The 57149-nt window shown below is 46.9% G+C and carries 59 protein-coding genes, 1 tRNA gene and 1 riboswitch (1 of these 61 running past the window's edge); of the genes, 40 read left to right on the forward strand and 20 right to left on the reverse strand.

Going from position 1 to position 57149, the window contains the following annotated elements; genetic code table 11:
- The coding region (locus H141_RS20180) for a transposase (protein WP_019676377.1) at nt 1-222 on the forward strand (222 nt) is incomplete at its 5' end.
- 259 nt (nt 223-481) lie between these two features.
- Here the strand turns inward: H141_RS20180 and H141_RS0111295 are convergent.
- Both H141_RS0111295 and H141_RS0111300 read right to left on the reverse strand, forming a co-directional pair.
- On the reverse strand, nt 482-1222 hold the full coding sequence (locus tag H141_RS0111295; RefSeq protein ID WP_157610871.1) for a hypothetical protein: 741 nt from the start codon (nt 1220-1222) through the stop codon (nt 482-484).
- A gap of 512 nt (nt 1223-1734) precedes the next feature.
- Complete coding sequence (locus H141_RS0111300; RefSeq protein WP_033425500.1) at nt 1735-2493, reverse strand: metallophosphoesterase; 759 nt, start codon at nt 2491-2493, stop codon at nt 1735-1737.
- Nucleotides 2494-2626: 133 nt separating this feature from the next.
- Between H141_RS0111300 and H141_RS0111305 the strand changes: the two genes are divergently transcribed.
- Nucleotides 2627-2893 carry a helix-turn-helix domain-containing protein gene (locus H141_RS0111305; protein WP_019676380.1) on the forward strand — a complete coding sequence of 89 codons (267 nt, stop codon included), beginning with the start codon at nt 2627-2629 and terminating at the stop codon, nt 2891-2893.
- 25 nt (nt 2894-2918) lie between these two features.
- Here H141_RS0111305 and H141_RS0111310 read toward each other — a convergent pair whose 3' ends face one another.
- A complete protein-coding gene (locus H141_RS0111310; protein ID WP_019676381.1) occupies nt 2919-3488 on the reverse strand; it encodes a 3'-5' exonuclease in 570 nt (189 codons plus the stop codon).
- 68 nt (nt 3489-3556) lie between these two features.
- Nucleotides 3557-3643, forward strand: a riboswitch (cyclic di-GMP riboswitch).
- A 58-nt stretch (nt 3644-3701) separates the two neighbouring features.
- On the opposite strand from H141_RS0111310, the gene H141_RS0111315 reads away from it, so the two are divergent.
- Together H141_RS0111315 and H141_RS20940 are read left to right on the forward strand one after the other, a co-directional pair.
- Complete coding sequence (locus H141_RS0111315) at nt 3702-5579, forward strand: Calx-beta domain-containing protein (RefSeq protein WP_169337173.1); 1878 nt, start codon at nt 3702-3704, stop codon at nt 5577-5579.
- A gap of 3 nt (nt 5580-5582) precedes the next feature.
- The gene (locus tag H141_RS20940; protein WP_019676383.1) at nt 5583-6263 is read left to right on the forward strand and encodes a hypothetical protein; all 681 of its coding nucleotides are present in this window, start codon (nt 5583-5585) and stop codon (nt 6261-6263) included.
- Between the two features lie 51 nt (nt 6264-6314).
- Here the strand turns inward: H141_RS20940 and H141_RS22100 are convergent, their stop codons facing one another.
- Together H141_RS22100 and H141_RS0111330 are read right to left on the reverse strand one after the other, a co-directional pair.
- On the reverse strand, nt 6315-6500 hold the full coding sequence (locus tag H141_RS22100; RefSeq protein WP_019676384.1) for a helix-turn-helix transcriptional regulator: 186 nt from the start codon (nt 6498-6500) through the stop codon (nt 6315-6317).
- A gap of 206 nt (nt 6501-6706) precedes the next feature.
- The gene (locus tag H141_RS0111330) at nt 6707-7948 is read right to left on the reverse strand and encodes a tyrosine-type recombinase/integrase (RefSeq protein ID WP_026349404.1); all 1242 of its coding nucleotides are present in this window, start codon (nt 7946-7948) and stop codon (nt 6707-6709) included.
- 362 nt (nt 7949-8310) lie between these two features.
- Here H141_RS0111330 and H141_RS0111335 point away from each other — a divergent pair, with 362 nt between their 5' ends.
- Nucleotides 8311-8691, forward strand: a complete 381-nt coding sequence (locus H141_RS0111335; protein WP_019676386.1) for a hypothetical protein — start codon at nt 8311-8313, stop codon at nt 8689-8691.
- Here the strand turns inward: H141_RS0111335 and H141_RS0111340 are convergent.
- From H141_RS0111340 to H141_RS0111350, 3 genes are all read right to left on the reverse strand, one after another.
- Nucleotides 8688-9929, reverse strand: coding sequence for an integrase domain-containing protein (locus H141_RS0111340; RefSeq protein WP_026349405.1), 1242 nt, complete (start codon nt 9927-9929; stop codon nt 8688-8690). The two genes, H141_RS0111335 and H141_RS0111340, sit on opposite strands and share 4 nt — an antisense overlap.
- A gap of 194 nt (nt 9930-10123) precedes the next feature.
- Nucleotides 10124-10198 (reverse strand) — tRNA-Arg (locus H141_RS0111345).
- A 99-nt stretch (nt 10199-10297) separates the two neighbouring features.
- Nucleotides 10298-11431 (reverse strand): flagellar assembly protein T N-terminal domain-containing protein, encoded by a 1134-nt coding sequence (locus tag H141_RS0111350; protein WP_026349406.1) that lies wholly within the window; start codon nt 11429-11431, stop codon nt 10298-10300.
- 206 nt (nt 11432-11637) lie between these two features.
- Between H141_RS0111350 and H141_RS0111355 the strand changes: the two genes are divergently transcribed.
- Nucleotides 11638-12093 carry an LPP20 family lipoprotein gene (locus H141_RS0111355; protein WP_019676389.1) on the forward strand — a complete coding sequence of 152 codons (456 nt, stop codon included), beginning with the start codon at nt 11638-11640 and terminating at the stop codon, nt 12091-12093.
- Nucleotides 12094-12124: 31 nt separating this feature from the next.
- Here H141_RS0111355 and flgN read toward each other — a convergent pair whose 3' ends face one another.
- The 3 genes from flgN to flgA all read right to left on the reverse strand — a co-directional run bounded on the left by flgN (nt 12125) and on the right by flgA (nt 13679).
- Nucleotides 12125-12559, reverse strand: coding sequence for a flagellar export chaperone FlgN (gene flgN, locus H141_RS0111360; RefSeq protein WP_019676390.1), 435 nt, complete (start codon nt 12557-12559; stop codon nt 12125-12127).
- Nucleotides 12559-12891, reverse strand: coding sequence for a flagellar biosynthesis anti-sigma factor FlgM (gene flgM, locus H141_RS0111365; RefSeq protein ID WP_019676391.1), 333 nt, complete (start codon nt 12889-12891; stop codon nt 12559-12561). The genes flgN and flgM overlap by 1 nt, the downstream gene beginning before the upstream one ends.
- Nucleotides 12892-12968: 77 nt before the next feature.
- The gene (flgA, locus tag H141_RS0111370) at nt 12969-13679 is read right to left on the reverse strand and encodes a flagellar basal body P-ring formation chaperone FlgA (protein ID WP_019676392.1); all 711 of its coding nucleotides are present in this window, start codon (nt 13677-13679) and stop codon (nt 12969-12971) included.
- A gap of 192 nt (nt 13680-13871) precedes the next feature.
- Here flgA and H141_RS0111375 point away from each other — a divergent pair, with 192 nt between their 5' ends.
- The 23 genes from H141_RS0111375 (at nt 13872) to hisH (ending at nt 36691) form a co-directional block, all read left to right on the forward strand.
- Nucleotides 13872-14801, forward strand: coding sequence for a chemotaxis protein CheV (locus H141_RS0111375; RefSeq protein WP_019676393.1), 930 nt, complete (start codon nt 13872-13874; stop codon nt 14799-14801).
- 16 nt (nt 14802-14817) lie between these two features.
- The gene (locus H141_RS0111380) at nt 14818-15651 is read left to right on the forward strand and encodes a CheR family methyltransferase (RefSeq protein ID WP_019676394.1); all 834 of its coding nucleotides are present in this window, start codon (nt 14818-14820) and stop codon (nt 15649-15651) included.
- 71 nt (nt 15652-15722) lie between these two features.
- On the forward strand, nt 15723-16124 hold the full coding sequence (gene flgB, locus H141_RS0111385) for a flagellar basal body rod protein FlgB (protein ID WP_019676395.1): 402 nt from the start codon (nt 15723-15725) through the stop codon (nt 16122-16124).
- A gap of 2 nt (nt 16125-16126) precedes the next feature.
- Complete coding sequence (gene flgC / locus H141_RS0111390) at nt 16127-16546, forward strand: flagellar basal body rod protein FlgC (RefSeq protein WP_019676396.1); 420 nt, start codon at nt 16127-16129, stop codon at nt 16544-16546.
- Between the two features lie 13 nt (nt 16547-16559).
- Nucleotides 16560-17243 carry a flagellar hook assembly protein FlgD gene (locus H141_RS0111395; RefSeq protein WP_019676397.1) on the forward strand — a complete coding sequence of 228 codons (684 nt, stop codon included), beginning with the start codon at nt 16560-16562 and terminating at the stop codon, nt 17241-17243.
- 25 nt (nt 17244-17268) lie between these two features.
- A complete protein-coding gene (gene flgE, locus H141_RS0111400) occupies nt 17269-18624 on the forward strand; it encodes a flagellar hook protein FlgE (protein WP_019676398.1) in 1356 nt (451 codons plus the stop codon).
- Nucleotides 18625-18750: 126 nt separating this feature from the next.
- Nucleotides 18751-19497 (forward strand): flagellar basal-body rod protein FlgF, encoded by a 747-nt coding sequence (gene flgF, locus H141_RS0111405; protein ID WP_019676399.1) that lies wholly within the window; start codon nt 18751-18753, stop codon nt 19495-19497.
- Between the two features lie 38 nt (nt 19498-19535).
- Complete coding sequence (gene flgG / locus H141_RS0111410; RefSeq protein ID WP_019676400.1) at nt 19536-20324, forward strand: flagellar basal-body rod protein FlgG; 789 nt, start codon at nt 19536-19538, stop codon at nt 20322-20324.
- 11 nt (nt 20325-20335) lie between these two features.
- On the forward strand, nt 20336-21022 hold the full coding sequence (gene flgH, locus H141_RS0111415) for a flagellar basal body L-ring protein FlgH (RefSeq protein ID WP_019676401.1): 687 nt from the start codon (nt 20336-20338) through the stop codon (nt 21020-21022).
- A 95-nt stretch (nt 21023-21117) separates the two neighbouring features.
- The gene (locus tag H141_RS0111420; RefSeq protein ID WP_019676402.1) at nt 21118-22224 is read left to right on the forward strand and encodes a flagellar basal body P-ring protein FlgI; all 1107 of its coding nucleotides are present in this window, start codon (nt 21118-21120) and stop codon (nt 22222-22224) included.
- A 1-nt stretch (nt 22225) separates the two neighbouring features.
- Nucleotides 22226-23287, forward strand: coding sequence for a flagellar assembly peptidoglycan hydrolase FlgJ (flgJ, locus tag H141_RS0111425; protein ID WP_019676403.1), 1062 nt, complete (start codon nt 22226-22228; stop codon nt 23285-23287).
- A gap of 35 nt (nt 23288-23322) precedes the next feature.
- Complete coding sequence (gene flgK / locus H141_RS0111430; RefSeq protein WP_019676404.1) at nt 23323-25350, forward strand: flagellar hook-associated protein FlgK; 2028 nt, start codon at nt 23323-23325, stop codon at nt 25348-25350.
- A gap of 2 nt (nt 25351-25352) precedes the next feature.
- Complete coding sequence (flgL, locus tag H141_RS0111435) at nt 25353-26585, forward strand: flagellar hook-associated protein FlgL (protein WP_019676405.1); 1233 nt, start codon at nt 25353-25355, stop codon at nt 26583-26585.
- 214 nt (nt 26586-26799) lie between these two features.
- A complete protein-coding gene (locus tag H141_RS0111440) occupies nt 26800-27798 on the forward strand; it encodes a flagellin N-terminal helical domain-containing protein (protein ID WP_019676406.1) in 999 nt (332 codons plus the stop codon).
- 363 nt (nt 27799-28161) lie between these two features.
- Nucleotides 28162-29157: a flagellin N-terminal helical domain-containing protein gene (locus H141_RS0111450; RefSeq protein ID WP_019676408.1), complete on the forward strand. Its 996-nt coding sequence runs from the start codon at nt 28162-28164 to the stop codon at nt 29155-29157.
- A 56-nt stretch (nt 29158-29213) separates the two neighbouring features.
- A complete protein-coding gene (locus H141_RS20945; protein WP_157610877.1) occupies nt 29214-29648 on the forward strand; it encodes a flagellar protein FlaG in 435 nt (144 codons plus the stop codon).
- 24 nt (nt 29649-29672) lie between these two features.
- Nucleotides 29673-31076 (forward strand): flagellar filament capping protein FliD, encoded by a 1404-nt coding sequence (gene fliD, locus H141_RS0111460; protein ID WP_019676410.1) that lies wholly within the window; start codon nt 29673-29675, stop codon nt 31074-31076.
- 18 nt (nt 31077-31094) lie between these two features.
- On the forward strand, nt 31095-31529 hold the full coding sequence (gene fliS, locus H141_RS0111465; protein WP_019676411.1) for a flagellar export chaperone FliS: 435 nt from the start codon (nt 31095-31097) through the stop codon (nt 31527-31529).
- Nucleotides 31519-31821, forward strand: a complete 303-nt coding sequence (locus H141_RS0111470; protein WP_019676412.1) for a hypothetical protein — start codon at nt 31519-31521, stop codon at nt 31819-31821. The genes fliS and H141_RS0111470 overlap by 11 nt, the downstream gene beginning before the upstream one ends.
- Nucleotides 31822-31824: 3 nt before the next feature.
- Nucleotides 31825-33900 carry a motility associated factor glycosyltransferase family protein gene (locus tag H141_RS0111475; RefSeq protein WP_019676413.1) on the forward strand — a complete coding sequence of 692 codons (2076 nt, stop codon included), beginning with the start codon at nt 31825-31827 and terminating at the stop codon, nt 33898-33900.
- A 63-nt stretch (nt 33901-33963) separates the two neighbouring features.
- On the forward strand, nt 33964-35283 hold the full coding sequence (locus H141_RS0111480) for an N-acetyl sugar amidotransferase (RefSeq protein ID WP_019676414.1): 1320 nt from the start codon (nt 33964-33966) through the stop codon (nt 35281-35283).
- A complete protein-coding gene (gene hisF, locus H141_RS0111485) occupies nt 35280-36041 on the forward strand; it encodes an imidazole glycerol phosphate synthase subunit HisF (protein WP_019676415.1) in 762 nt (253 codons plus the stop codon). The genes H141_RS0111480 and hisF overlap by 4 nt, the downstream gene beginning before the upstream one ends.
- 2 nt (nt 36042-36043) lie before the next feature.
- Nucleotides 36044-36691, forward strand: a complete 648-nt coding sequence (gene hisH, locus H141_RS0111490; protein ID WP_019676416.1) for an imidazole glycerol phosphate synthase subunit HisH — start codon at nt 36044-36046, stop codon at nt 36689-36691.
- Here the strand turns inward: hisH and H141_RS0111495 are convergent.
- Genes H141_RS0111495 through H141_RS0111535 form a run of 9 tightly spaced genes read right to left on the reverse strand, consistent with a single transcriptional unit; the run spans nt 36675 to nt 45359 of the window.
- The gene (locus tag H141_RS0111495; RefSeq protein WP_205620382.1) at nt 36675-37442 is read right to left on the reverse strand and encodes an oxidoreductase; all 768 of its coding nucleotides are present in this window, start codon (nt 37440-37442) and stop codon (nt 36675-36677) included. The two genes, hisH and H141_RS0111495, sit on opposite strands and share 17 nt — an antisense overlap.
- On the reverse strand, nt 37429-38127 hold the full coding sequence (locus tag H141_RS0111500; RefSeq protein WP_019676418.1) for an acylneuraminate cytidylyltransferase family protein: 699 nt from the start codon (nt 38125-38127) through the stop codon (nt 37429-37431). Before H141_RS0111500 ends, H141_RS0111495 begins: the two co-directional genes overlap by 14 nt.
- Nucleotides 38124-39098 carry a Gfo/Idh/MocA family protein gene (locus tag H141_RS0111505; RefSeq protein ID WP_019676419.1) on the reverse strand — a complete coding sequence of 325 codons (975 nt, stop codon included), beginning with the start codon at nt 39096-39098 and terminating at the stop codon, nt 38124-38126. Before H141_RS0111505 ends, H141_RS0111500 begins: the two co-directional genes overlap by 4 nt.
- Nucleotides 39098-40153 (reverse strand): nucleotidyltransferase family protein, encoded by a 1056-nt coding sequence (locus H141_RS0111510; RefSeq protein ID WP_019676420.1) that lies wholly within the window; start codon nt 40151-40153, stop codon nt 39098-39100. The genes H141_RS0111505 and H141_RS0111510 overlap by 1 nt, the downstream gene beginning before the upstream one ends.
- Nucleotides 40154-40165: 12 nt before the next feature.
- Entirely contained in the window at nt 40166-40801 is a 636-nt protein-coding gene (locus H141_RS0111515; RefSeq protein ID WP_019676421.1) for an acetyltransferase, read from the reverse strand.
- A complete protein-coding gene (gene neuB, locus H141_RS0111520) occupies nt 40791-41864 on the reverse strand; it encodes an N-acetylneuraminate synthase (RefSeq protein WP_019676422.1) in 1074 nt (357 codons plus the stop codon). The genes H141_RS0111515 and neuB overlap by 11 nt, the downstream gene beginning before the upstream one ends.
- Complete coding sequence (neuC, locus tag H141_RS0111525; protein ID WP_019676423.1) at nt 41861-43015, reverse strand: UDP-N-acetylglucosamine 2-epimerase; 1155 nt, start codon at nt 43013-43015, stop codon at nt 41861-41863. Before neuC ends, neuB begins: the two co-directional genes overlap by 4 nt.
- The gene (locus H141_RS0111530; RefSeq protein WP_019676424.1) at nt 43015-44160 is read right to left on the reverse strand and encodes a LegC family aminotransferase; all 1146 of its coding nucleotides are present in this window, start codon (nt 44158-44160) and stop codon (nt 43015-43017) included. Before H141_RS0111530 ends, neuC begins: the two co-directional genes overlap by 1 nt.
- Before the next feature lie 8 nt (nt 44161-44168).
- A complete protein-coding gene (locus H141_RS0111535; RefSeq protein WP_019676425.1) occupies nt 44169-45359 on the reverse strand; it encodes a UDP-N-acetylglucosamine 4,6-dehydratase in 1191 nt (396 codons plus the stop codon).
- 211 nt (nt 45360-45570) lie between these two features.
- Here H141_RS0111535 and H141_RS0111540 point away from each other — a divergent pair, with 211 nt between their 5' ends.
- From H141_RS0111540 to H141_RS0111595, 11 genes are all read left to right on the forward strand, one after another.
- On the forward strand, nt 45571-46365 hold the full coding sequence (locus H141_RS0111540; RefSeq protein WP_019676426.1) for a flagellin: 795 nt from the start codon (nt 45571-45573) through the stop codon (nt 46363-46365).
- A 129-nt stretch (nt 46366-46494) separates the two neighbouring features.
- Nucleotides 46495-48006: a sigma-54 dependent transcriptional regulator gene (locus H141_RS0111545; RefSeq protein ID WP_019676427.1), complete on the forward strand. Its 1512-nt coding sequence runs from the start codon at nt 46495-46497 to the stop codon at nt 48004-48006.
- Between the two features lie 118 nt (nt 48007-48124).
- The gene (locus tag H141_RS0111550; protein ID WP_019676428.1) at nt 48125-49282 is read left to right on the forward strand and encodes a sensor histidine kinase; all 1158 of its coding nucleotides are present in this window, start codon (nt 48125-48127) and stop codon (nt 49280-49282) included.
- On the forward strand, nt 49279-50694 hold the full coding sequence (locus tag H141_RS0111555; RefSeq protein WP_019676429.1) for a sigma-54-dependent transcriptional regulator: 1416 nt from the start codon (nt 49279-49281) through the stop codon (nt 50692-50694). The genes H141_RS0111550 and H141_RS0111555 overlap by 4 nt, the downstream gene beginning before the upstream one ends.
- A gap of 192 nt (nt 50695-50886) precedes the next feature.
- Nucleotides 50887-51225, forward strand: a complete 339-nt coding sequence (gene fliE, locus H141_RS0111565) for a flagellar hook-basal body complex protein FliE (RefSeq protein ID WP_019676431.1) — start codon at nt 50887-50889, stop codon at nt 51223-51225.
- Nucleotides 51226-51235: 10 nt separating this feature from the next.
- The gene (gene fliF, locus H141_RS0111570; RefSeq protein ID WP_019676432.1) at nt 51236-52948 is read left to right on the forward strand and encodes a flagellar basal-body MS-ring/collar protein FliF; all 1713 of its coding nucleotides are present in this window, start codon (nt 51236-51238) and stop codon (nt 52946-52948) included.
- Nucleotides 52941-53972: a flagellar motor switch protein FliG gene (fliG, locus tag H141_RS0111575; RefSeq protein ID WP_019676433.1), complete on the forward strand. Its 1032-nt coding sequence runs from the start codon at nt 52941-52943 to the stop codon at nt 53970-53972. Before fliF ends, fliG begins: the two co-directional genes overlap by 8 nt.
- A 63-nt stretch (nt 53973-54035) precedes the next feature.
- Complete coding sequence (gene fliH, locus H141_RS0111580) at nt 54036-54992, forward strand: flagellar assembly protein FliH (protein WP_019676434.1); 957 nt, start codon at nt 54036-54038, stop codon at nt 54990-54992.
- On the forward strand, nt 54985-56328 hold the full coding sequence (gene fliI / locus H141_RS0111585) for a flagellar protein export ATPase FliI (RefSeq protein WP_019676435.1): 1344 nt from the start codon (nt 54985-54987) through the stop codon (nt 56326-56328). The genes fliH and fliI overlap by 8 nt, the downstream gene beginning before the upstream one ends.
- Nucleotides 56328-56780, forward strand: a complete 453-nt coding sequence (fliJ, locus tag H141_RS0111590) for a flagellar export protein FliJ (RefSeq protein WP_019676436.1) — start codon at nt 56328-56330, stop codon at nt 56778-56780. The genes fliI and fliJ overlap by 1 nt, the downstream gene beginning before the upstream one ends.
- 105 nt (nt 56781-56885) lie before the next feature.
- Nucleotides 56886-57149: the start of a flagellar hook-length control protein FliK gene (locus H141_RS0111595; protein ID WP_019676437.1), read on the forward strand. Its footprint extends 1725 nt past the window's final position; the window shows 264 of its 1989 coding nt (coding positions 1-264); it begins with the start codon at nt 56886-56888; its stop codon lies off the right edge, out of view.

Here is a 57149-nt window from a genome sequence, read left to right on the forward strand (position 1 = left end):
ATACGCAAGGTCATTTATACCACCAACGCCATCGAATCTCTCAATGCCAGCCTGCGTCAGGTCACCAAGACCAGAAGGTCATTCCCGAATGATGATGCAGTGCTGAAGTTGTTGTATCTGGCTTTACACCAGATTGCTAAAAAGTGGACAATGCCACTGCGAGATTGGAAGCCTGCCATGACGCAGTTTATGATCATGTACGGTGACCGAGTATCGTTATGATAAACAGCCACTTACACAGAAGATTTTATAGTCTCGAATATGCCCAGAATTAATCTGTAAACATTTTGCTGAGTATCCAAAGTACGAGGTCGCAGTAGAAGATCGATTTCAAAAGTTCTGTGAAAAAGAACAGAACAGTAAATAGTGAAGTGTATACTGTGAGATGACTTTTAGTTAGCTCCAGCTATTTTTCGTTTATAACCGCCGTTCAAGCATTTTCGTAGGGCGGTTATGTCTCTATAGCTGTCCTTTGCTCAGTTCAGCTGAATTGGCCTATTAAGCAATTTTCATCATTCATTATTTCTTCAATAAAATCAGAAATTGTAAAACCAAATCTAGCAAAATACTCCTCACCATCAATACCTGCGAAATCACAAACGGCGGCGTATAACTGCGGCAAAGTTCTACAGTCTAGTAGCGCTTTTCTGCCTTCATGATCATTGTTGTTACTCCAGTAGTCGTACGGATGACTTCTCTGTACATGATCGTAAGTTGATATGCAGTCTGAAAGGCACAACTCTTCGACGGAAGCATGTTCTATCCGGTCATTAAGTTCTTCGATTAATTTCTCACTGTCGCTTTTAGAGATACAGACTTTTCCAAGCCTAAAGTACCTCTCATTGGGACTCCATAATCCTCTGCCATCATCCTCATATATTGTAGATGAAAAGTAGTCAGTGTCGTCCCAGTAATTAACACACAAATAACTGTCATATTGAGATGGCACATACCAAGCTGCTGACTGAAGCATCAACTTACGAAGTTTAGGGTCCGCCTCACTATCTATGACTTTTAAAACTTGATCGATATTGAGCAGTACAGATTCTCGTTTCGACATTTCAATAAATGACTTAAAACCAATAGCTTGTGCGAATATATTTCGCCATTCATTGAGTTTGTATTTGGTCTTGTCACGCAAGGGACTGATGAATTTAGCGTCGATATCTTTTGGAGCTAAAATTAACATTTTGGGATATACAAGCATAAAAATTAATTCCATGTTTAAGTCAGTCTTTTGGGCGCTGATAGCATAATGTCTGACACTAAGAATCAATTATGGCTGTATGTTGAGAGATTGGTATGTGGGTTTACCGCGCCCGCGATAGGCCACCGCCTTATTCGTATAGTAATTATTATGGTAGTAAAGTCAAGCCATATCCCATAAAGACAATTGATGATGCTTAAGGCCATGTTAGTGGTGACTGTTTTATCTGAGAAAACGGTATCTACGAGATTGATGAAGTAGGCATTTTGACTTGTTTTAATCTTGGTGTGCGATCAATGCTGGAAATCCGGATTTGTATTAATGATCCCCTACTCGAACAATGGACTGCCACAATTATCGTCAATTTGAGCAATATCCTCTGAGATTACCCCATCATCTTTATAAACTTGCAGGATTCAGTTATGACTAACCTGGATTCATCGCTTGTGGTGCCTAAGGGTTCAAGTTTCTTACCTTGCTAACAAATTAAGTGGTCCAGAGAGAATAAGTTTTTCTAACTCTGCAATTTAACTATTTGCGACCATCACTACCGCGCCGGCATTAAAATCGGGGTTAATGGCATGGCCGGCGTATCCTCGCGGATTGCACACAACCCGACAACCATGAACATAATAATCTGCATTGGAATGAATATGTCCGTGCACCCAAAGTGCAATATTATGGCGCCGCATAGTGGCTTCGAGGTCTGAAACGTAGGCGCCAATAATCGGATTAGATTGCTCACCATCAGGTACAGATTTTATGGAGGGAGCATGGTGACTTACCACAACGTTGGTAGCGACCGTTGACTGCGCCAAAGAGTTTTCAAGCCAATTCAGTGACTGTTTATGAATTGCCGCTATGTCTTGCGGACGAATTTTAGAATAATTGGGCGCGCGTTTAATTTTCTTGAAATCGTTCATCCGTTGCTGGCATTCAAAGCCTGTTAGCCGGGCGTCTCCAAAAATCTCAAAGTCGGTCCATAACGTCGCGCCATGGAATCGCACACCATCAATGTCTACGAACTGGTTTTCTAAAAAGTATACTGACGAGCCGGCTAATACCTCACGTATTTTCCCCTGTAAAACAGGGTAGGTCTGTTTGTAATATTCATGATTACCCAATACGTAAATTACGGGAATATCGAAATTTTGCGCGAGCAGCCATTCAGCGCCTTTGGTACCGGTGTGCAGATCACCGGCAACAACCAGCACATCTGCATCTATCCTAGGCACCTCAAAATCACCGAACTCAAGATGGATATCACTCAAAAACTGCAGCTTCATTTTGCTCACTATATAAAGTTGGCGTAACCGTTTCATACTACCGGTATTTACCCAGTGAATCTAAGGATTACTTAATAAAGCGTGGCGCGCTTTCTAAGAGAATCTTAGGCACCGATTTAGCTTTGGTGCCAACATGTCTGACAAATCCGTTCTGCCGTTACCTAAACGCCTGAAAGCTGCAAGATTGGCTGCAAAGCTTACGCAGGAAAGTTTAGGCATCGCTGCTGGCCTGGATGAGCATGTAGCCAGTGCCCGAATGAGTCAGTATGAAAATGGGGTTCATACACCGGACTACAATTTTGTGCACAAACTGGCAAAAATATTAAAGATACCCACAGCGTATTTCTACTGCGAAGAGGATGATCTGGCCGAGATTATTGCAGCACACGGCAGCAACTAAACTAATTAACTAGCGGCGGATAACATCAACTCATTCGATTATTTAGTGTGTAATTGAAAAGCCGTGCCAAATTTGCTGCGTCCGATACGGCAGAATGTTGCCGGCCTTCCAAGGTAATACCACAAATTTGCAATGCTGTTTTCAGACCAACCCGTTTAATTTTTCGTTGTTTGCAAAACTCCTTTTTGAAGTTCTGATACTCAAAGCCACTAAGAGGATACGCGATGTCAGCCGCTGTGCACTCTGTTGCCAGAATATCCCTGTCACCTTGGCCCCAGGAAATAATCAGCTCAGGTTTACTATCACTAATAAATTGCCCAAAGGTTGCGGCAACATGCTGGATGGTCGGTGCGTCAGCCAGCTGCTTCTTCGTGATGCCCGTTAGCTCACTGCAAAATTGAGTCAGTTCATAGTCTGACATAGGCTGCACATAGCTTTGAAATTCGTCGATGATTTTTCCCCCACCACAAAGAACGGCGCCAACTTCAATGATTTGATGTGGGTATTCCGGCACGTCGCGCTCGCAGGTTAACTCCAGGTCAAAGGCTATAAATCTCAAATGCGTTTCCAATAATAGAGGAACGTTAATCATCATGAGCCATCATTAAGAATTAGCTCTTTTTCGGGAAATTTTACTTGCTTATATTCTAAGTATTCCTTAGATTTGTGCAATGGCAAGTCGGTTGAAAAACTGTACACGCAAAGCTATGGGCCTAACGGTAGTAAACCTATGGTTGCCAGGCTGCACCCCGCAAGTAATTCGTGCATCCGCTTTGCTTCATTTTTTAAATTTAGCGGAATGTTGAATATGCACAATTTTAAATTAACTGCCTTAGCAGCGGCTACTCTGGCGATAACCTCAGCCACTGTTTTTGCACAAACCCATCAACATTCGGCCAGTTGCGGACACGATGAACTTAACAGTCCTGTGCTCCAGCAAATCGGCCAAAGTCGGTTTAATGGTGCATTTGCAAAAAAAGCGGCGCCTTTTGCTGATGGCGCTGTGCGAACCATGAACTTTTCGGCTTCATCAGATAGCTTTATTGATGTGATTGTTTACGTACATCCGTCATACATTGATGATTTATCAACGCCAATTCGATTTGATGAAAATAATAAGCCTATCGAAAACGGTGCGCAGTTTATGCACGACCGCGTACAAGATCAGTTCGATAAACTGAATGCTGCTATGGAAATAAACAATGTAAATGCTCGCTATCGCGTTGCATACGTGCATATTTTAGACGTTCAGCTTCCCGAGCTTGGCAATACTGATGCCCTTTATGATGAATTCGGTGAAATTGCACAATGCACTACCGGTGACTGGTTAGATTTTGCGCCAGAGTTCTGTAATACGCCGGTCTATCAAGCTGCTTTTGATTTGTATAGCCGAAGTGGTGTTGATACGTTTCACTATTTACGCTCTGCGCGTGCTAATGGATCGGGCATCGTAGGTTTGAGTGGTTTCTTCTCTGGTTCAGCTACCTACGACGATTACGCTGCAAATGTCTCTGGCATGGTTGCAAATGGTGATGGTCAAGAGATCATTGAGAAGTATTTGAAGCAGTACGGTAGCGTTACAATTCACGAAGTTGGTCATGTTTTAGGTGCAAACCACCCTGATGAAGATTTTGATGGAAAAGGTCATCAGGCGCATTTTTGTGGTGAGCTATCGCCGGGTTCAAGTTTAAAGAAACGGACTGTGATGGCATCTGGTGAAACGCACTTATTCTTCTCTGATCCAGAAGTTGTAGTTCAAGGTGACGCTTGCGGCATTGCTGGTGTAGCTGATAACTCAGATGCCGTTCGTAGCAACGCACCACTTTTGGCCGCAGTTGCTGATAAGCCTGTGGTAAGCACTAACTTTGAATTCACTCAGAGCAGCATGGTAGTTGATTCAGGCTCAGGCAAGCATACTTTCCAGTTGCAACGGCTTGGTGATTTGTCTCAGCCGGTATCAGTCAATTTAATGGCTGTTGACAATACAGCTTGGGAACTACGTGATTTCCACTTTGGCTGGCAGGAAGTTTTGTTCGCCGCTGATCAGGCTTATGCTGATGTTGAGTTTACAGCGCTTGAACGTGAGGGTAAGCACCCTAATACCCAGTTTGCTGTAAAAATGATGTATGCCACTGCTGGAAACCTTTCAACTGAACAGATACAGGTCAACATTCAATCTACTAATCCGCCCATGATTGGTAGTGTCTCACTCGCGCAAAGCACTAACTCTGTGATGGAAAATGCCGGCACAGTGACTTTAACCATTAATCGCACTAACGGTGTTGATGGTGAAGCTGTGGTATCCGTTAAAACCCGCAACCAAACGGCGATTGCCGGTACTGACTACACCGCTGTGGATACCCAGTTGACTCTTGCCGATGGTCAGGAGTCAGCCACGGTAATGGTTAATATTATCAATAACAGCACCTATCAGGGCTCACGGACCTTTGCATTAGATATTGTCCCCACAACCGAGGGGTTAACCGCTGGTACTACAACGGCCACTATTACCATTACTGACGATGAAGTGCCACCAAGCACGGGAGGCGGTTCTGGTGGTGCAGGCGGTGGTTCAGATACTGGTGAAAGCAGTGGTGGTTCATTCAGCTTTATTACCGCTCTGTTTGGCGTAATGCTGCTAATGCGGCGCAAGTTTACTAATCAATTCCACAACGAAAGGAAGTAAAAAATGGAAGGTACCGTTCTTCACTATGATGACACAACAAAAACAGGCATTATCAAAAATGATAGTGGCGACAGATATGATTTCGGCAGTGCTGACTGGAAATCGGGTGGTAATCCCCGTATTGGCGATAAGGTAGATTTTGTAGCAAGCGATAAAGTTGCTTCTGACATATTTATCATAAAAAGTACTGTTCAACTTAACATGGGGAACGTGACCGACAAACTTGCCGGTTTTCAAAGCTCAGATGTCGGGCAGAAAATTAGCGCGCTGTTTACTCATGGCGTGCACAATAAACTCGGCTTTTTCGCATCACTGGCAGTTTTAATATCACTGTTTTTTTCTGTGGTTGAGGTTCCTCTTTACGGCTCAGTCAGCCTTATTGCTGGTGCAACTGGCAAATTGACGTTCCTTCTGCTTATCGTATTGGCAATCCTCTTTTATGGTGGAGCAACAAAGCTCTACACCCGTGTTTTAGCCGGCGTTGCCCTTACACTGCTATTTTTACAGTACTACAATATGGTTTCTGATCTTATGGAGCTATTTCGCTATGGCCGGGTCGGTAGAAATACCCCGAATATATTTGCGCTATTTCAGTTTGGTGCACTGATTAACATCATCGCCAGTGTGGTTCTGTTTGTAGCCGCATTTTTCAGACCATACCGTAATAACGAGCACTCACTCTGATTTAGAGGCTGCTATCTATTAATGACGGTGTCATTGAGGTTTTGGCAGAATTTATTTCTGCCAATCTTTACCTGCTTGCAGCTGAACCCATTGCTCAATATCGCGTAGATACCACCTAACGGTTTTCGGCCCCAATCTAATTGGTTTCGGAGCATCGGGCTGCTCTTGGATTTTATACCAATGTGATTTGCTAACCAGCAATATTTTCAACACGTCGACTAATTTTAATAACTGCATTTTGATACCCCCATATTATGTTGAAATCATTTTCGGTGATGGTGAATTCAGTCGCAATGATGAAATTAGCCAATTCAATTTGTTGGTATTTTGGTAAAATCTTCTAATACAGAAAACCCTTTAAAAACAATTATTTAATTTTAGTATTCCTTTCGGCTTAAGAGGTTGGCCGGCGGCAGAGTCATTAAATTTGCGGTTAATACTTGTCAGTTAGCCCGGCTCAGTAACGCAGAGGCATGGACAGTGCTTAGATTGCCATTGGCAGCGGTTTCAATATGATCGCTCCACCAATCCATCATGGTTCTACGATGGGCCAGATATTCTGCGTTGTTATAAATACGCCGGATATAATCGTCATCGCCATGGGCGAGTGACGTTTCAATCCAATCCCGATTAAATGAATTTTCGTTGAGCACCGTACTGGCAAGCGCACGCAATCCATGTGCTACGAGTTTGTTTTTATAGCCAATTTTTCGTAATGCATTATTAACTGTCTGTCGGTTCAGGTGTAGGTTTTTCCGATAAAACGATGGGAAAATATAATCACCGCTGCTAAATTCTCGCATTACACTGAGTATGGCTAAGCACTGTTTAGATAGCGGTACCTGATGTGGCCGGTCCATTTTCATTAATTCGGCCGGAATATTCCAAATTGAATTGGCAAAATCGATGTCCTGCCAACGTGCCGTAACTGCTTCGCCAGGGCGTACCATAGTATGTAATTGAAATTCAAATACGCAGCGGGTTGCCAGCGCAAGATCGCTCGAATAAAGCCGTTGCATTAGTAACGGCAACTCTTGTGGTTTGATCGTTTTCATCCTCGTGCTGGTAGGGCTGATAAAAGCCTCTTTTATGCCACCTAACCGATTGTGTTCCAGTTGACCTGTATTCTGAGTCCACACCATCAGCTCATTAATACGCTGACAAAGCCTGGAAAGGGTCTCCAGTTTACCTGCTTTCTCCAACGGTCTTAACACCTCTATGATTTGCATTGGTGTGATTTCCGTAATAGGCAGATGGCCTATGGTAGGCAGCAAATGATTTTCGAAGGACCGGCGAAAGTTGGACGCATATTTCTGACTGAGTTTGCTAGATTTTACCTGGAACCACTGTTCAAACATTGAATTAAGGGTGCTGTTAGCAGCTTTTACTGCGCTGAACTTCAGTTGTTCTAGCCAGCGCTGTGGGTCCGTGCCTGCTGCCAGCAACTGCCGGTATTGTTGCCGGCGCTCCCGGGCCTCAGCCAATCCCATCGATGGATAACTACCCAATTTGATATTATTGTGAGTCTTCAGATAGGGCCTCATATAGCGAAAGATCCAGTTCTTGCTGCCACTGGGAAGAACTCGTAGTTGCAGACCACTACCATCATATAGAGTGATGTCTTTCAAAGCAGGTTTGCAAGCCCGTATGGTTAAGTCGCTTAAAGGAGGGATTTTTTTCGGCACTACATTTCACCAATTTTTTGCAAAAATTAAATTCAATTGAAAGTTATTTTGCGGTGAGTGAAGTGACACCTGCAACTGTGAAATCAATTGAATTTATAAGCCGGCGGCAAGGGCTGACGAGAATAGTAGGCAAAAGAATGGTGGCTATTTTTTCGTGTTAAAAATCATTGCTATTTTTCGCGGCCGCCTTTGTGGCGCTGCGCACCCCAAAGGCGGCAGAGCCGGAACGCGAGGCATTCCGGCAAAAGCAATAACGATGCAAAAAATGAAGTGTATATTAAGTTTGCATAACCGCTAGATTTTCATTTTCGACGAAAATAGTGCTATTATCGTGATATATGGGTGCAATGTGGTGAATTTTAATGGGTGATTCGAATTTCGAGCTAAACCATAATTCCATAATGGTTACTCCGGATAGTTGGCAAGTTGTATTAATTACCCCGCCTGCTGAGCTTGGTGCTCCAGTGTATAAAATATTCTCAGGTTGGGATTTACCTGAGGAATGGCGCCTGTCATCAGGTACCCATGATTTGGATAATTTAAAGAGCTTTAGCAGCTACTTTTTATGGCGACAATCATCAGGTACGGTTTACCAGCTAAGCAAAAATAAACAGCCTGAATTTACTGAATATGTTCAATCAGTTTTTAACGCAAAGGTTCTGGCACCGGCCAAAGAGTTTGAATTCGATATCCAGTGCCTATCAGCTGCAGATTTAGACAACGCCTTAACCAAAGCCTGCTAAGCAGCAGGCTTGTATAGCGGGATGTTGGCCAGGCTGACATTGCCCTGAGCTGCTGACTGAATATGGTCGCTCCACCATTGCATCATATCTCTGCGGCCTTTTAAGTAACTGGCTTTGTTGTATGCCCGTCTAACCTGATTTTTATCTTCGTGGGCGAGGGCGCTTTCTACCAGGTCTCCATAAAAGCCGGCTTCATTTAAAATTGTACTGGCCAGTGAACGCATGCCATGGGCAACTAAACGATTGGCAAAGCCCATACGTTTTAACGCCATATTGGCTGTTTCTCTATTAATATGACTGCCTTTGTGTCTGACAGACGGGAAGACATAAACTTGTTCGCCACTAATAGGCTGCATGATTTGGAGTAAGGCGATGGTTTGGAGTGACAGCGGGACCTGATGTGGCCGTCTTTTTTTCATAAACTCTGCCGGAACAGTCCAAATGGCCTCTTCAAAGTCAATGTCTTGCCAACGCACTTTAACGGCCTCACCCGGCCTGACCATCGTATGCAATTGCCACTCGATCAGGCAGCGGGTAGACAATTGAATACTTGCTCTGCTTAAGCGCTGCATTAATTCTGGCAGCTCCTCTGGCGTCAGAGTTTTCATGTTCTCGTTTTTGGGGGAGCTAAAGGCCGCTTTTATGCCGCTTAAACGGTTAAACTCCAGTAAGCCCGTGTTGACGGCCCAGGTCATTAACTCGTTAATGCGTTGGCAAAGCCGGGAAAGCGTCTCTAACTTTTCTGATTTTTCCAGTGGGCGCAGGATCTCAATAATCAATTGGGCGTTGATGTCTTTAAGTAGTAAGTGACCTGCTTTAGGGAAAACGTGTTGCTCGAAAGAACGCTGAACATTAAATGCGTGTCGTTGACTGATACTTTTAAACTTCACCTCAAACCATTTTTCACAGGCATTTTGAAAAGTATTTAGGGCATCTGCCGACGCCTGGCTATTTTGCTGCTCCAGCCAGCGTTGTGGATCAATATTCTCTGCTAAAAGTTGCCGGTATTTAGCTGCCATTTTTCGGGCAGCAGAAAGTCCTATTGCAGGATAGTTGCCGAGCTTCAGATTATTGCGTTTCTTCACTAGAGGCCTGACGTAACTAAGGTACCAAGATTTGCTGCCAGAAGGGCTGATCCTGATTTGTAAGCCGTCCCCATCGTAAAGAAGATAGAGTTTAGCAGAAGGCTTTGAGCTACGAATTATTGTGTCGCTTAAGGGTATGATTTTCTTTGGCATTTCCACTCCTTAGCACCCTTTTTGACACCACAGCTTTTGCAGTTTTAGGTCTGTGGTGTCATCTGTGGTGTCAAAAAGAGAAATTCTCTTTGGACCGGATTGGACCCATTAAGACCAAAACTAAGGCTAAAGCTTGATATTTAAAGGTTTTTTCAGGAGGTTCAGACCATATAAGACCGGGTTGTACTGTCTTATGGCTGCCCCAGCAGGAATCGAACCTGCAACTGCCCCTTAGGAGGGGGCCGTTATATCCATTTAACTATAGGGCAAACGCGCGGGTAATAACGCGCGAAAGTTTAACAGAATAAATGGCTTAAGTGAACGGCTAAACAGGGTGTTGTTCAGTTGTTTTATCGCTGTGCCATGGCTTATAAGCCTGAAGTTTTGATACTTATCAGATCGCCAATTTGTAAATGACTTAACAAGGTGGGGGAGCCAGCACTAGCCCAGGCATTATCGCTGCTGATTTCAGTTATTTTAAGATTAACCGGGCTTTTATGCAGCTTTTCCAGACCATCTTTACCGGCAAATCGCTGGATTTGCATCACGGTTACGCTATCGCCCAACTGTAAACCCTGACGAGCACCTTTGTCTATGGCCACCTGATGCTGGTCAATATGGCTTACCTGTGCCAGTAGCCCCTGGCAGTGGGTGCGCTGCTGAATGTCTTTGGCGACTGCTTTTAAAACCGTATCAATTTTCTGGCCATAAGGTTGCTGCCAGAATAGCTGGCTATGGCTGCCGGCAACAGCTAACTCGCTGTGCCACTGGGCCTGCGTGCGGTATTGTTGTTGAAACACCAGTTGATTGTTAAATAAATCTATCAGGGTAACATCCAGAGCAAAGTAGCGCTCAAAGTGTTCATCCTGCCAGAATCGGCTGGTTCGCTTGCCCAGCGACAAATCAGTAATCTTGCTAATTAATGCAAACTGCTGGCCGTCGGTAAACAACTGGCGGTTAATGCTGTCAGTCATCAGCTCGGGTTTTAAACTGTAATCAACTGCACTGACTACAATCGCCGGGCTGTAATCCTGCAGATGACGTGATAGTTGGGCCGTAGCGTTCTTATCCAGCTCAAATAACTGGCCGTGGACAGCGTCACGCCTGGCACCCAGTTCAACCTGAGCCAGCAATAGTGGTTTTTTTTGTTGGCTGCCATGACAACTTTGCTGTTGCGGTAAGATTTCCGCTTGCAAGGTTACGGTAACATAGTTATTGCCGTAGTTTTCGCTAAGTAAGCGAATTTCACGAATTTCTGAACTGCTATCAAGAGTGAGCTGATGCTGCTGCATAACCCCGGCAACCAATTTTTGCTGGCTGCTTACCTGGACGCCGGCAAATAAAGCGGCCCGTTCCAGCGCATCAGCTATCGCAGTTTGCTTAGCTTTAGCAATATCGCCTTGCTCTATTAATGCCTGGCCTGTCATCTCGTACCAATTGGCACTAACAGGAGCACTAAGTAACAGGGCGCAGCAGGCAGTGGCTAGTAGTCGTAGTTTCATAGGTCGCCAACACTGAGTTGAGATAATCTTCATTTATTATCTGTAGCAAAAACTGTGCCTTTGTTTAATTCAGGCCAGCATCATGCTGAAGCTAAACGCTGACATGGCCTAATGAAGGTGGCGCAGAATTTGCTAGAGAATTGCTGCTATGAAACGCTAAAAATTACAGAAATAAATTCAGGTTAGGTCCTGACTATGGATGCATTATGATGAAATTAGTTTTTATCACATTTTCTGCACTACTGCTTAGCAGTTGCAGCCAGATTTTTGATAAGCATATTGAGTATGCGTCGGTTAAGCCTGAGGCTTTTCCGCTCCTACACGCTGTGGGTATGGCGCCGATCTCGTTGCAACCCGGTGGTTCTGATAGCCAGAAAATATTACTGGCGATGCGGGCATCGAAACTGGAAGCCTATCGCGAGCTTGCTGAGCAGGTGTATGGTCAAAGAATTGACAGCAGTAACAGTATCAGATCAATGGTTGCGGCTAATGATCAGTTTGGGACATCGGTGCAGGGGGTGATACGCGGAGCCAGAGTTGTGAAAACCTATGCCCTGGATGATGCTTATATAACGGAGTTAGAGCTGGATTTTGAGCAGGTATATCACTTATACCAAAACGTCTATCCGCGCCAGACCATTAAAAGCATTCATTACTACTAAAAAGCATGGGTTAAACTGCCAGGAGACTGGCTCAGGCTTTGATACCCTTTCCCATATTGTTAACAGTGGGTTTGCCTTTACTGGTATAGGTTAAGCCCGACTTGCCCCTTGCTGACAACAGCTCTGTTTTCAGGCGCTGCAAGGTAAGCTGGCTTTGTTCAAGGGTAAGTTTATTCACATCATTTTGTTGTTTACAGGCTGCTAATGCTGCTTCGAGCTGGGTAATCTGCTGCTTAAACCAACTCTCAGTTCTGGCTATGTCCAGCAATTCACTGCCAGCAATGTTAGTGTCGGTCGCCTGAATTTCGGTCAGCAGGTTTTGCTTATCAATGGTAATACTATTAATGGAGTCAATGTCGCGTGCGGCAAGAGCGGCAAGTTCTTGCCGTAATAACAACAAAAGCGCATCCAATTGCGCTTGCTGTTGTTGTAGCAGGGAGCTGAGAGGTTCAAATTGGCTGTTCATTATTCTTTAAACAAATCACCTTCAAATTGCATAATCCGCCGGGCAAGCTGTTCAACATTCACTTGATACTTGCCTTCTGCGATAGCCTGCTTAATTTTATCAACCTTTTCCTGGTCGACACCACTGGCCGCATTAGCTTTTTCCTGCAATTTATTAAATTGCTTGGCCTGTGGTGTTATAGATACCGAGTCCTGGCGCTGCGCAGCACCTTGTTGGGTTGCCTGTTGAGTTGCATTTTGTTGCACAGTAGCCTGCTGCCGCTGTGTACTCTGCTCAACTTTGTCATTTTTTACCTGAGATGTATTCTGCAGGTTATTGATATTTATAGCCATGATAGAACCTCTTTACCTTAAACCAGTTCCCTATGTTCAGGTTAACGGCTGAGCTTTAAAAAACTTTAGTTTATTTTTTAAAATTTTACTCTTACTTGATTAACAGCAACCACCTCAGTCTGAATTTTTCTGCCAGACTGCTGATTCTGCACTGCTATGGTGTCGCCAAGCGTACCATCCTGATCTGCAATACCACTGGCTGATACACTAAGGCCGCTGTTATCGATCAGTATTGTAACAACATCCCCACGACAGACAAGGCAAAGATCCTGCATCGTGATTAGCTGACCATTATTCAGTGCTCTTTTACTGCGCGCGCCAACAATCTGACGTGGGTCGCTTACCAGATTACCACGCACAAAACGCCGCTCTTTATCTGCCAGTTGTAACATATCGGCTGTTATCACAGTACCTGTAGCAATATTTTGACGCACCGTTAAGGCTTCAACCATTTCGGTTACCTTCACTGGTATGTATAACTGCCACGTACCTGGCTGGCTGCAACTGATATTGACGGTAAACTGGCGGGCATTACTATTTTGTGGCCGGCTGAATTCAGGTTCGCCGGCACATAATTTATTACCTATCCGATTATCCAGTGGTACTATGCTTAGCTCAATCCTAGTGTCTGCAGACATCCCAAGTTCTTGCTGTAGCCATTGCTCAGTCATTTCAGTCAGTTGCTGTGGGCTGTACTCTGGTATGCCAGATTGCCCAGCCCAACCCATATTACTGATTAAAAATAATGAGATAAAGAAAATGGCATAAAATTTATCGTACTTGTTCATATGGTTTCAGCTATGCTTTATTGGCTAACAGTTATACTATTGCCGGTGTAACGAAAATTAAAATATTGCGCGGGCATAAAACCAGATTATCCGGTTAAGTGCTATGAGCAATTTACTCTGGCTGTGTAGTTGTTTAATTGCCACATACGTTGCTGCAATTATAGCGCCAGAATGTAGTAACAGGAGTGGCAAATGGCCAGCATATTAGATTCCGTCAATCAGCGTACCCAGCTAGTCGGTCAGAACCGGCTGGAATTACTGATGTTTAAGCTAGCTGGCCGGCAACGTTATGGCATAAACGTCTTCAAAGTACGTGAAGTATTACAATGCCCACCATTAACCGTTATTCCCCGGCAAAATAAATATGTCAGGGGTATTGCCCATATCCGGGGCCAGACTATTTCAGTTATCGATTTAAGCCTGGCAACCGGTGGTAAGCCGGTCGCAGATCTCAGTACCGCCTTTATTATTATTGCCGAGTATAATCGTTCGGTGCAGGGCTTTCTGGTGAGTTCTGTCGATCGCATCATTAATATTAACTGGGCAGCGATAATGCCGCCACCAAAAGGCACCGGCGGCAAACAAAGTTATCTGACAGCGGTAACGGAAATTGACAAAGAACTGATTGAAATTCTCGATGTAGAGAAAATTTTGGAAGAAATCTCCCCCTCGCCAACGATAATAAGCAGTGGGGTGGATACGGCAACCATAAGCGCTGATCTGGGAGACAGACTGATTTTAATCGCTGACGATTCAACAGTGGCACGTAACCAGGTAAAAAAAGCGTTGGAAGGGCTGGGCGTGAAAATGCACCTGGTTCATAATGGTCGTGAAGCGCTTAACTACTTGCAACAGGTAGCCAAAGAGTGCGAAGTGTCAGTAACTGAAAAAGTAGGTTTACTGATTTCTGATATTGAAATGCCAGAGATGGATGGTTACACCCTTACAGCTGAGATAAGGCTTGATCCGCAACTGAAAAACCTGCATGTTATTTTGCATACCTCGTTAAGCGGGGTATTTAATCAACAAATGGTTAAGAAGGTTGGGGCTAACGACTTCATAGCAAAATTTAACCCAGATGAACTGGCAGAATCGGTGCAAAAGTGGCTGCATGCAGAATAAGTGCTAAGGGCGAGTTGTGACCAATAAAGAGCTACAGGAAGGCGAATATAAACTGTTTCGGGATTTTCTCGAGCAGCAATGCGGTATTGTGCTCGGTGACAACAAGCAGTACCTGGTAAAAAGCCGGCTTGGGCCATTGATGCACCGGTTTAATATTGCCACCTTGTCTGAGCTGGTTAGTAAAACGTTAAGCCCTTTCGAGCGCCAGCTACGAGCTGCTGTGATTGATGCGATGACCACTAACGAGACCTTGTGGTTTCGCGATACTTATCCTTACGAGTTATTGAAAAAACAAATTTTGCCGGAGCTGGAAAAAAGTTGCCGTACTCTGAAAATCTGGTCGGCGGCCAGCTCGTCGGGACAAGAACCTTATTCTATTGCCATGACCGGGTTGGAATATCAGCAAAGCAGGCCAGGGGCATTTAGTCTGGGTTTAAATATTCTGGGTACTGATATCTCTAATACCATGCTTGAGCATTGTCAGCGGGCAGAGTATGACGGCTTGGCGCTATCCAGAGGCTTATCACCTGAGCGACGTAGCCGGTTTTTCGAAGAAAGTGGTAATGGCATGATGCGGGTAAAAGATTATGTCCGTAAAAACGTTAACTTTCGTCATCTTAACCTGCTTGACAGCTATACCTTATTAGGCAAATTCGATATTATTTTTTGCCGTAACGTACTTATCTACTTCTCTCCCGATTTAAAAGCAAAAATTATTAAACAGTTTGCCCAATCACTTAACCCCAGAGGCTACTTGTTTTTAGGCGCCTCTGAATCTATTTCCAGCGTTAATAATGATTTTGAAATGTTACGCTGTAATCCCGGCATTATTTACCGTAAAAAGGTTTAACCTCAGCTGCTGAAAAACTGGCCTGTGTTTTGCATTTGATTTGCCATAGTTCCAGCTAAGGTGGCAAAAAAATGGCAATCAGTTTTGAAAAAGCATTTGGTATGCACCCACATGCCTTATTAATTCGTGAAAAACGCTCTGAAGTGTTGGCCGAAAATATTGCTAACGCTGATACCCCTGGCTATAAAGCTAAGGATGTCGATTTTCAGCAGGCGTTACAGATAGCTAAGTCCCGCCAGGGTCAAGATCCCAGTCGTACTCACGAACAACATTTTCATATTGCCTCTACTCTGCGCAAAGACACCTTATTCCGTAACCCGGACCAACCTGACACAGGTGATGGCAACAGCGTTGATATTCATCGTGAACGCAATGCTGTTATGCAAAACAACCTGGAGTATCAGACCAGTTTAACTTTCCTTAATAGTCGGATTTCAGGGTTGAAAAAAGCGCTGACCGGCTCGGGGCAATAATTATGAGCATTTCAAAAGTATTTGATATTGCCGGTAGCGGCATGACCGCTCAGTCGGTACGAATGAATACCACCGCCAGTAACATTGCTAACGCCAATAGCGTCAGCAGTAGTGTTGAAGAAACTTACCGCGGCCGGCATCCGGTATTTGCCGCAGAGCTTTCCAAGGCGAGGCGAGAGCAGGGAGACAGCGCCGGGGTTAAGGTGCTGGGGATTGTAGAGTCTGATGCGCCGCTAAATGTGGAATATGCGCCTAACCACCCGCTGGCGGATGAAAATGGCTATATCTACAAGCCAAATGTCAACATTATGGAAGAGATGGCGAATATGATCTCTGCATCCCGCTCTTATGAAACCAACGTCCAAACTGCAGATGCTGCAAAACAAATGATCATGCGCACCTTGCGGATGGGTCAGAGTTAATAAGGAATAGCAAATGAGTACTATTAACAATAACCCGGCGCTGGATGGCATGTACTGGGAAAACGGCAATAAAGTGCCGGAAAAAAATAACGGCGCGCTGACCCAGTCTGATTTTTTTGCCTTGTTGACCCAGCAACTAGCTTATCAGGACCCCACCAAACCGGTGGAGAATGATCAGATGATTGCGCAAATGACCAATTTTACCATGGCAGATGGTATTGGTACGCTAAATGACAGTTTCAAAGGCTTTGCTGAGAGCATGACTTCTAACCAGGCGTTACAGGCTTCGTCGCTGGTTGGCCGCAGTGTGCTAACTCAGTCAGATGAAATTGTATTTACCGGTGAAACCCTATCCCGCGGCCATATTAACCTGGACCGGCCCGCTGACAATATGCGGGTACGAATTGAAAAAGCCAACGGCGAGCTGGTTACTAATTTTGATGTTAACAGTCCGGCACTGGGCAAAAATGAATTTGTCTGGGATGGCACTGACGCTAATGGTGAGCCGATGCCACCCGGTGTTTATAAAATTAAGGTAGAAGCCAGTTTTGCCGGCGAAAATGAGTCAATACCGGTGCATGTGTTTACGCCGGTATCCAGTGTAAGCCTGGCAGGTAATGGCAAAGGAATTACGCTTAACCTGGTTGGGTTAGGGGCAGTAAAATTAACTGATGTTCTGGAAGTTTCTTACGGTTAAACAACCGTTTAAGGTGAGGTGATTTATGAGTTTTCAAATAGCATTAAGCGGTCTGGCAGCAGCCCAGAAAGATCTGGACACTACAGCAAATAATATTGCTAACGTTAATACGACCGGCTTTAAAGAGTCGCGGGCAGAGTTTGCTGATGTCTATGCAACATCCATTTTCTCGTCCGGGCGCACTAAAGTTGGCGACGGTGTGGCAACTTCAACAGTGGCGCAGCAGTTTAATCAGGGCTCGTTGCAATTTACCAATAATTCGCTGGATTTAGCGATAACCGGAGAGGGTTTTTTCGCCACAACACCCGATTTGCAGTCACAGGATTTAACCTACACCCGCTCTGGTGCGTTTAAACTTAATAAAGACAATTTTATTGTTGATAACAGAGGCAACTTTTTGCAGGGTTTTACGGTAGACCCGGTCACCGGAGAAAACAGCTCAGTGAGTTTAAGTACCTCTTCGCCTATTGCTATTCCGACATCTGCCGGGGCGCCCAGAGCAACCAATAATATTTTTCTTAGCATGAACGTTGATTCCAGAGTTGTTCCGCCTGCTCCTGCATTAGCTTTCGACCCAACCGATCGGGCATCTTATAATCACTCAACGTCAGTCACAGTTTATGACAGTTTGGGTGAGTCACACATAGTAACAACTTATTTTCGTAAACTTGATACGCTGCCACCAGCCAATAGTGAATGGCAAACTTTTGTTGTTTGGGATGACAATACCGCAAACCCAAACGTGCCACCACCGGTTGCACCGGCAACCCGTAATCCTGACTCTTACTTCATTGGTGACAATATCGAGTTTGACTCCAGTGGTAATTTCGTTCCATTAGTACCAGTGCCTACAGTTTCATTGCCGCTCGCAGATCTGAATGACCCGCTTAACGGCTATCTGACGAACGGTGCGCAATTCTCTAACAATGTTGTTGTGAATTTCCGCGATGCCTCGGGCACCCGCACGCCAACCCAGTATGCTTCTGGCTTTGATGTTAATAACTTAAGTCAGGATGGCACCACTGTTGGTAACTTAACCGGAGTCGATATCGACTCGTTCGGTCGTGTTCTTGCTACCTATAGCAATGGCGACTCGTCCTATCTGGCACAGGTTACGCTGGTGCGCTTTGCCAACGTGCAAGGTTTAAAACAGGTGGGTAATACCTCCTGGAAGCAAAGTTTAACCTCGGGGGAGCCAATAGGCGGCCAGGGTAACACCGGTACTTTTGGAGCTGTTAACGCCTCAGCACTGGAGCAGTCTAACGTAAACCTGACTACTGAACTGGTTGATTTAATCAGCGCTCAGCGTAATTTCCAGGCAAACTCAAGGGCTCTTGAAGTTAACAGTACCCTGCAACAAACAGTGCTACAGATCCGTTAAGCTAACCCGGCTTAAAACGCTTAAAACACCACCTTCGGGTGGTGTTTTTTTATGAGGTTTTTCACCTTGAACCTAACTGGCATCAAATTTGCTTCAGATTAGTATAAACGTTTAACGGAGCGCGTTATGGACCATTTGCTATATATCGCCATGAGTGGTGCCAAAGAGAATATGCACGGCATCAGTGTGCGGGCAAATAACCTGGCTAACAGCAATACGGTTGGCTTTAAATCCGATTTTGAGCAGGCTCGTGCCATGCAGGCGTTTGGTGAGGGATTGCCCAGTCGGGTATTCGCGATGACTGAACAGCCAGGTCAAAACTTTGACGCCGGGCCAATGATCATTTCTGATCGCGAGCTGGATATTGCTATTCAGGGTGACGGCTGGTTTGCCGTGCAGGACGCAGATGGTAACGAGGCTTATACCAGGGCTGGCAATTTACAGCTTAGCCCGACGGGCATGCTAGAAACAGCTAATGGCCGGGCCGTTATTGGTGATGGTGGGCCTATTCAGCTGCCGGTTCCGCTGGCTAAATTAGAAATTGGTCAGGACGGTACTATTAGTGCGTTGCCTCAAGGGGCGCCTGCAAATGCTCTGGAAGAAGTGGGGCGGATTAAACTGGTAAACCCTGTCTACGCAGATCTCACTAAAGGTACCGACGGTTTGTTCCGGCGTAAAGATGGCCAGTTAGCCGTGGCAGATGTAAACGTCAGCTTGTTACATGGAGCCTACGAAGGTAGCAACGTCAATGCCGTGGGCGAAATGACTCATATGATAAGCCTGCAGCGTCAGTTTGAGCTCCAGGTGAAAATGATGAAAAGTGCCGAAGATATGGACCGCCAGCAGAACGCCTTGCTGCGGATCATGGGCTAGTTAACTGATTAATGGGCGACAGCCCCGGGAGGTAGCAGATGCATCCAGCTCTGTGGATAAGTAAAACCGGTTTAGATGCGAAGCAGCGTGATATTTCGGTTATTTCAAATAACCTGGCTAATGCCAGCACAGTTGGTTTTAAAAAAAGCCGGGCGGTATTTGAAGATCTGTTGTATCAAAACGTCAATCAGCCTGGCGGCCGCTCTTCACAAAACTCAGAGTTGCCTAATGGTTTAATGATTGGTGCTGGTACCAAAGTGGTCGCAACTCAGAAAAACTTTACCCAGGGTAATATGCTTACCACTGAAAACAGTTTGGACATGATGATCCAGGGCCATGGTTTTTTTGAAGTACTAATGCCTGATGGCACCACTTCTTATACTCGTAATGGCCAGTTCACCGTTGACGGTGAAGGTAATCTGGTGACCTCTGGCGCTGGCTTTCAGGTGCAGCCCAATATTGTTATTCCACCAGATGCCACCAGTATCACAGTATCGCAGGATGGCGAAGTATCAGTGCGGCTGGCCGGTCAGGTCGATAACGCTATTCTTGGCCAGTTAACAGTAACCAATTTTATTAATCCGGCAGGTTTAGAGCCGACTGGCCAGAACTTATTTAAAGAAACCGCGGTAAGTGGCGACCCGGTACAAGGTATTCCTGGCCTGGAAGGCTTGGGTATTATTGTGCAGGGCTCACTGGAAACCTCAAACGTTAATGTTACTGAGGAGCTGGTCAGTCTGATTGAGTCACAGCGGGTTTACGAGATGAATTCGAAAGTTATTTCCTCAGTGGATCAGATGCTGGGCTTTGCTATTCAGCAATTATAAGCGGAGGCGTTATGCGCACTTTTTCGTCGGTGTTATTCGCGGTATTTGCAGCAGTATTATTGTCTGCTTGCGCGGCCACACAGCAGCCGTTTGCTGATGATCCATATTATTCGCCAATTCCGCCTGAGCCTGCACCGCGGCCGGTGTTAAAAACGGGTTCGTTGTTTGCACAGCAGCACTCCAACAGCTTGTATTCAGACAACAAAGCCCGGCATGAGGGCGATATTATAACTGTGGTGCTGCGTGAGCGTACTCAGGCATCAAAACAGGCAAAAACCGAATCAGGCAAAGACAGCAGCGTTACTATCGATCCGATGATTGGGTTGGGCGGCCGTGCTGTGTCTGTGGCCGGTAATGTATTGCAGTTCGGTGCTAATTCTACTTCGGAATTTACCGGTGATGCCAAGGCCGATCAGAGCAATAGCCTGGTTGGTGATATTTCTGTCAATGTGTTGCAGGTCATGACTAACGGCAATTTAGTTATCCGTGGTGAAAAGTGGTTAACCCTGAACACCGGTAAAGAGTATATCCGCTTAACCGGCATTATCAGGCCGCAGGATGTGGACGTTAACAATACTGTTGAATCAAACAAAATAGCCAATGCCCGGATTGAATACAGTGGCACCGGCGCGCACCACTTTGGTCAGTCACCGGGCTGGTTAAGCCGGTTCTTTAATGGCCCCTTGTGGCCATTTTAAGAAATATGGCCATTCTGGTAATGCGGCCATTTTAAAAGACGAATTTAAACAGCTATTTTGAGACTTTCGCGGTGGTATTTTTCAGAGGTAAGACTATGTTCCGGATAAAATGGCTAGGGTACCTGGTATTGCTGCTGCCCCTATTGCTGATAATAGGGCCAGTACAGGCAGCCCGGATCAAAGATGTCGCTGATATAGACGGCGTAAGGGCCAACCAATTAGTAGGTTATGGCCTGGTGGTAGGGTTACCCGGCACCGGCGAGCAAAGCCCGTTTACTGAGCAAAGTTTTCGTACCATGCTGGCGAATTTCGGCATTAATATGCCGGCCGGGCAGCGTAGCCAGATTAAAAACGTGGCTGCAGTCGCTGTTCATGCTGAATTACCGGCGTTTGCCAAGCCGGGCCAGACCATAGATATTACGGTGTCGTCTGTCGGCAGTGCCAAAAGTTTGCGAGGCGGTACCTTACTGCAAACCTTTTTAACCGGCCTGGATGGTAATGTTTATGCCATTGCTCAGGGCAGCTTAATTGTCAGTGGTCTGGGCGCCGAGGGCCTGGACGGCTCGCGCATTCTGGTTAATACGCCAACCGTTGGCCGCATCCCAAATGGTGCTATGGTAGAACGTGAAGTTATTTCGCCGTTTGGCAATGGCGATTTTATTACCTTTAATTTAAAACAGGCCGACTTTACCACCTCAAAGCGGCTGGCTGAGGTAATTAATCAGTTTATTGGTCCTGACACCGCCTATTCTCAGGATGCAGCATCAGTGCAGGTAAGGGCACCGCGTGATATGTCCCAGCGGGTGTCTTATTTGTCGACCCTGGAAAACCTGGAATTTGCACCCGCCGATCACTCTGCCAAAATTATTATTAATTCGCGAACCGGGACCATCGTTATTGGTAAAGATGTCAGGCTGTTTCCGGCGGCTGTTACTCATGGTGGCTTAACGGTTACTATTGCCGAGAACCCGCAGGTGGTCCAGCCCAATCCGTTTGGCGAAGGGGTAACAGCAATTGAAGAAAATACCATTATCGATGTCACTCGGGAAAACTCACGGATGTTTAAATTCGACCCTGGCGTCACCCTGGATGATTTAGTGCGCACCGTTAATGCGGTGGGTGCAGCACCGGGCGATTTAATGGCCATTTTAGAAGCATTAAAAGAAGCGGGTGCCATTCATGGCGAGCTGGTGGTGATTTAACATGAGCCTGACTAAAACCCAAGTCTCTTATCATGATGTCAATAGCCTGCAGAATATTAAAACTGCAGGCAAAGCTGACGAAAAAGCCGGTTTAAGGCAAGCTGCTGAGCAGTTTGAAGCAATTTTTATGAGTATGTTGCTGACCAGTATGCGTAAAGCTAACTCTGCTTTTGAAGCAGAAGGCATGATGAATAGCCAGACCACTGAGTTTTACCGGGATATGCATGACAGTCAGCTCGCCACCGATTTAGCTCAGAAGGGCGCGCTCGGCCTGGCGGACTTATTAGTAGCCCAGCTTGACCCGACAGCCGGAGCCAAGCGGCCTAAAAAGCAGGCTGAACTTAACATGCCAGGCAGTGGCAGTTTTAATCCGCTGCCACAGCGGCCGGATGCCAGCAAGGCGTTTCATAGCAGTGAGATGAGCATTGGTGTCAGACAGACCTTGCAAGCTATTGCCGATTTGCCAGCAACTTCGTCGTTAACCCGGGGAAATAGCGCAGTTAACCAGGCAACTGCGCCAGAGCCATTGGCACCAACTGACTGGCAAATTGGTTCGCCGCTGGAATTTGTCCGTAAATTATTACCGGCTGCAAAACAGGCGGCACAAGCACTGGGTCTTGATCCAATGGCAATGATAGCCCAGGCTGCGCTGGAAACAGGCTGGGGCCAGCGCATGATTAAAACGGCTAAAGGTGACAACAGTTTTAACTTGTTCGGGATTAAAGCTCACAACAATTGGCAGGGTGAAAGTGCGGTGGTGGATACCCTGGAATTTCGGGATGGGGTAGCCCAAAAAGAGCAGGCCAGGTTCCGCTCTTATGGCTCGCCTGAGCAAAGCCTGCAGGATTACGCCAGTTTTATCAGTAACAACCCGCGTTATCAGCAAGCGTTGCAGCGTACGGCTGAACCGGCAGCGTATTTTAATGAATTGCAGGCCGCGGGGTACGCTACTGATCCTGAATATGCCCAGAAAATTATGGCGGTATATCAAAGCCCTACCTTTAATCAGGTAAGGGCCGAACTCAATTCCGCTCAAGATTTTAATTTTGGCGCCGATGAATAGTATGTTAGCCACCCGACGTGGCAACGGAGCAACTTATGTCAGATAATTTACTTAGAATTGGTACTTCAGCCGTATTGGCTAGCTCTACCTCGCTGAATACCACAAGTAATAATATCGCCAATTTGAATACTCCGGGCTATGTCAGGCAGCGTACTGAGTTTGAAGCCGAACAACTTGGACTAGGAGTGGGTAGAGGCACGACAGAGCGACTGGTAAGTGAGTTTACTTTGCAACAATTGCGACGGGATACCACCAACCTGGCTTACGCTAATCAATATGTCTCTGAGGCAAACAGAATTGATGGCTTGTTCTCCAATCCTGCCAACAGTATTTCATCTGCAGTAAATGATTTATTTCAAAAGTTTCAAACAGCTAATAACGATCCGAGCTCAATATCGACCCGTTTATTAATTATCAGCAGCAGCGAGTCGTTGCTGGACCGTTTTGGCACGCTTTCCAATTTAGTGCTGGATCAGTCGACTTATATCAATCAGCAACTTGAGTTAGATCTGCGTGAAACCAATAGTCTGATCAAAAATGTGGCAGACCTTAATAGAAATATTACTAACTATGGTACCGGTAGTTCTAAACCTGTGCCGCTGAATCTATATGACAAACGGGATGAAGCCATCCGGCAATTAGCAGAAAAATTACAGATAAAAGTGCTGGATGCGGCCAACGGCGAAAAGCTGGTATTTATGGCGACAGGCCAGTCGCTGGTAATTGAAAATGGCGAGTTTGGTATTTTAACCCTGCAGGGTAATCCTGACCCCAATGTTAAAGAGTTGCAGTTACAAAGTAGCGCCAGACCAGACGTTATTGTTCAGGTAGGCAATGACCAGCTGGGCGGACAGTTAGGTGCGCTGCTGAGCTTTCGTGATGAAACGCTTATTCCTACCCAAAACCAGTTAGGCCAGCTGGCGCTGGCAATGGCAGACTCGTTAAATGAGCAGAACAAACTGGGTATGACAGCTAATGGCGATATAGGCAATGAGTTGTTTGCCCTGCCATCGTTTAACGGCCTTAATTACAACGAAAATACCGGAGCGGGAAATGTCAGGGCAGTTATTGAACCCGGCAGAGCATATCAGATACCACCAAACGATTTTCTGGTTACCTTTGAAAGCCCGGATACTTTTACGGTCGAGGCGGTCGATAGTTTTGGTAATGTCATTCCCAATTCCGCCATCAGCCAAACAGTTGTTGGCTTCCCGGCCACGATAAACGCCGGATCCAGTCCGGATGATGATTTGTATGGTTTGCAGATAACGTTAGATGCCAGTTTAGGTGCTTTCGCTGACGGTGACCGGTTTTTGTTAAAGCCGCTGGCTGATGCCGCCAGACAAGTAAAGCAGCTGAGTAACCGGGCTGAGGATATTGCATTAGCATCACCGGTAAGAAGCAGCGAAGCCGTTGATAATCTTGGAAATGCACTTGTTGACAAGCTGGTAGTGACTGACACGGACCCTGCTACCTCAAGTTTTAGTCCTCCGGCAGCGCTCACTGGGGCGCCGTTTAATATTATATATGTTGGTGGCAATGAATTTGAAGTAAGAGACAATGCCGACACTGTAATAGGAACAACGGGGCCAATAGTATCGGCAACGTTTGACAATATTCTTGATCGGGCAGGTTTGAACCTGGGTTTTGATTTTAATATTACCGGGTCACCGCAACCAGGCGATGTTTTTACCATAGACTATAATACTGGTGGCTTTAACGATAACAGAAATGGTTTACAAATTGCTGCTTTGCAGACAACCGACACCATGCGCCGCTATGCTGTAACAACCCCGAATGCCGATAATCAAATGAGTTTTAACGAAGCATATGGCACTATGGTAAGCTTTGTTGGCGATAAAACGGCTCAGGCCCGCAATGGTCAGGCTGCTGCAGAAGCGTTATATTCGCAAACTCAAATTTTATTTGAATCATTATCCGGGGTCAGCCTGGATGAAGAGGCGGCCAATCTTGTCAGGTTTCAGCAAAGCTATGCCGCAGCGTCTAGAATTATCTCTACGTCGCAAACCATTTTTGACACTCTGCTACAGGCTGTGAGGTAACAATGAGAATTTCATTTAATACTAAATTTAACCAGGGCCTGAACGGTATCCTGGATACACAGCGTCGGTTGCTCAGAGCGCAGGATCAGATGATCAAGCAAACAAAAATTCTGACGCCGGCAGACGATCCTTCTGGCAGTGCTAAAGTGTTAGGCGTCGGCCAGAATTTATCGCAGTTAGCCCAGTTTGAACAAAATGGTATTTCGGTTAAGAATAATCTAGGGGTCGAGGAAACGGTACTTACCTCAGCCCGGACAGCAATGGACCGTGCCCGATTACTTGCGTTGTCTGCAGGTAACGGTTCTTATTCTGAGTCAGAGCGCGAAGCGGTAGCTAATGAGTTAGAAGGTATCCAGCAGCAGTTGTTTGATCTGATGAACAGTAGGAATGTCGAGGGAGGGTTTCTTTTTTCGGGATTTCAGGACAGCGTGCAAGCGTTTTCTCTTGATGCCAGTACCGGTAAATATGTGTTCAATGGTGACGATGGCCGAAAGTCATTACAGGTATCTCCCGGTGTTACCTTACCGGTAAATGACAGTGGTAAAAAAGTATTTGATAGCGTGCAAGTCAGGCCTGAGCCCGGCGCAGCAGTTATCTCTGTGCCTGGCCCCACCAGTGCTACTATAAATGTTGTTAATCAGGCCCAGTTTGATAATTTTTACCGGAATAATTACGACAAATTAAACCCGGCTGATAATACCTTTAATATTGAGCTAACAGCACCCAGCAACTATGAAATTACCCGGGGAGGTGTCGCTTTAGTGCCGCCGGTTACGGGGGCTTATACATCCGGAGAGCCTATTTCATTCAATGGTCTTGAAATTATTATTAGTGGTCCTGCCGGCGCCGGGCAAGTCGATTTTGATTTACCTGAGCCCGAAAGAACCAACATTTTAAACAGTATATCCGAGCTGATGGCAGCGCTGCGGGTACCTGGCCCGACAGATGATGCCTACCAGAGTAAAATTGCCAAAGCAATAGGTGAGATAGATGCTGCTTCTACCAGTGTTGCATCTACCCGCTCGTCGATTGGGGGCCGGATAAATGTATTAGATAGCATCAATGGCTCTAATGCTGATTTGGAAATTCTCGCCAAACAATATCAGGCTGACTTAGCAGAGGTAGATTTTTCTAAAGTGATTGCCGATCTGACAAAAGAAGAAACCGCGTTACAGGCTGTGCAGCAAACCTTTAGCAGCATAACCAACATCTCATTGTTTGATTATATCCGATAGGGTCTGACTGACATGGCCGGCAATTCTTTGCCGGCCATGTCAGTTTTATGGTGTTTCGCCACAAAAAGCCAGGCTAACCTTCTTTCTTCTAAGTTTTTATAAAAAAATTTAAAGTTTTCATTTTAAGCTCCGATAACTAAGTATCAGGCAAATCACAGCATACTTTATAAAAGTTGTGATAAGCAGAGTAAAAAAGTTTATCAGGAGAAACACCATGGCTTTATACGTCAACAGCAACATCAGCGCGTTAAATGCACAGCGTCAGTTAATGAACAGCGGTAACGCCCTGGACACCTCTTTTAAACGTTTATCTTCAGGTTTGCGGATTAACAGTGCAGCAGATGATGCGGCGGGCTTGCAGATTTCTGACCGGTTGGAGTCACAAATTCAAGGCCTGGGTCAGGGCAACCGCAACGCCAACGACGGTATTTCTTTAGCGCAGACGGCAGAAGGCGCGATGGAAGAAATGACGGCGATGCTGCAGCGGGTACGGACGTTATCGCAGCAATCAGCAAACGGTTCGAATACCGGTGAAGACCGTCTGGCAATCCAGGAAGAAATCCGCTCTTTAATGGGCGAAATAAACCGGGTAGCCCGTGATACGACTTTTGGTGGTCAGAACTTATTAGACGGGTCTTATGCGGCGAGCTTTCAGGTGGGTGCGGATGCCGTGCAAACCATTGGCTTCTCGATGAGGCAAGTGGGTGGTTCAGCAGGCGACACCCTGAACAGTTTAACGGCTAACGGAGGCTTTACCTTGTCGGGTATGGCGGGTATTGCCAGCGCGGTGGTGAGTAACGCGTTAACAGCTATTCTGGGAGCTGCCGGGGTATCAGGTTTGTCAGCAATTAACAGTGATATAACGCTGGCGGATATTGCGTTTAGTGCCGCCAGTCTGCAAGCGACAGCCATTTCGGTATCGACCCAGCAGAACGCCCAGTTAGTGATGGCCAGTATAGATTCATTGATTGCGGTAGTGGATAAAAAGCGTGCTGAACTGGGTGCAGTGCAAAACCGCTTCCAGGCGACTATTCGTAACCAGACCAATATTGCAGAGAACCTGTCGGGTGCGAAATCACGGATCAAAGATGCTGATTTTGCAGCAGAAACGGCGATGCTAACCCGTAATCAGATATTACAACAGGCCACTACTACAATATTGGCGCAGGCAAATCAGCGGCCACAATCGGCATTGAGTTTGCTGCAGGGCTAATCGCACATAAAATACTAGGCGCGGAGCCGGTGGGAAGAAGGAGGCCTGCAGCATGGGTAATGCTGCAGGCTTTTTTGATATTTACTATCTTGCGTTTTAATGTGGCTTTATTCAAAATACTGATAAATAAAGCTAATTTTGTTATTTTCTTGCCGCGATAATAATTCTGAAAATAAATAAAAAAATTGCTAAAGCTTTATAGTTTCGTGCCGATACAACTTATAGGGGAACTGTATTAGTGACCTTGTTTTAACCGGATGGTGGGGTAACTGACCGGTTAATTCATAGAACGTATGCTGTTTAATCGCAGGGGTGGGTAACCGCTGCAGTTATAGCAGTTCTGTTAAATTTTGGAGGCTACATATGGCTTTATATGTCAATAGTAATATAAGCTCGTTAAACGGCCAGCGTCAGCTGATGAACAGTGGTACTGCGCTGGACACGTCGTTTAAACGCTTATCATCCGGTTTACGGATCAACAGTGCTGCAGATGACTCTGCAGGTTTACAAATCAGTAATCGTTTATCTGGTCAGATAAATGGTTTAAACCAGGGTATTCGTAACGCCAACGACGGTATTTCCTTAGCGCAAACAGCAGAAGGCGCAATGGAAGAAATGACCTCGATGTTCCAACGGGTGCGTACTCTGGCGCAGCAGGCATCAAACGGTTCAAACACCGGTGAAGACCGTCTGGCAATTCAGGAAGAAATTCGTTCACTAATGAGCGAAGTAAACCGGGTAGCCAAAGACACCACTTTCGGTGGTCAAAACTTGCTGGACGGTACTTACTCAGCGACCTTCCAAGTCGGCGCCGATGCCGTACAAACTATAAGCTTCTCAATGGAGCAGGTTGGTGGTACCGCGGGTGATACCTTAAACAGCTTAACGGCAAACGGTGGCTTTACCATGTCGGGTATGGCGGGTATTGCCAGCGCTGTGGTAGGTAACGCGTTAACTGCTATTTTGGGAGCTGCCGGGGTATCAGGCTTGTCAGCGCTTAACACTGATATTGTGTTGGCGGATATTGCGTTTAGTGCCGCCAATCTGCAAGCCACAGCCGTTTCGGTATCAACTCAGGCGAATGCCCAGCTGGTAATGGCCAGTATGGACTCGATGATCGCCGTAGTAGATAAAAAACGTGCTGAGTTAGGTGCGGTGCAAAACCGGTTTCAGTCAACGATTCGGAACCAATCGAATATTGCGGAAAACCTGTCAGGCGCCCGCAGCCGGATCCAGGATGCAGATTTTGCCGCTGAAACAGCTGCATTAACCCGTAACCAGATCCTGCAACAGGCCAGTACTACAATTTTGGCCCAGGCTAACCAACGGCCGCAGGTAGCCCTGTCACTGTTGGGATAAGCTATAGTTAGTTGGCCAGTAATTTACTGGCCAACAGCTTTACTTCGGAGGTTTTTATGTCTGTGGAATCATTACTTACCAAAGACAGCCGCTTAGCAGACATGGTGCTGGACAAAACAGCCACAGCCAAACCTGTGCAAACTGAGCCAACGCCACGGCAACAGCAAACTGATAATGTAAATAAACTAAGCATTGCAGAACAAGTTGAAAAAGCAGCCGCAAAACAAGCAGAAAATGCGGTACCATTTGATAATAATCAAATCCGGCAAACGTTGGAGCAGATCAATAAGTTAATTCCAATTGCGAACACCCGTTTGGTATTTGAGTTTGATGAACTGGGCGATCCGCCTATTATTAAGGTAATAGACAAGACCAGTAACGAGTTGATCCGGGAAATACCATCACAAGATTTAGTCAAAGTCGCTAAAGCTTTTAGTGAAATGGCCGATAATCTAACTAAGGCAGGCGCACTGGTTAATTTTCAGGCCTGATTTGAGACACAGGAGCATGCTATTATGGCAACGATTACTTCAGCTGGCGTAGGGTCAGGTTTAGACTTGGAGAGCATTATCCAGGCGACAGTTAACGCTGAAGACTTGCCTCGTATGAAACGGTTTCAAGATACCGAAACCCGCCTGACAGTTCAGCTTTCCGGCCTGGGTGCGGTGAAGTCTTCCTTATCTGCGTTTCAGGATATTATTAAGAAACTGGCCGACCCCGAAAACTTTTCTAAACGCACCAACACTATTACTCAGCCAGCGTCTGGCAGTATTATTTCCGTGGCGTCAAACAGCAGCGCCACACCTGGCAATTTTAATATTAAAGTGAATCAGTTAGCTCAGGGTAGCCGTGCTACTACCAATGCTGCATTTACTGCACCAACCGATGTGGTTAGTGCTACTGGCGGAAGGTTAACTATTGGTGCCGGTGATAAAAGCTTTGAAATTGATGTAGCTGCTGGTGCTACTCTGGAAGAAGTGCGGGCCGCTATTAATAATTCGGCCGATAACTTTGGTGTGTCGGTAAATATTATCAATACCGGTGGTGCCACACCGGAAGCCAAGTTAGTGATTAGCTCCAGCATAACTGGTGACGGCAACGATTTAACTATCACAAGCGACACCGCAGAGCTGGACAGTCTTTCGACCACAGCATTTGGTGGCGGTGCTGGCGGTTTGAATATAGCAGTGGCTGATCAGGCTAAAAATGCCATTATTGAAGTAGATGGTATAGCAATCAGTAACGCCACCAATGTATTTAAAGACGCGGTGCAGGATTTAACCATTACCGCCACTAAAGTCAGTGAAGGCACTGAGACAGCAAGGCTAACAATTGACTATGATAAAGCTGGTGTAGAGAGCCTGATTGAGAGCTTTATAGAAGCATATAACAATGCTGTTGGCACCATTGACTACCATACTAAAGCCGGTGGTGCTTTGTATGGCGATTCGGCCATGCGTGGTTTGAAGAATCAAATGTTTAGTGCTTTGTCTAAGGTGGTTTCCGGTGCGGGCAATTTCGAGACATTATTCGATGTCGGTATTGGTTTAACCAAGGAGGGCACATTGGAAAAGTCGTCTTTGGTTCGTAGTATTAATGAGTCGCTAACGTCTAATTATGCTGATGTGGGTAAATTATTCTCAGGTGAGACCGGTTTTGCCAAATCGTTTGAAAGTTTCCTGGAAACTCAGCTTGAGTCCAAAGGTAGCTTTACCTTTCGTGAAGACTCACTGAATAAATCGCTAAAGCAGTTGGAGAATGATCGGGCATCACATGATTACCGGATGACCCAACTTGAATCGGGCCTAAGGGCGAAATATGCCAATTTGGACGTATTAATTGCGCAAATGAAAAGTTCGGGCAGTTATATTACTCAGCAGCTAGCCAGTTTACCCGGTTTTACCAGCAATAAAGCATAACGTTAAGGAGCATAGAAAATGAGTAGTGCTAAACTAAAGTTTTATCAGAAAGAGGCAACTAAAACCCAGTTAGCTGATGCATCTCCTTACACAGTTATTCAGATGTTAATGGCGGGAGTTATGGATAATCTGGCTTTAGCAAAGGGAGCGTTACAGCGCAAAGATCTGGAGACAAAAGCCAAGACGCTGTCAAAAGCGTCAGTAATTATTGAGTCATTGCGTTCCTGTTTAGATGAAACACAATCACCAGAGTTAGGTCAAAATTTGTATGCATTATATAGCTATATGATTGACCGGTTAATCGATGCCAGTGTAGAAAAAGAAACGACTACTGCTATTGATGAAGTTGCAGATTTATTCCGGCAAATTAAATCTGCCTGGGATGAAATTCCTTATAGTGCGCAGCAACACGCTGAATCGCAACGTGCGGTGGCGCATGCCAATGCTGGATAATTTGCAGGGTGTTGAGCAACAACTCTCTGACATAAAACAGCTGATTATTCAGGAAAACTATACTGATGCTGCTGACCAGGTCATCCAGTTACAAAACCAGTTGCAGTCCCTGTTTGGGCAGCTAGCCCATGCAGATGCTGAACATCGTCAACGCTTACAAAAATTGGTAGATGAATTTTTTGTTCTGCTGGCGTCATTGAGCAATGAGCAGCAAAAAATAAAGGATAGCATCAGCCAGATTGCTGCGGTAAAGTCGGGTAATAAAATTAGTAAAACCTACCAGATAGATTAATTTATGACTGAGCTTGAACAACTGTTGCAACAAGCAGAAAGTGCGCTTGCTGCACTGATGGAGCAAAATGAGCGAGAGCGCCAGTTTGCTATTGAATCTCGTATCCGCTTCGCAGAAAATATTCGTGCCTTCGAAAAATATTATCCTGATATCGCCAATACAATCAAAGAGTATCAACCTTCTAAAGATTTTAAAATATTGGTAACCGCTAGCGGCCACGGCAATTTTGTACCAAAAAATGTCAGAGTGCCGATTTATTCGGATAATCCATTACAACAAACCAGAGAGCAGCTGGAGAAAAACACCAGTAAAGGCTATTACAGCCTGACGAAATATGGTTTTGGCGTGTCAAATAAAGACATGCGGATCCATAGTCGGTATATGGCTAAACTGGACAATAAAATAAAAAGTATTGCTGATCAGCAGCCAGAACCACTGAGTGCATTGCCAAAACACTTTCCTACCGCGATGATTTTCGGCGTTGGTTTAGGTTATGTGGTTAGTCTGTTGCTTGAAAAGCATTCTTTTGATTATATTTTTATTACCGAACCTGATTTAGAAATATTCTATGCCAGCCTGTTTTGCACCGATTGGGCTGCGATTATCGAGCAGGTAGATAAAGCGGGAAATACACTGTTTTTGCAGATAGGTCTGGAAATCAAAGAGTTTTTTGCATCGGTGTATCAGATATCTATGGACATTGGTGCCTATTCATTAATCCGGGCGTTTTGCTATCAGCATTATCCATCGGTCGAGGTGAACGAGCAGATTGCAGAGTTTTTTAACCGGTACTATGAAATTCAGGCCGGTTATGGATTTTACAATGATGCGATAACCGGGTTAGCGCATTGCCTTAAGAATTATCAGAGCAAAGCCCATTTCTTTACGTTGCCGTCGGTGCGTAAACATATCGATATGCCGGTGGTGGTGGTGGGTAATGGTCCGTCACTGGACGATGGTGCAGAAATACTCAGAGAAATTCAACAGGATGTAATCATTTTTGCTGCCGGTACCGCACTGGGTTCATTAGCGAAGCACGGTATTAAAGCTGACTTCCATGTTTTGGTTGAGCGCCCTAAGAGTACCTACGACGCCTTACTCGACAGTTTTGATCCTTCCTACTACTCGGACTTAAATTTACTGGCCGTTGATGTGATTTACCCGGATGTAATTCCGATGTACAAATGGGCAGGTCTGGCATTAAAAGGCCCGGAGGCGTCCACTGTATTCACCCAGATCCTGTTGTTGGAGGATCAGAAAATGCTGATCCCATCGCTGCCATTCTCGGGTCCTCTGGTGGCGAATACCGCCATGTCTTATGCAATGTCGATGGGTTTTAAAGAGATTTATTTATTTGGTGTGGACAATGGTTATCTGAATGGTAAAACACACTCCGCCAACAGTATTTATGCTAGCAACGAAAACTATAAAAAAATCATAGATAAAGGAGCTGTATATAAGCTTAAAGGTAACCTTACTCAGGAAGTTATGTCTACTAACCTGTTGAAGCTGGCCCATAAGTTTATGGAAAGCTTGCTAAAAATGGATAAAAAAGTTTTCGTATACAATGTTGGCGAAGGCGCCTTTATTGAGGGCGCCTTGCCGGTTAAAGAAGAAGATGTGTTTATCAGTAAAGGCCGCGTGGATAAAGCGCAGATTATTGAACAGGTAAAGCAAAAGTTTTTTGTTAAGCATGAGTTTCATGTTACCGCTGAGCGGCTCGGATTTACTCAGTTTGATGAGTTATGTGATCATTTGAATGCTATTGCATCAGAACCATTTAACACCCGCCAGCAAGCGTCAGACTTGCTAAAACGGCAAGCGCGCTGTGTGTATGCGTACCGAGGTTCTCGCCATGGTCATTTGTTTCATGTGATTAAAGGATCTCTTTTGTATTTTCACAGCCCAATGCTGACGGTATTGTATCAGTATCAGGACGATACATTTTCTTTAGACAGCTTTGCATACCTATTGGCGATTTGGCGTGATTATGTTGATGAAATGAAAAGAGATTACCGCCAGAGCTGGAATAAAAATTGTGATTGGGGTATGGATATGGAATTTTTAACGGCAGGGTAAAGTTTCTGCTGTTATCGCCGATATAGTTTATAACGCCAGTTCAATAATTCCTGCGAGGATTTTATGCCTATTATTACCAAGCCGTCAGCGGTTGATCTGTCTCTTTTTGCGCCTGAAGCGCCTCAACTGTCAACCAAATACGGCTTACCTGCTCAGGTCTGCTTTTGTAAAAAGTGCGTCATCTCAAACCAGCGCCCAAACTCAACTGTCGAGTTTCGCCATACCCGTGATTCAGTTAAAAAAACCATCTTTTTTAATGAAGACGGGATCTGCGATGCTTGTCGTTTTGCTGAAAATAAACACCAGCAGATTGATTGGGAGAAACGTGAACACGAATTACTGGCTTTATGTGAAAAATATCGAAGCCGTAATGGCAGTTATGATTGTTTGGTACCTGGGTCCGGAGGAAAAGACAGCTTCTATACTGCTCATGTTTTAAAATATAAATACGGCATGAATCCGCTGACCGTAACCTGGGCTCCTCATCAATATACTGATTGGGGCTGGCGCAATATGCAGTCCTGGATCCATGCTGGTTTTGATAACTATCTGATGACGCCTAACGGGCGTGTTCACAGCTTATTAACGCGACTTGCCGTTGAAAAACTGTTTCATCCTTTTCAGCCGTTTATTCTGGGCCAGAAAAACCTGGCGCCGAAAATGTCAGCCTTATTTAATATTCCGCTGGTATTTTATGGTGAAAATGAGGCGGAATACGGTAATCCGATCGCTGATGCCAATAAAGCTAAGCGTGATGTCAGCTATTTTTCCGAGCAAAGCTTCGATGATATCTATCTGGGAGGCGTGTCGGTAAAAGAGCTGGTAGAAGATTTTGGCGTCCGCCGCTCTGAGTTGCAACCTTATCTGCCGTTGCAACCGGAAGAGGTTAACCGGGTGAATATGGAAGTACATTATCTGGGCTACTACCTGAAATGGCACCCGCAAAGCTGTTATTACTATGCGGTAGAGCATGGCGGGTTTGAAGCTTCACCTGAACGGACACCAGGCACTTACAGCAAATACAATAGTATTGACGATAAGATTGACGATTTTCACTATTACACCACCGGCATTAAATTCGGGATCGGCCGGGCTACTTATGACGCTGCACAGGAAATTCGATCTGGCGACATTAACCGTGACGAGGGCGTGGCATTGGTAAAACGCTTTGATTTGGAATATCCGCAACGGTTTGCCGATGAAATTTTCTCATATCTGTCAATTCGCGAAAAAGAGCTGCCCCAGGCAGCCAAAATGTTTGAACAGCCAATAATGGATCAAGCTTATTTTGATTTGCTGGCAGATAACTTCCGTTCGCCGCACCTGTGGCAGTATCAGGATGGCAAATGGCAACTGCGTCATACTGTATGGAATAGTAAATGAGCGAAAAGCAGATCAGGGTTATCAGTCGTCTGGATATAAAGGCGCCCAACCTGATTAAAGGTATCAGACTTGAAGGCCTGAGAGTGATGGGAGATCCTCAACAGTTTGCGTGCGATTACTACCAGCAAGGTGTTGATGAGATCTTGTATATGGATGTGGTTGCCAGCCTTTACGAGCGCAGCAGTCTGCATGATGTTATCCGGCACGCAGTTGAAAAGGTTTTTATTCCAATCACTGTTGGTGGTGGTATTCGCTCATTGCAGAATGCGACAGAAATCCTCAGCTTGGGGGCAGACAAAATTGCGATTAATACTGCTGCGGTAAAACAGCCACAACTTATTGCACAGATTGCAAGACAGGTTGGTTCTCAGGCGGTGGTGTTGTCGGTTGAATGCAAGCGAGAGCAACAAGGCTGGCAGGTGTATACAGACAATGGCCGTGAAAAGACCGGTCTTGATGTATTGGAATGGATAGCCCAGGCCCAGAAGCTGGGGATCGGTGAAGTGTTATTAACTTCGGTAGACCGGGAAGGCACCAGAAAAGGCTTTGACATAGAACTGCTACAGGCCGTCTCTGATTGCGTATCTTTACCAATTATCGCCAGCGGCGGTTTTGGTGAATTGCAGCATGCATCTGCTGCAGCAGCTGTGCCGAATGTTACTGCTCTGGCTATTGCAGATGGTCTGCACTACAGACGTTTTACCGTGGCGCAAATTAAACAGCAATTACATAGTGATGGCTTTGCCGTAAGGATGTGATCATGATCCAGGTTATAGATACCAGAACCAACAATCTGAGCAATGTGCTCAGAGCATTGTCAGCTTGTCAGTATCAATACCAAGTCATTTCTGGCGCTTCGGAGTTGCGTACGGGTAGTGTCGTTGTGCTGCCTGGTGTTGGCGCTTTTGCCAGCTGCATGGCGTCGTTACAGGATACGGGTCTTACTTCAGCCTTAAAAGCTCATTTGGCCTGTGGTGGAAAACTGCTGGGTATTTGCGTTGGTATGCAGGCGATGGCAAAGTTTTCTACGGAGTTTGGTCAGCATAGCGGCTTAGCTATAGTGGATGCACAGGTTGAACATATAGCAGCAACAACAGAACAAAAGGTAATAACGCCTAATGTTAATTGGTTGCCGTTACAGGTTAACTCAAAGCGTTTTGCGCATTTTGCCGGAAGTTATGTATATTTTGTTCATTCTTTTCATATGTGTCATTTTCGCCAGCCTGAGGTAGTGGCTGCCAGCGTTAAGTATGGCGACCAGAATTTATGTGCAATAGTCGAACAAGGCAATGTGATAGGTTTTCAATTTCACCCCGAAAAAAGTGGCGCTGTCGGGCTGGAGATCCTGGCTCATAGCCTGCATCTATTACAAAATATGCAAACTGTACCACTTAGCCACACAGCGTAAATCCATCATCCACTACGATATTTTGCCCGTTAGTATAACGGGCATGGTCGGAAAGTAAGAAGGTGATAGCACCGGTAACGTCAGTTGCATCCAGCATTCCTTTACCCAGGGTTTTTGCTTTATAAGCCTGTAAAAAGCTGTCAGGCTGCTTGTCTGTTATGCCACCGGGGCTAACCAGATTAACCCGAAACCGGCTGTCAGCAACGTAGGCCGCTGCATACTTGCTAAGATGAATAAGCGCCGATTTAATGGCAGCATATTCTACCGGCATGGTCATGGTTGTCTGGTCATAGATATCGAAACGTGGCGCGACCACACCATAGACTGATGCCAGATTTACCAGCGAAAACTCCAGCTGTTGTTGTTTGAAGTAGGCAGCGCATTGCTGCATAAATAAAAAAGCACTCCCCAGATTCAAAGACAAGTTATCGTTAAAGCTTTGCAGGCTAACATCGAAAAAATGTTTGCCGTAGTCTTTAGTACGGGGATAGCTGCAGTTAACGGCACCATCAGGCCGATACTTTGTTAACAGAGCACTAATGTCGCCGGCCTGTTGCAGATTAAGAGTTGTTAGCAGCAGTTTTCCACTTTGCAGATCAAAGCCTGCTTGCTGCAATTGTTGTTGCAGCGCGTTTTCGTCCAGATCGGTGGCAATCACCGTTGCATGTTGTGCCAGACAGGCTTTTACTACGGCGCGGCCAATTAAACCGCCGGCACCGGCAATCAAAATAGTTTTATTATTCAGCATCATGTTCCGCCTTTAGTATGGCTTCTGCCAGCATAAAATCGTAGATATCATCGATGTCAACCGCGCGTTTTTTTGGTACTTCAATGCTGGTGATCACGCCATCAAACAGCTTTTGTTGTTGCAGGATAAACTCTGGCCGGGCGGCATAGACCACTGTAGTGATATCAAACACAGCTGGCGCATCCTGGCGTCGGTGAATGCCGGCGGGCAGGGTGCTAACCAGTTGCACATTATTACTGTCGTCGCGCACGACCATATTAAAGTAAGGATTGCGATTGGCAGGCGTAACAGCCAGACATAAATCGGCCCGGGCATGTTCCAGCTGGGTTATTGCATTGCTGACATCAATTGCCGATCTGAGCGGGCTGGTGGCTGGTAAGCTGACAAAGGTTGTAAAGTTGCCAATATGCTGCTGCACATAGCGAATGGCATGCTGCCAGGCTGCCCACTCCGGAGCAGTATCTGTAGCCAGCTCTGTAGGCCTGATAATGACCCCGGCTCCTGCTGCTTTGGCGCAGCTGGCAATGTTGTCACAGTCAGTGGAGACAAAAATATGATTTATCTGGGGTAGCTGCTTTGCCACTTCTATAGCGTAATGTAGTAACGGTTTACCATGCAAAGGCTTAATGTTTTTACCGGGTAACCCTTTGGAGCCGCTGCGGGCAAAGATAAAGGCAATGCAACTCATAAAATCTCCAGTTCGGCCTGCTGTTTTGCCTGGGAAACCAGCCTGACTATCGCCGCAGCAGTCATTAAGTTAGTGTGGCTGCTGTCGCGCTGCTGTACTTTTTGCCAGAAAGATTGCAGCATTGCCAGGTACATTTTGTTTTTATCGTAACTGGGATCCTGATATAGCAGATGCTGTTGATCGCGCTGGCGTAACGTTACGGTATTAGCAATAACATCCCAGTCCAGCCGGCCGTTTGTTGCAATAAGACTACACTGCCTGAATGGCGCCTGCTGGATAAAATCAAGATGAACAAAGCAGCTGGTTTGATTATTATTCTCCAGCACTAATTCACTGATATCCTCGACATCCAGCTGCAATAAGCCGCTTTGCCGGTTGCGGGCATACCGAAGTTGCAGAGGGCCCAGCAGCCACTGCAGGTAGTCCAGCTCGTGGCTTAGCTCGAGTAAAGCCCCGCCGCCAAGCGCTGCCTGCGCCGATACCGAATCACGATAATCACTCTGTGGCCGCCATTGCGGCAAATACTGGCCAACCTGGGCAATTACGCTGTAAATACGTCCCAGTTGCTGCGACTGCACAACTGATTTTACCAACTGTGCTGCTGGGAGATAGCGCAAACAATAGCCTACATCAATAATACTATCCGGGTAGCGTTGTCGCAGCTGGATAAAGTTTTCAGCCTCTGTTGCGGTGGCACATAAAGGTTTTTCTACTAATACCGGAATACCGTGTTCCAGTAACATTGCGCTATGCTGTAGATGCAAGCTGGCCGGTGAAGCGACTACAACGAAGTCAGGTTGTAACTTAAGCAGCTGGGTCATTGAGACGGTTGTTGCCGGTGCTGGTATTTCGCTGTTTGCACGACCACTGGCACTGACCGCCAGCAGCTGAGCATCAGGGAACAGGCTGTGTAAATTACGTAAATGCCGCAGCCCGATACTGCCAAGGCCAATTACCCCAAACCGCTGCATTAAAACAGACCCAGATTTATCACATCAATTTGGGCCCGCTGATAATCGTCTATGCGGCCGATATCCAGCCAGTATTCATGGATAGGAAACATCAGCACCGCATTTTGCTGTTCAATATTTTGCTCCAGTAAGGTTGGCATATCGATGCGCTGATTAGCTTTTACCTGCTTGCGAACCTTAGGTGACACCACATAGATACCGGCATTGACAAACAGACGCTGGATTGGTTTTTCTTCCATCGCAATAACCCTGTTACCCTCGCCATTGATCACACCAAACGGGATCTGATATTCGTAGTCGCGGACACACATGGTTGCATCAGCTTTTTGTTTGGTATGAAACTGCAACAACTGCTCGAAATCTACTGTGGTTAGCAGATCGCCATTCATCAAAATTAGCGGCAAATCTGGCAGGGAATCAGGCAGTAACCCCAGAGCGCCACCTGTTCCCAACGGTTCTTGCTCATAAATATAGCTAATGCTGACATTCCAGCGGGAGCCATCGCCAAAATAGGCTTGAATTTGCTCCGGCATATAGTGCAGCGAGATGTAAAAATTATGGAAGCCTGCGCGGATAAAACTGTTTAAGACAATTTCCAGAATGGGTTTATCGCCAACCTTTAGCATAGGTTTAGGACAAGCATCGGTTAGCGGCTTCAGGCGGGTGCCAAAGCCGCCCGCCATTAAAAACACCGGATTGTCATACTGCACTGAATCTTCGGCAGTTTGCAGAGTTTCCAGTCCGATAACCTTGCCGTTTTTTAACAGAGGAATAGAAAGTAGTTTTTTCCGGGTCATTAGTTTGACAAGGTCACGGCGTGGCGTACCTTGTTCAGCAGTTAGAGGGTTTGGATTCATTACATCGCTGACAGTGCTCTGCAGTGTGCAGTTACGCAGCAAGCCGCGCCGGATGTCACCGTCTGTAAGTACCCCCAGCAACTGATCTGCACCGTCTACTACCAGTGCGATCCTCAGCGCTTCTTTATCAAGCAATATCAGCGCATCCCGGATACTGCTTTCAGGGGATATAGCAATTTTTTTCCAACTGTTATTCATAGTCATGCCTCATTAGCCTTTGATGAATGGCCGTGCACAGTAAATAGACTGATTATCTAGCAAATTATGTACCACGGTAGTGCCGGCCGCCGCCAGGCAGTTGTCGCCGAGTTGTAATTCCTGAATAACAGTGGCGCCTGCACCGATAAAGCTGTTTACTCCGCATGTTACGCCACCACAAATTACTGCACCCGGGCTGACAACGGTGTGGGCTTGTAGGAAACAATCGTGCTCAATTATGGCACCGCTATTTATCAACACATTTGCGGCCAGCCGGGCTTCGGCGTTAATAATAGCGCCGGGTAAAACCTGTACGCCCGCGGCCAGTCGTGCACTATCCGCCACGATGGCACTGCTGGCAATAACGCTGGCAAACTGATAACCCAACTGATCAAACCTATCGAACAGTTTGCTACGAAGTAATTTACCTGGCAGCGCGCCTATACCATTCACCAACGCCACTTGCCGGGTTGAAAACTGCAAAATGTCATCGTCATCTGCCAAATAGCGAATGCCATTAAATAACGGTGATGCAGGTGGCTGTGGAGCGCATACGGCAGCGATTGTTACCCCTTGTTGTTGCAAAATCGACAACAGCACTTTGGCATGGCCCCCGGCGCCGAGCATAACCAGAGCTTTATTTTGCAAGCTGTTCTCCTTCCCGATAATCACGAGTGGCAGGCTGGTCTAGAAAATCCCAGTATTGATAAGGACTACTGCCGGTACCGGGTCTTTTGCAGGCAATTAGTTTCGCAGTGATGGTTTCACCCGCAGTTATATCAGTAGCGGCAACCAGACTTTTACGTGCGACTGCTTTGTTAGCCAATTCCGACGGGGCAGGCCGTTTTATGCCATCTCCCAGCGCCTGCTCTACTTGTCTGATCGCAGCTACCATCGCTGTCAACTCATCTGGTTCAAGTGATGCTTTATGATCAGGCCCCGGCAGGGTTTTATCCAGGGTGAAATGTTTCTCAAGTACAGTGGCGCCGCGGGCAACCGCCGCTACAGCAATATGGATACCGGCACTATGGTCTGAGTAACCTACTGGCAAGCCAAAGGCCGCAGCCATAGTATCCATTGCTTTCAGGTTAATGTCGGTTGCTGGCGCAGGATACTCAGTGGTGCAGTGCAGCAGCGTGACTTTTTGGCGCAGGGCATGTTGGCCTTGCTTACTGGCATAGGCTGTCGCAAAAGCCTCCGCCGATGGCCGGGCACCGCAAGCTGCCGTATAACCGAAGGCGATAACCCCTAATGCTGTCTCAATTTCCGCCAACGTCGCCATCCCGGTGGAAACTATTAAGTCATTGCCGCTGTTAGCATGCTGCAACACCAGAGGTGCATTGGTAATTTCACCAGATGGGATCTTTAGCCGGGTAAGCTGGAGTGGTCCGAGTAAAAACTGCAGGCTGAATTCATCAAAAGCGGTGGATAAAAACTCAATGCCTTGTTGCCGGCAATACGTCTGCAGCCTTATATGTACCTCGTGACTGAGCTCTAAGCGGCTTAGCATCGCAAGCTGCGACTCAGTTTGACCAGTGTTTTGTCGCTGATAACTGGCTTGCTCTGCATCAGCTGTTGCAAGTGCGCTGGCTTTAAACGTTTGAAATTTAACAACGTCTGCGCCTGCTGCGACCGCCGCGTCCACCAGGGCAAATGCCATTTTTTCATCGCCATTATGGTTAACGCCTGCCTCGGCGATAATTAGTGTCATTGTCCGACTCCTGGCTGGTCATAAAATGTTTTTACCGGATTAAACTGCAGCTGCTTAATCATCTGAATTACCCTGGCACTGGCATTACCCTGACCATAAGGATTAATTACTGCAGTAAAGTTACTGCTAAGCGCTAGTTGCATAGTATTTTTTATGGCGCCTGCTTCAGCTTTACAGTGCAGCACCGATGGTGCTGCCAGCCGGCCTTGTTGTCTGGCACCAATATTTATGGTGGGAATGTTAAATGCGGGCACCTCGATAATGCCACTGGACGAGTTGCCAATAACTGCGGCGGCGTGTTTCACTGCACTCAGATAGCGCAATTGGCCGAGAGAGGCTACGGCCAATACCCGTTCGGGTTGCGCAGCCGCATAATGTTGCAGGGCCGTTATAATTTGGCGGCCGCCTTCATCAGCATTAGGGTAGGTCAGGATGATCTGATATTGCTTAAATTGATCCAGCGCGCTTAACAGCGCATTAAAACTCTCTAGTGGCGGCTCATCTGCCAGTGTTACCGGGTGATAGGTTACAACGAAATACGGCCGGGTAATTTTAAAATCTAAGGCTTGAGCAAGCTGTTCTTTTGTTAATAACGTGCTGCGGTATAAATGATCCAGACCGATAGCGCCCACATTTTGGACCCGCTCTGGTGCTTCACCCAGCTGGATCACCCGTTGGCGGTAAGCTTCGGTTGATGTCGCGTGCAGGTAGCTTAGTTTAGTAACCGCATGGCGAATCGCATCATCTGTAGCGCCCTCGGTAATTTCGCCACCATGTAAGTGCAGCACCGGTATTTTCATCAGCATGGCACTTTGCGCCGCAGCCAGCGTTTCAAACCGGTCACCGAGCAGCACCAGTACATCGGGTTGCAGCCTTGCAAACGTATCTGCCAGGCCTATCAGCGCCAGCCCCATACTTTTTACTGTGCCTACTGCGCTGTCTGATGATAACAACATTTCAATTTTTTCGGTGATAACAATGCCATCGTCTTCTATTTGTTGGTAAGTCAGGCCAAATTCCGGCGATAAGTGGCTGCCAGATACGATAAGTTGCAACTGCAACTCAGGATCTGCCTGAATATCTTTTAACAGCCAGTACAGCAAACCGTATTCAGCGCGGGTGCCGGTAAAAACGGCTACTTTTTTAGTCACTAAAATGCCTCCGGTACACTGCTGGGCAGATTAACCAGCCGCTGAGCCAAATCTTCTGCAATGGCTAGCGAACCACGTATTGCGTGTTTAAAGGCCGGTAACTGGTGCATCAGTTGCCAGACTGGTCTGGTCATCACATTTGCATCATTAGTACTGTGCAGTAATTTATCGCGACTGCGCAAATCAGGACAAATTACCGCATTTAACCAAAAGTTAGCCTGACACTGAGCTGGCTCGTCCACAAACTGATAATCGGTGTCTGCAAAAAATGCCTGGTATTGCCTGGCTAGCTGCCGTTTTTGGGCAAGAAAATAGCTTAAAGACTCCATTTGCGCGCATCCCAGTGCCGCATTCAGGTTTGGCAGGCGGTAGTTGAAGCCGGGTTCATCATGATAAAACTCCCAGCGATGAGGCACTTTGGCAGTGGTGGTAAGATGTTTAGCACGTTCACCGTCTTTTAAACCGGCGCATAACAACATACCGCCACCACCGGTGGTAATGATTTTATTGCCATTAAAGCTAAGTGCGCCAAATTGACCGATAGTGCCGGTATGCCGGTTTTTATAATATGAACCCAGACTCTCTGCGGCATCTTCAATTAAAATAAGTTGCCACTGCTGACAAATCTGCATTAATTCATCCAGTGCAGCAGGGTGGCCAAAAGTGTGCATTGGCATAACAGCGCGTATGCGCTGACCGCTGCTTTTCAGGTAGCAACCTTGGTCATCAATGCGCGCCTGTTGCTGTAAAAATTGCGACAGCGCTGCCGGACACAGGGATAAGGTGTTGGTACTGATATCAACAAATACCGGCTCTGCCCCCATATGATAAAGGGCATTGCAGGTAGCGACGAAAGTTAAAGGCTGGGTAATCACTACGTCACCTGCGTGCACCCCCGCCATATAAAGTGCGCTGTGTAATGCCGCAGTACCATTAACGGTCGCCACCGCTTTTACTGTACCGGTAAAATCTTCTATTTTTCGTTCAAATTCATCAACAAACTTTCCGACACTGGAGACGAAAGTACTTTTAATAGTTTCGCTGACATATTGCAGTTCATTGCCACGGAATGAAGGTGCGTGCAGCGGAATAAATTCATTACTCTGGTACAACTCACGGATAAAATTAACAAGGGCAGTGCTCATAATAAGACCTACATTTTACCGTCTAAATATTTACCGGTCTCTTTGTGATTAAAATCCGGGATCAGCTTGTGAAACAGTTCAACCAACTGTGGTCTGGTCCAGGCCCTGGCTTGTTTCATCCGGTTAATCTCCTGCTCAAACAACTCAAGTAATTCCGGTTGATACCGCGCTTCATTTTTTATGACCCCTAGGTTTTCGAACCTTGCCATATCAAGCACTTCGTTGACGGTATAGAACTCTTCGAAATCTTTTTCACCGGTGGTATCACTAGCGGTAAACAAGCAAGGCCATTTTCCTTGCCCGGGCAGGGTTTTTGCCAGCTCTCGTGCTTGGGCTTCGTTGGCACATAAATACGGCTCATAGCCTGCCTGATGTAAATATTTAACTGCGATATCGGCGAAAGAAATAAGATGCAGGGCTTCACTTAACTTAGGAAAAAAGATGTCACGGTTGTCACCAAAAATACAAGACATTAAGCATAACTCGCCAGACTCCTGTGGCGTAACAAAATAGCGTTTAACGTCATTTGGAGCGACGATGGGCTGTCGTTTCTGAATACGCTGATTGAAACCATGTAACAATGACCCGTCTGAAAAAGCCACATTGGCAAAGCGGGCTGTGGAAATAGCAATATCTTTACTGCGCCGCATTAAAAACATTTCCATGATGCGCTTTGATGCGCCCATCATATTTACTGGATTAGCAGCTTTATCGGTAGACACGCAAAAATATTTCTTGGCGCCTTTAGCGACTGACTGGGCAATAGTCTTGTCGGTATTAAACACATTAACATCGATCATCCGCATCAGAGTGTAAGGGTCTTTCTCGCTGCGAACATGTTTAAGCGCAGACAGGTTCAATACATAGTCAAAGTTACCATCGGCCGCAATAAAGGCATCATATTCGACCGAGCCGATGTCTAACGCAAAGGTTTGAAAGTCACCATTGATATAGCCAAAGGCGCTGCGAATGTCACGCACCAGCTCTACCAGGTTGTTTTCACTGAGATCAACTACATGCAGCTTTTTCGGTTGTCGACGAAATATTTCCTTGCAGACTGCCTGGCCAATAGAGCCTGCACCGCCCAGTACCAGAAAGCGACTGTTGGCAATGATGTCACACAGCGCAATATCGTAAGCGGCAATATCTTCAGTAAATAATGGTTTGGTGCGCCCTAGCAGCGGTAAAATTTCTGTCACGTCCTGGTCTCCGCATGGCGAGAATCTGGTGTTATAACTTACTATATCGGCAGAGTAACAAGAATCTTAATAACATTGTAGTTGGATTAGTTGATGCTATCTCAACTATATCAGGCATTTAAACAGTAATCTGATTAAATTTTGGTTGGTCACATCTGGATCCGTAAATTAACGCTATAATTAAGATGTCAGGTTTCAACAGGAGTTCTTTATGAAAATCACCGGTCAGCCAACCCCGACGTCACAGCTAAATGGTCTGCTGCAAACACAGCAGGCGCAGTCTGAAAAACTGGCCAGTGCCAAACGCATCAACTCTGCAGCAGACGATGCTGCTGGCTTGCAGCTTGCTAACCGGCTGACCAGTAGTGTCAACGCTGCGACCCAGGGCCAGCGTAATTTGTATGATGGCATTGGCCTGGCGCAGGTATACGAGCAAAGCCTGCAAAATATCAGTACTGATCTGGCCGGGCTGAGCGAGCTGGCTGTGGCAGCAGGCAACGGCGCTTACTCAGATGCCGATCGCGCCGCCTTGCAGGAGCAGGCCAACAGCTATCTAAGCAATATTGACAACACCTTGCAAAATAGCAGTTTTGGCGGCAAACCTTTGTTTGGTAATGGTGCTATAACCTTTAATGCCGGCCAAAGTAACGTTGCACTGCAAGTTGCCGATGTATCGACAGCACTCAATGCTCAGAGTTTGTTTGATATCGACTTAGAAAGTAGCAGTGGTGCGCAGGCTGCTGCCAGCACGTTAGCCGGGGTTGCTGAGTATGTGGTAGGGTTACAGGCACAAGCGGGGGCAAGTATTAATAGTTTTGCCGCCCAGGCGCGCAGTTTAAGTAATCAGCAAATTAATGAAGCCGCCGGGCGCAGCCGGATTGAAGACTTAGACTACGCTAAAGCAATAAGTCAGAAAACCTCTGCTGATATCCTGACCCAAAGTTCAACCAGCGTGACGATGCAAGCCCGGATGCAACAGCAACAGGCGTTAACCTTGCTGAGCTGAAAACCCTATAATTCATTTGCAACCATAACCGCTATTTTTTTGACAGCTGTCAAAAAAATAGCGGTTATGGTTGCAAGCTCAGGTTAGCGCAGTACAATGAAATCAAAGCAATAACAATAATGCGGCAAAATGGCAGTAAATCCTCCTCTTTATATTGTTGACTCCCAACAGCGTCGCGCCGAACGGTTGACGACAGTGCTTAGCTTTATTAATGAACCTTATCAGGTGCTTAGTAATCAGGCGTTGTTACAGCAACTGACAATAGATAGCCCTGCAGTGGTGTTATTGGGTGCTATTGGTGACACTGAGCACGCCGATTTGTTATTGCGTTTCCCCCGTTGTGCGTTTTTGCTGATCGGAGAGCCACTCACACCATTATTGCAGTATCCCAATGCCGTGGGGCTGCTTACTGAGCCTTTTTCATATAACTCACTAACGCAGTTGCTGCGTGATTGTCAGCAATATCACCGGCTTTTGCCTGGCCAGAGACAAACTGAAACCAGCCTGAAGTTTGATGGTATGGTGGGTCAGACCGAGCCAATGCAAAAAGTCCGTTTTTTAATCTCGCAAGTCGCCAAAACGGATGCCAATGTGCTGGTGTTGGGCCAGTCAGGAACTGGTAAAGAAGTGGTTGCCCGTAATATCCACCTGTTGTCTAACCGGGCTGCGGGGCCTTTTGTGCCAATTAACTGTGGCGCCATTCCGGCAGAGCTGTTGGAGAGTGAATTATTTGGCCACGAAAAAGGTGCCTTTACCGGCGCTATTTCCACCCGTAAAGGCCGGTTTGAACTGGCCCAGGGCGGCACGCTGTTTTTGGATGAAATAGGCGACATGCCACAACCGATGCAGGTTAAATTATTGCGGGTGCTCCAGGAGCGGATTTTTGAGCGGGTTGGTGGTAGCCAGACCATTAAAGCCGATGTGCGGATTATTGCAGCAACCCACCGTAATTTAGAACAGATGATTACCGAAGGACATTTCCGGGAAGATTTATTTTACCGGCTTAATGTATTTCCGATTGAAACTCCAGCCCTGAGTGAGCGCTGTGACGATTTACCACTGCTGATCCGGGAGCTGCTTAACCGGCAAGCTGCGGGGCATCAGGGACGGATCCGTTTTACCGAGCGGGCATTAGAAAGCCTTAAATTGCACAGCTGGCCGGGTAATGTGCGGGAGCTTGCAAACTTACTGGAGCGGATGCTGATAATGTATCCGGACCAGGTGGTGGATGTAGCCGAATTACCGCAAAAATACTGTTATCTGGATGTGGACAGCTATCAGCCTGAGTACCCGGAAGCGCTGTTAGAGCGTGATATGCTAAATGATCTTTTTGCAGCGAGCGCGGATGATAGCGAAGATGACAGCACTGGCATCAGTAACAGCAATGATGATAAGCAGCATAGTACGGGCAGCGCCAACTCCAGCACCAATGGCATTGCCGTTAGCCTGCCACAACTGAGTGATATACCTGAAGACGGTTTTGACTTAAAAGAGTACCTGGCTGATTTGGAAGTGCAGCTGATATCTAATGCCCTGCAACACCATGATTACGTGGTTGCCCGCGCTGCTGAAGTGCTGGGGTTACGCCGGACTACTCTGGTTGAAAAAATGCGCAAGTATAACCTTGGCAGGGACGAATAGCGCCACGCTGTCAAGCCTTTGACGGCACTATTTATTTTTTTATCAATTTAATCAGCAGCTTAACCTTGGCATAATCTCTGCATCGACTATATCATTTGTAGTCAAGGTCAGTTGCGTTATGCCTGCTATCAGTCATTTTACCTCAAGCGATTCTGCACATGTGCTTAGCCAGTCGAAGCTTCGCCAGCATGAGCTTCATCAGCAGGAACTCAGCAGCAGGGTCAGCCAGGCTCTGGCAGGCTTGCATGGTGATGCTGACAATCGTCTGCAGCATATTCTAAATGTGTTGCCTGCCGGCGTGGTGCTGTTAAGCGCCAGAGGCATTGTCTCAGAAGCCAACCCGGTAGCAACCACTATGTTAGGGCAACCTTTACTGGGCCAGCCCTGGTTGGAAGTGATTAACCGTTGCTTCGCCCCGCGCAGTGATGATGGTCTCGAAGTATCATTAAAAGATGGCAGGCGGATTAAACTGGAAATCAGCCCGCTGAGTCCTGAGCCTGGCCAGCTGATTGTGCTGACTGATCTGACACAGACCCGGCAGCTGCAAAGCCGCTTGGCGCATTTGCAGCGCTTATCAACTCTTGGCAAAATGATGGCAACCCTGGCACATCAGATCCGCACGCCATTATCGTCAGCTATGTTATACGCAGAAAATCTGGGGAGCAGTAAGCTTACTGCGGCGTCACAACAACAATTTCAGCAGAAATTACTGGCCCGGCTGCATGATCTGGAGCAGCAGGTTAATGATATGCTGCTATTTGCCCGCGCCGGCACAGCGCAAGCGGTGCAACCTTTTACCGTACGAAGCTTACTGCATGAAGTTAACGTTGCAGCAGAGACGTTGCTGCAGCAACATCACGCTCAGCTTACTGTCAGCAGCCATTGCCAGGACAGCTATTTACTGGGTAATCTCAGCAGCATGGCCGGTGCTATCAGTAATCTGATCCAAAACAGCATTCAGGCTGTTAGCAGCGGCGCCCATATTCACATCTCGGCCCGGCAGGAAGGCGCCAGCTTAAAATTGACGGTGAGTGACAATGGCCCCGGTATTGCCGCAGATTTACAATCGCACATTTTTGAGCCGTTTTTCAGCCGGCGCCAACATGGCAGTGGTTTGGGACTGGCCGTCGTGCAGGCGGTAGTTAACTCGCACCAGGGTAATGTCGAATACTTGCAGCGACCTGATTGTGGTGCCTGCTTCGTTATTAATTTACCTGTTCATTTTTCTGAACAAAACAACCAGCAAGCTAATTGTAAAAGCAGAGGTATCGAATGACTACAGCTACACCCATACTGATAGTAGAGGATGATGCCGGGTTACGTGAGGCCCTGTGCGACACGCTGAGCCTGGCCAATTATCAGGTTTTTAGCGCTGACAGTGCCGAAAGTGCCTTGTTGCTGCTGAAAAAGCAGCAGGTACAACTGGTGGTCAGTGATGTGCAAATGGGCGAGGTCTCCGGTTTAACCTTGCTGAAAACCTTGCGCCAGCATTTTCCGCAGCTGCCGGTACTAATAATGACTGCCTATGCCAATGTGCAGGATGCGGTAGAAGCAATCCGGCTGGGAGCAGTAGATTATCTGGCTAAGCCATTTGCACCTCAGGTATTACTTAGTACCGTAAGCCGGTATGTATTGGCTGAGCAGGCTAATCCGGCAACACCTGTGGTGGCTGCACCGGCCAGCATTGCCTTACTTGAATTAACTGCCAGGGTGGCGCGCTCAGAGGCCAGTGTGATGATTTCCGGACCCAGTGGTTCGGGCAAAGAGGTGCTGGCACGTTATATTCATCAGCAGTCACCCCGTGCCTCAGGCCCTTTTGTAGCAATAAACTGCGCGGCTATTCCGGAAAATATGCTGGAGTCTACCTTGTTCGGTTATGAAAAAGGTGCCTTTACCGGTGCTATTGCAGGTTGTCCAGGTAAGTTTGAACAGGCGCAACACGGCACTTTATTACTGGATGAAATAACTGAAATGGATTTAAATCTGCAGGCCAAATTGCTGCGGGTATTACAAGAACGGGAAGTAGAGCGGCTTGGCAGCCGTAAAACCATTAAACTGGATGTGCGGGTGCTGGCGACCAGTAACCGCGACTTGCAGCAGGCTGTTGCTGAGGGTAGCTTCCGCCAGGATCTGTTTTTCAGATTAAATGTGTTTCCGCTTAACTGGCCGGCGCTGGCTGAACGGCGCGAAGATATCAGACCGCTGGCTATGCACCTGATCAGTAAATACTGCCAGCAGCAGGGCCGGGCGGTATTATCGCTGAGTGAGAGCGCTGGCAAGATGTTGCTTGAGCACAGCTGGCCGGGCAATGTTCGCGAACTGGATAATGTTATTCAACGGGCGCTTATTCTATGCCAGGGTGAACAAATTACCCCGGCAGATATTCTGTTATCAGCAGATACCAGCGCTGCCAACCCTGCCATAGCTGGCATTCAAACTGCGGCTGCCTCTGTGGTAGCGCCCCCGCCAGTTCAGGCAGCTGAGGCGCCGGCAACCTTAACAGATACAGCAGTACCGGAAGACTTTAAAACAGAACTGCACGAGCAAGAGCACCGGATTATTCTGGCGACGTTAAAGGCGTGCGCATATAAGCGCAAAGCGGTAGCAGAAAAGCTTGGGATTAGTGATCGTACCTTGCGATATAAACTGGCCAGGATGCGGGAGTCGGGTATAGAGCTGCCCGCCTGAGAGAGCAGATTATTAAGAATAAAAAGCCAGCTTGCTGGCTTTTTTGTTTATAAAACAAGGCTATAAATGTGGCATAACTCCTGCTTAGTTAACCTTGCAGCCAGCCGCTGGCAATTTATTGACACGGCGTTATTCAAAAGGCTCCATTTATCAGGCTTTAGTAAACAAGGCCTTATTTAACAAGGTACCGTTATGAACATTAAAGGTCAGGCGTTATACGCCCAAATGCAATCGATGGCCACTCAGGCCCGCAGTGTGTCGGCCGAAATGAAACCTGTTAATCAACTGGCAGAGATAAATCCCAGTCAGTCTGAATTCAGTACCTTATTTAAAGACGCATTGAAAACTGTAAATAATGTCCAGGTGGCGGCGGGCGAGCTGAGAAGCCGGGTTGAGATGGGCGATCCTAATGTATCGCTGGTACAGGCAATGATAGCTGCCCAAAAGTCGTCCTTGGCCTTCGAAGCAACAGTACAGGTACGCAACAAAATGGTTGAAGCGTACAAAGACATTATGTCAATGCCGGTTTAAGGGGTAGCACGTGGCAGATAATCAATCAACAGAGCTGGCAATAAGCCCTAATGATTTCAACAGCTCAAATAATTCAGAAGCACAGGAGCAGAAATCAGGCTTTCTGGGAGCGATTGGCGGCGTAGATATAATGCGTCAGGTTACGCTGATGATTGCGCTGATTATTTGTCTGGTAATAGCGGTACTGATTTTTTTCTGGGCCCGGCAGGCGGAAATGCGGCCACTGGGTACCTACGCCACACAGGAGCTGATTCAAACCCTCGATCATTTAGATTCTCAAAAAGTTGAATACAAGCTTGAGGGCAACGTTATTTATGTGCCAGAAGATAGGTATCAGGCAGTAAAACTGGCTTTGTCACGGGCAGGCTTAACTCAGGAAGCCTCAAGCGGTACTGAGTTTTTAATGCAGGACAGTGGTTTTGGGGTAAGCCAGCGCCTGGAAATGGAGCGTTTAAAACACAGCCGGGAACAGCAACTGGCCCGCACCATTGAAGAGCTGCAAAGTATTGCCCGTGCCCGGGTATTATTGGCTATTCCAAAAGAAAATGTGTTTGCCCGCCAGGCCGCATCGCCTTCAGCTACAGTGTTAGTTACTGCGCGTGGTGGCACCGTTATTCGTGACAGCGAAGTGGATGCCATTGTTGATCTGGTCGCCTCTGCAGTACAAGGCATGGAGCCGGGTAAAGTAACAGTAAGTGATCAGAGCGGTCGCTTGCTAAATAGTGGTTCGCAGGATGGCAGTGCCGCCCGTTCGCGCCGCGAGCATGAACTGCAACGAGCCCGTGAAGATGAATACCGCCAGAAAGTAGATTCTATTCTGCTGCCAGTACTGGGCTATGGTAACTATACCGCTCAGGTTGACCTGATGCTGGACTTTACTGCGGTTGAGCAAACCCAGAAGCGTTTTAACCCTGATTTGCCGGCCATTCGCAGTGAAATGACCATCGAAGAAAGCAGTGTTGGTGGCAGTAGCAGTGGTATTCCGGGCGCGTTGTCTAACCAGCCACCACTGAATTCAAACATTCCGGAACAGGCTGATGGTGGCAATGCCCGGCCGGTGATGCCGGGGCGTAATCACAAAGAAGCTACCCGCAACTATGAGTTGGACACCACTATCAGCCATACTTCACAGCAAAGCGGAGTTATTCGCCGGCTGTCGGTGTCGGTGGCGGTAGATTACGAGCCAGGCGAGCCCAATGCTGAGGGAGTCAGTGAGTTGCAGCCCCGTACTCAGCAAGCGCTGGCCAATATTCGTCGCTTATTACAAGGCGGTATCGGTTTTGATGCGCAGCGCGGCGATACCATTGAGGTTATTTCAGTGCCCTTTGTGCGGGAAGCGCTGTTTGAAGAAGAAAAGCTGGCTATCTATCAGGAAGAATGGTTTTTACGTATTCTGCGCTTGCTGATAGGCGGCCTTATCATTATCGCTCTGATGCTGGGTATCGTCAGGCCCATGCTGAAAAAACTGATCTACCCTGAGCAAACTGCCGATGCTTATGATGACAACGCGCTGAGCAGTGGTTTAGACCTCGGTGATGACACCATAGATATGCTAAATTCGACGTTTGATGAAAAAGCAGTAGGCTTTGCACCAGATGGCACGCTGATGCTGCCAGATTTGCATGGCGATGAAGACTTATTGCGGGCGGTTCGGGCACTGGTCGCCAATGAACCTGAGTTATCCTCTCTGGTAGTGAAAAACTGGTTGGCTGAAGATGAATAATATAGAAAGTAAACCTACCTTTGATGTTGGTAAGCTGGATGGCGTTGAAAAAGCCGCCATTCTGCTGCTCAGCTTATCGGAAGAAGATGCCGCCCAGATCCTAAAACATCTGGAGCCAAAACAGGTGCAAAAAGTAGGCCTGGCGATGGCGCAGATGACTGATTTAAATCAGGCCAAGATCTCAGCAGTGCATCGCTTGTTTATTGAGCAAATTCAGAATTTCAGCACCATTGGTTTCCAGAGCGAAGAATTTATTAAACGGGCGCTGACCGCAGCATTGGGTGAAGAAAAAGCAGCCAACCTGATCGACCAGATTGTGTTAGGTGGCGGCGCCAAAGGTCTCGACTCCCTGAAATGGATGGATTCCAAGCAGGTGGCCAATATCATTCGCAACGAGCACCCGCAAATTCAGACTATCGTGCTGTCGTATCTGGAGCCAGAGCAATCGGCAGAAATTTTATCGCAGTTCTCAGAAAAGGTAAGGCTGGATTTAACCATGCGCATTGCCAATCTGGAAGAAGTGCAACCGGCAGCATTACAGGAACTAAACGAAATTATGGAAAAACAATTTGCCGGCCAGGCGGGCACCCAGTCAGCGAAAATGGGCGGCTTAAAAGCTGCAGCCGATATCCTGAATTATCTGGATACCAATATGGAAGGTCAGCTGATGGATTCCATCCGTGAGCATGATGAAGAGATGGCCCAGCAAATACAGGATCTGATGTTCGTATTTGAAAATCTGATTGATGTTGATGATCGCGGTATTCAGGTGTTATTGCGCGAAATTCAACAGGATGTGTTGATGAAAGCACTGAAAGGTACCGATGAGAATCTGAAAGAGAAAATCCTGAAGAATATGTCCAAACGTGCGGCAGAACTGCTGCAGGACGATTTGGAAGCGATGGGACCTGTTCGGGTTAGCGAAGTGGAAACTGCGCAGAAAGAAATCCTGTCTACCGCTCGCCGCTTATCAGATGCTGGTGAAATTATGCTGGGTGGTGGTGGTGGTGAAGACTTCCTGTAACAAGATTTCAGGTAACAAGATGTCCTGTAAAAAGATTTCCTGAAACAGGCAACGGAATTAGCAATGACTAAAAGCGCGCATAGCCGTAACCGGCCTTATTCACCCGATCCTGACGCAGCAGAGCAGGTAAAACATTGGCATACGCCGGATTTAACCGCCGATGCCCGGGGCCAGGATACCCGGACTAACGCCCTTAATATGCACCTGCCCGAGGCCAGAACCGCTGCGGCTGCAGAGGACGAGGAGCAGTTGGTGGTTAAACCGCTAACTGCTGATGATATTGAGCAAATGCGCCAGGCTGCCCATGACGAAGGAATGGCCCAGGGCAAAGAAGAAGGGTTTGCTAAAGGTTACAGTGAAGGTCGGGAACAAGGTCAGCAAGATGGTTTCAAGCAGGGCCAGGCTGAAGGTAAAAAGCAGGGCATGGCGGATGCAGCAACAGAGCTGGATGCGTTACGTGCGGAATTAAGTGTATTACTGGATCAGCTGCAACAACCACTGGCAAAAATTGACAGCCGGGTGGAGCAAGAGCTGGTGCAACTGAGCCTGGCGATGGCCAAAGCGGTTATCAACGTCGAGGTGACAACCAATCCGAAAGTGATTCTGCAGGCGTTACAAGAAGCAGTCAGCGCTTTGCCACTGCAAAGCAGTAAACTGGTTATTAAACTTAACCCGGCAGATGTTGCCAGTGTCAAACGTCATTACAATGACACTGAATTATCTGAACGTGGCTGGCAGTTGCGGGCCGAGCCGCTGGTCGGGCAAGGCGGTTGCCTGGTTGAAAGTACCAGCTCCAGTGTCGATCGCAGTTTGAATCAGCGGGTCCAAAGCAGTTTAGAGCATTTTCTGCAATTAACAGAGGCTGCGGCTAATGCCGCAGATGTTATTGCAGCCCAGCCGACGGATGCAGCAGATAACAATGCTCATACTGCTGCTTCCCAGGATGCTCAAGCAGATGCTCAAGCGGATACTCCTCAAACAAAGGATACTCAAACAAAGGATATTAAGCCGCATGACTGACAGCACCAGTTTGCTGCAACGGTTGCAACAACAGCAGCAGTTCATCCACCCGTCTTTACCTGCGGTATCAGGCCATCTGGTGCGGGTGGTTGGTCTAACGCTGGAGGCCACGGGCTGCCGGGCGGCGATAGGTCAGCCTTGTCTGGTTGAAAGTGCCCGTGGCGCTATTCTGGCCGAAGTTGTCGGTTTCGCTAATGACCGCTTATTTTTGATGCCACAGGATGATATTGCCGGAGTAGTACCTGGCGCTAAGGTTACGCCGGTTATGCAATACAAAGGCGTACCCTTAACCTTGAATCTACTGGGCAGGGTAATTGACGGCGTTGGCAAACCGCTTGATGGTAAAGGGCCAATCAGCGCCACTGAATTTAGTAAAGGTAAGGGCAAACCAATTAACCCGTTGCTGCGCCGCCCGGTGAAGCAGCCATTGGATGTGGGCGTGCGGGCAATTAACAGTATTATTACTGTGGGTAAAGGCCAGCGGATGGGGTTATTCGCTGGTAGTGGTGTGGGTAAAAGCGTATTGCTTGGCATGATGACCCGCGGTACCGCAGCTGACGTGATAGTGGTTGGCCTGGTTGGTGAGCGGGGCCGTGAGGTAAAAGAGTTTATTGATGAAATTCTTGGTGAGGAAGGTAAAGCGCGCTCGGTGGTTATTGCTGCCCCGGCCGACGTGTCGCCGCTAATGCGTTTAAAAGGTTGTGAAACGGCAGTGCAGGTTGCTGAGTATTTCCGGGATCAGGGGCTCGATGTGTTGCTGCTAATTGACTCTATTACCCGTTATGCCCAGGCACAGCGTGAGATTGCCCTGGCCGTTGGTGAGCCACCGGCGACCAAGGGGTATCCGCCTTCGGTATTCGCCAAATTACCGGCATTAGTTGAGCGGGCTGGCAACGGTACCGGCCATCAGGGCTCGATAACGGCCTTTTATACGGTGTTGTCAGAGGGGGACGATTTACAGGATCCGATAGCCGACGCCTCCCGCGCCATTCTGGATGGTCATATAGTGTTGTCCCGAACCCTGGCCGACAGTGGCCATTTTCCGGCAATTGACATTGAAAAATCGATTAGCCGGGTGATGCCTGCAGTTACCAGCATTGAGCACCAGCAACTTGCCCGTAGCATAAAGCAGCTTTATGCCAGCTATCAGCAAAGTAAAGATCTGATTTCAATTGGCGCTTACGTTCGTGGCAGCGACCCGTTATTGGATCAAGCCATTGGTCTGATGCCAAAAATTAACGCATTTTTACAACAAGGCATGCAGGATGTTGTGCCTTATGATGAAAGTTTATCGGCGCTTAGTCAGGTAATGCCTGCACCGCGAATGGCCGGCTGATGGCAGGCCACCGCTTTAGTTTAATCATAAAAGTTCAGCGTGAGCGGGAAGAGAATCTGCAGGCGCAGTTTATTAAAGCGCAGCAATACTATCAGCAGGCTGAACAAAAATATCAGGGACTGGCAAATTACCGGACAGAATACATCCAGCAAAGCCAGCGTGAGGGCAGTAAGGGCCTGCAAAGCCGCCAGTATAGCCAATATGTCAATTTTATTGGGAAGTTGGATCAAGCTCTGATCCAACAGGCCAGAGTGGTACATCAGGCAAAAGCAGTCGCAGAGCAGCGCAAACAAAGCTGGCTAAAAATGCAAACAAAACGTAAGGCGCTGGAGCTATTGGTTGAGCGCGCAGACAGCGCAGCACTGCAAGTGTTGGAACGACAGCAGCAAAGCCTTAGTGATGAATATGCGGGCCAGCAATTCTACCGGCGGCAACTCACTCAGGATCAATAATTTAGATTGCTTTTAAAACTGGCGCGTTTTTTGTATCGAAACTTTATAAGTACACATTTACGCAATTCATAGCATGTGAATAGTTAGCACAACCAGGAGATCCAAATGAATCCGTTGTTGTCTGTATCGTTTTTAAGCTCAGGCCCGGGAGCTATGGGCGTTGAGCCTGATAGCCGTGAGCCTGCGGCGGTATTGGATGAAACTGGTGGTGGCAGCCAATTCCGACGCTTGCTGAATCAATCAGGCGAGCAACAGCAAACCGCTGACAGGCAAAGTTTTGCCGGTTTTACTATTAGCGGTAAAGGCAAGCAGACAGCCAGCATGGAAGGTCAGCCTGCAGGCCAGCCGGATAGCATTAACCCACCGGTG

It is taken from the genome of Arsukibacterium perlucidum DSM 18276 (assembly GCF_000382165.1).
GTDB classification, from domain to species: domain Bacteria; phylum Pseudomonadota; class Gammaproteobacteria; order Enterobacterales; family Alteromonadaceae; genus Alishewanella; species Alishewanella perlucidum.

Excerpts from the sequence above, each read along its gene's own strand:
- H141_RS0111530 (WP_019676424.1), bottom strand. The coding sequence starts at position 44,160 with ATGAGCACTGCCCTTGTTAATTTTATCCGTGAGTTGTACCAGAGTAAT.
- flgN (WP_019676390.1), bottom strand. The coding sequence starts at position 12,559 with ATGAACAGCCAATTTGAACCTCTCAGCTCCCTGCTACAACAACAGCAA.
- hisF (WP_019676415.1), top strand. The coding sequence starts at position 35,280 with ATGAGCGAAAAGCAGATCAGGGTTATCAGTCGTCTGGATATAAAGGCG.
- flgC (WP_019676396.1), top strand. The coding sequence starts at position 16,127 with ATGAGCATTTCAAAAGTATTTGATATTGCCGGTAGCGGCATGACCGCT.
- fliE (WP_019676431.1), top strand. The coding sequence starts at position 50,887 with ATGAACATTAAAGGTCAGGCGTTATACGCCCAAATGCAATCGATGGCC.
- H141_RS0111500 (WP_019676418.1), bottom strand. The coding sequence starts at position 38,127 with ATGAGTTGCATTGCCTTTATCTTTGCCCGCAGCGGCTCCAAAGGGTTA.
- H141_RS0111300 (WP_033425500.1), bottom strand. The coding sequence starts at position 2,493 with ATGAAGCTGCAGTTTTTGAGTGATATCCATCTTGAGTTCGGTGATTTT.
- H141_RS0111340 (WP_026349405.1), bottom strand. The coding sequence starts at position 9,929 with ATGCCAAAGAAAATCATACCCTTAAGCGACACAATAATTCGTAGCTCA.
- H141_RS0111310 (WP_019676381.1), bottom strand. The coding sequence starts at position 3,488 with ATGATGATTAACGTTCCTCTATTATTGGAAACGCATTTGAGATTTATA.
- flgA (WP_019676392.1), bottom strand. The coding sequence starts at position 13,679 with ATGAACAAGTACGATAAATTTTATGCCATTTTCTTTATCTCATTATTT.
- H141_RS0111545 (WP_019676427.1), top strand. The coding sequence starts at position 46,495 with ATGGCAGTAAATCCTCCTCTTTATATTGTTGACTCCCAACAGCGTCGC.
- H141_RS0111440 (WP_019676406.1), top strand. The coding sequence starts at position 26,800 with ATGGCTTTATACGTCAACAGCAACATCAGCGCGTTAAATGCACAGCGT.
- H141_RS0111315 (WP_169337173.1), top strand. The coding sequence starts at position 3,702 with ATGCACAATTTTAAATTAACTGCCTTAGCAGCGGCTACTCTGGCGATA.
- fliG (WP_019676433.1), top strand. The coding sequence starts at position 52,941 with ATGAATAATATAGAAAGTAAACCTACCTTTGATGTTGGTAAGCTGGAT.
- hisH (WP_019676416.1), top strand. The coding sequence starts at position 36,044 with ATGATCCAGGTTATAGATACCAGAACCAACAATCTGAGCAATGTGCTC.
- flgL (WP_019676405.1), top strand. The coding sequence starts at position 25,353 with ATGAGAATTTCATTTAATACTAAATTTAACCAGGGCCTGAACGGTATC.
- H141_RS0111505 (WP_019676419.1), bottom strand. The coding sequence starts at position 39,098 with ATGCAGCGGTTTGGGGTAATTGGCCTTGGCAGTATCGGGCTGCGGCAT.
- fliS (WP_019676411.1), top strand. The coding sequence starts at position 31,095 with ATGAGTAGTGCTAAACTAAAGTTTTATCAGAAAGAGGCAACTAAAACC.
- H141_RS0111395 (WP_019676397.1), top strand. The coding sequence starts at position 16,560 with ATGAGTACTATTAACAATAACCCGGCGCTGGATGGCATGTACTGGGAA.
- fliD (WP_019676410.1), top strand. The coding sequence starts at position 29,673 with ATGGCAACGATTACTTCAGCTGGCGTAGGGTCAGGTTTAGACTTGGAG.
- H141_RS20945 (WP_157610877.1), top strand. The coding sequence starts at position 29,214 with ATGTCTGTGGAATCATTACTTACCAAAGACAGCCGCTTAGCAGACATG.
- flgJ (WP_019676403.1), top strand. The coding sequence starts at position 22,226 with ATGAGCCTGACTAAAACCCAAGTCTCTTATCATGATGTCAATAGCCTG.
- H141_RS0111375 (WP_019676393.1), top strand. The coding sequence starts at position 13,872 with ATGGCCAGCATATTAGATTCCGTCAATCAGCGTACCCAGCTAGTCGGT.
- H141_RS0111480 (WP_019676414.1), top strand. The coding sequence starts at position 33,964 with ATGCCTATTATTACCAAGCCGTCAGCGGTTGATCTGTCTCTTTTTGCG.
- H141_RS0111305 (WP_019676380.1), top strand. The coding sequence starts at position 2,627 with ATGTCTGACAAATCCGTTCTGCCGTTACCTAAACGCCTGAAAGCTGCA.
- H141_RS0111510 (WP_019676420.1), bottom strand. The coding sequence starts at position 40,153 with ATGAATAACAGTTGGAAAAAAATTGCTATATCCCCTGAAAGCAGTATC.
- H141_RS0111420 (WP_019676402.1), top strand. The coding sequence starts at position 21,118 with ATGTTCCGGATAAAATGGCTAGGGTACCTGGTATTGCTGCTGCCCCTA.
- flgH (WP_019676401.1), top strand. The coding sequence starts at position 20,336 with ATGCGCACTTTTTCGTCGGTGTTATTCGCGGTATTTGCAGCAGTATTA.
- H141_RS0111495 (WP_205620382.1), bottom strand. The coding sequence starts at position 37,442 with ATGATGCTGAATAATAAAACTATTTTGATTGCCGGTGCCGGCGGTTTA.
- H141_RS0111450 (WP_019676408.1), top strand. The coding sequence starts at position 28,162 with ATGGCTTTATATGTCAATAGTAATATAAGCTCGTTAAACGGCCAGCGT.
- H141_RS0111555 (WP_019676429.1), top strand. The coding sequence starts at position 49,279 with ATGACTACAGCTACACCCATACTGATAGTAGAGGATGATGCCGGGTTA.
- fliJ (WP_019676436.1), top strand. The coding sequence starts at position 56,328 with ATGGCAGGCCACCGCTTTAGTTTAATCATAAAAGTTCAGCGTGAGCGG.
- flgM (WP_019676391.1), bottom strand. The coding sequence starts at position 12,891 with ATGGCTATAAATATCAATAACCTGCAGAATACATCTCAGGTAAAAAAT.
- flgE (WP_019676398.1), top strand. The coding sequence starts at position 17,269 with ATGAGTTTTCAAATAGCATTAAGCGGTCTGGCAGCAGCCCAGAAAGAT.
- H141_RS0111355 (WP_019676389.1), top strand. The coding sequence starts at position 11,638 with ATGATGAAATTAGTTTTTATCACATTTTCTGCACTACTGCTTAGCAGT.
- flgF (WP_019676399.1), top strand. The coding sequence starts at position 18,751 with ATGGACCATTTGCTATATATCGCCATGAGTGGTGCCAAAGAGAATATG.
- flgK (WP_019676404.1), top strand. The coding sequence starts at position 23,323 with ATGTCAGATAATTTACTTAGAATTGGTACTTCAGCCGTATTGGCTAGC.
- neuB (WP_019676422.1), bottom strand. The coding sequence starts at position 41,864 with ATGACACTAATTATCGCCGAGGCAGGCGTTAACCATAATGGCGATGAA.
- H141_RS0111540 (WP_019676426.1), top strand. The coding sequence starts at position 45,571 with ATGAAAATCACCGGTCAGCCAACCCCGACGTCACAGCTAAATGGTCTG.
- fliH (WP_019676434.1), top strand. The coding sequence starts at position 54,036 with ATGACTAAAAGCGCGCATAGCCGTAACCGGCCTTATTCACCCGATCCT.
- H141_RS22100 (WP_019676384.1), bottom strand. The coding sequence starts at position 6,500 with ATGCAGTTATTAAAATTAGTCGACGTGTTGAAAATATTGCTGGTTAGC.
- fliI (WP_019676435.1), top strand. The coding sequence starts at position 54,985 with ATGACTGACAGCACCAGTTTGCTGCAACGGTTGCAACAACAGCAGCAG.
- H141_RS0111475 (WP_019676413.1), top strand. The coding sequence starts at position 31,825 with ATGACTGAGCTTGAACAACTGTTGCAACAAGCAGAAAGTGCGCTTGCT.
- flgB (WP_019676395.1), top strand. The coding sequence starts at position 15,723 with ATGGCAATCAGTTTTGAAAAAGCATTTGGTATGCACCCACATGCCTTA.
- H141_RS0111295 (WP_157610871.1), bottom strand. The coding sequence starts at position 1,222 with ATGGAATTAATTTTTATGCTTGTATATCCCAAAATGTTAATTTTAGCT.
- flgG (WP_019676400.1), top strand. The coding sequence starts at position 19,536 with ATGCATCCAGCTCTGTGGATAAGTAAAACCGGTTTAGATGCGAAGCAG.
- H141_RS0111470 (WP_019676412.1), top strand. The coding sequence starts at position 31,519 with ATGCTGGATAATTTGCAGGGTGTTGAGCAACAACTCTCTGACATAAAA.
- H141_RS0111350 (WP_026349406.1), bottom strand. The coding sequence starts at position 11,431 with ATGAAACTACGACTACTAGCCACTGCCTGCTGCGCCCTGTTACTTAGT.
- H141_RS0111335 (WP_019676386.1), top strand. The coding sequence starts at position 8,311 with ATGGGTGATTCGAATTTCGAGCTAAACCATAATTCCATAATGGTTACT.
- H141_RS20940 (WP_019676383.1), top strand. The coding sequence starts at position 5,583 with ATGGAAGGTACCGTTCTTCACTATGATGACACAACAAAAACAGGCATT.
- H141_RS0111550 (WP_019676428.1), top strand. The coding sequence starts at position 48,125 with ATGCCTGCTATCAGTCATTTTACCTCAAGCGATTCTGCACATGTGCTT.